The organism is Xanthomonas sp. CFBP 8445, assembly GCF_025666235.1.
Taxonomy (GTDB): Bacteria; Pseudomonadota; Gammaproteobacteria; order Xanthomonadales; family Xanthomonadaceae; genus Xanthomonas_A; species Xanthomonas_A indica.
This window is the reverse complement of record NZ_CP102594.1, coordinates 714,417-772,087: the sequence shown is the minus strand read 5'-3', so window position 1 is coordinate 772,087 and position 57,671 is coordinate 714,417. Positions and strand designations below refer to the sequence as shown.

The window sequence follows — 57,671 nt, the reverse complement described above, 5'->3', positions numbered from 1 at the left end:
TCCTGATCGGCTTCCGCAACCGCGTGGTGGTGCTGCTCAACTGGGCCTGGGCGTACTGGAGCTACCAGCGCGCGGCGCGGATCATCCTCGGCGATCCACCCGCGGCGGAGGAACCGCAGGCGCAGGCCGCGCCGCCGACGGACAGGTGACACTGCCCGAGCGGGCTGCGATCCTAGCCGGCCTTTTGCTGCAGTGCAGTGCCCGTCTTGGCGACCTTCCTGTTCCTGCTCGACCTGCTGGGCACCTTCGTGTTCGCGATCAGCGGCGCCACCGTCGGCGTGCGCCATCGCCTGGACCTGTTCGGGGTGCTGGTGCTGTCGTGCGCGGCCGCGGTCTCCGGCGGCATCGCCCGCGACGTGCTGATCGGCGCCACCCCGCCGGCTGCGCTGGCCGACGTGCGCTATCTCGGCGTCGCCTGCCTGGCCGGGCTGCTGGCGTTCTACCGTCACCACACGGTCGAGCGCCTGCGCAATCCGGTGCAGATCTTCGATGCGATGGGCCTGGCGCTGTTCGCGGTGTACGGCACCAGCAAGGCGCTGGCGTTCGGCCTGGGCCCGGTCAGCGCACCGCTGCTGGGCATGCTCAGCGGCATCGGCGGCGGCATCGTCCGCGACCTGCTGGTGGCGCGCACGCCGGTGGTGCTGCAGGCCGAGCTGTACGCGGTGGCGGCCCTGCTCGGCGGCGGCGTGGTCGCCGCGGCGCAGGTGCTGCACCTACCGCAGCCCTGGGGCTTGGGTGTGGGCGCGGTGCTGTGCTTCGGCCTGCGCTTCATGGCGATCCGCTACGGCTGGCACCTGCCGGTGGCGCGCCCGCCGGAGTCGTAGCTCACAATCACCCGCGCGGGCACGCTTCCGCACTCGGCAGTCGTCACTAGCGGTGCCGCCCAGCAACAAAAGAAAAGGCCCGGCAGTACCGGGCCTTTTTGCGTCACTACTGACCGCCGCAGGCGACTCAGGCGACGAACAGCGCCTTCATCTTCTTCAGCGCGTTCGCCTCGATCTGGCGGATGCGCTCGGCCGACACGCCGTACTCGTCGGCCAGTTCCTGCAGGGTGATCTTGCTGTCGGCATCCAGCCAGCGGCGCTTGATGATGTCGCGCGAACGCGCATCCAGTTCCGCCAGGCCTTCGCGCAGCAGTTGCAGCTGGTTGTCCTCGCTGTCGGCGCGCTCGTAGGCCTGCGAGGGATCTTCCTCGTTGGCCATCAGATACGCGGCCGGCGACGGCGGCGCGTGGTCGTCATCCTCGTCGGACGGCGCATCGAAGCCGATGTCGCGACCGGACAGGCGCGACTCCATCTCCAGCACCTCGCGCTCGGACACGTTGAGGTCCTTGGCCACCGCGGTGACCTCGGCTGCATTCATCCAGCCCAGGCGGGTCTTGGACTTGCGCAGGTTGAAGAACAGCTTGCGCTGCGCCTTGGTCGTGGCGACCTTGACGATGCGCCAGTTCTTCAGGATGTACTCGTGCATCTCGGCGCGGATCCAGTGCACCGCGAAGCTGACCAGGCGCACGCCCATGTCCGGGTCGAAGCGCTTGACCGCCTTCATCAGGCCGATGTTGCCTTCCTGGATCAGGTCGCCCAGCGGCAGGCCGTAGCCGTTGTAGCCACGAGCCACGTGCACCACGAAGCGTAGGTGGGAATGGACCAGTTCGCGGGCCGCGTCCAGGTCTTCCTGGTCGCGATACCGCACCGCCAGTGCGTGTTCCTCGTCGGACGTCAGCACCGGGATCTGGTGCACGGCGCCGATGTAGGCATCCAGCGAACCGAGCGGACTGGGGATCGGGAGGTTGTTGGCAACCAATGCGTTGGAAGTGAGAGTCTGGCTCATAGGGCTCATCTTAGCAGTCTACTAATTGGACTGCTGGGTACAGTAAAAAGTTCCTGTGTTCTGTTTATGCAACATTTGACTCAGGAATGGCACTGCATCACAAGCCATTGAAACAATCGGGACGCGTCGCCATCCCGTTTTCTGACCGCCAAAGTAGCAGCCGGTTCGCGAAAATGGCGTCCACGTCAGGCGACAGCGGCGCCCTGTCCAACCGGGGTTCAGGCGCCGCGCAGGGCCGCCTCCAGTTCGGCGCGCGGCGGCAGGCTCCAGTCGATCGGGGTGGCGCCGCGCCGCCGCAGGTACTCGTTGGCCGCCGAGAAATGCTTGCAGCCGAGGAAGCCACGGTGCGCCGACAGCGGCGAGGGGTGCGGCGCCTTGAGCACGCGGTGGCGACGGGTGTCGATGACCTTGCCCTTGGCCTGGGCGTAGCTGCCCCACAGCAGGAACACCAGGCCCTCGCGTTCGCGGTTGAGGGTCTCCACCACGTGGTCGGTGAAGCCCTCCCAGCCCTTGCCCTGGTGCGCGCCGGCGCGGCCTTCCTCCACCGTCAGCACCGCGTTGAGCAGCAGCACGCCGCGCTGCGCCCACGGCAGCAGGCAGCCGTGGTCGGGCCGGCGGATGCCCAGGTCGTCCTCGATCTCCTTGTAGATGTTCAGCAGCGACGGCGGCACCGGCACCCCGGGCAGCACCGAGAAGCACAGCCCGTGCGCCTGGCCATAGCCGTGGTACGGGTCCTGGCCGAGGATCACCACCTCCACCCGCTCGAACGGGGTGGCATCGAAGGCGGCGAAGATCTGCCGCCCCGGCGGGAACACCCGCGCGCCGGCGGCCTTGCGCTGGCGCAGGAACGTGGCCAGCTCGCGCATCTCCGGGCGCAGCAGCCAGTCGCCGACCTGCGCCTTCCACGACGGCTCCAGCTGGATCCGGCTTTCGTCTTCGTTGTTGCTCATCGCTTTGAGGCTCGGGACATCACATCGGTCAGAAGGTCACGGCGATCTCGTCGAGCCGGGCCAGGCGCAACTGGAACAGCACCTTGGTGACCAGCAGGCGCTCTTCGATCGGTTTCTGCACCAGGTCGTTGGCGCCGGCGCGCAGCAGCTCGGACTGGGTGTGCGGATTGCTGTCGCCGGTCATCACCAGCACCGGCATGCGCCGCTTGCCGTAGGCGAAATCGACGCGGATGCGCTGGACCACGTCGCGGCCGTTGAGTTCGCCCTTGAGGGTGACGTCGGTCAGCACCAGGTCGATGCGCCGGGTGGTACGGCCCAGCGACTCGGCGGTGAGCAACGCGAACGCGTCCTCGGCGCTGAGCACGTGCACCACGTGCAGTTGCTGGCGCTCGAGCATGCGCTTGGTCGCCTCGGCCACCACCCGGCTGTCCTCGACGTAGAGCACGGTGGCGCCGGCCACCGGCTGCGGCTGCACGTAGCCGCGGATGAAGGTGGCCAGCGCCTCGTGGCCGAGCGCCTTGTCGAAGTAGTCGGTGACGTACTCGGTGAAGCGGCGCTCGACCAGGTGTTGCTGGGCGTCGCCGGAAACCACGATCACCGGCACGTAGGCCTGGCCGGCGGCCTCGCGCACGCTGCGCGCCAGGGTCAGGCCATCGCCGTCGGGCAGCCCCAGCGAGGTGGTGACCAGGTCGACCGGACCGGCCTCCAGCGCCGCGCGCGCCTCGGCGATGCTGGCGCAGCCGACCACGGTCACGTCGGGCAGTTCGCGGTGCAGCACGTCGGCGATCAGCTTGCGCACCAGCTTGGAGCCATCGACCACCATCACCCGCGGGGCGGCGCTGATCAGATGCTTGAGCTCGTGCCCGGCCATGTGCGCCTCAGGTGTCGGTGGGCCGCGTCTGGCGCAGGAAGTGGCCGGTCACCAGCCAGGCGCCGAGCCAGCCCAGCAGCAGGGTACCGAGCAGGACGAAGCCGGCGTGCAGCGCGTCCAGCCCATGCAGCACGAAATGGCTGCCGTAGCTGTCGGCCAGCGCCGCCAGCGGCTGGCCCAGGGCCATGCCGGAGGCCGCGAGCAGGCCCAGCGCCAGCACCCCGGCGCCGAAACCGTACCAGGCGCCCAGGTACAGGAACGGGCGGCGGATGAAGCCGTCGCTGGCGCCGAGCAGTTGCAATACGCCGATCTCCTCGCGCCGCGACTGGATGTCCAGGCGCACGGTGTTGCCGACCACCAGCACCGCACCGGCGCCGAGCAGCAGCGACAGCACCTGCACCAGGCGTTCGCCGAAATGCAGCCAGCCGTCCAGGCGCTTGCGCCACAGCGCGTCGTGCTGGACCAGGTCGGCCTGCGGCAGCGCGGTCAGCGCCGTCGCCAGCGGGGTGTCGTCGGCCGCGGCCGGGGTGACGATCAGCAGCGTCGGCAGCGGGTTGTCCTGCAGCGCGTCCAGCGCCTCGCCCAACCCGGCGCTGTCGCGCAGCTCGGCCATGCCCTCGGCAGGCGTGCGCAGCGTTACCGCGGCCACGTCGGCGCGGCCGCGCAGGGTCTGTGCCAGCGCCTGCGCCGCGGCGGCGTCGACGTCAGTCTTCAGGAACACGTTGATGTCGCGCGACTGCTGCACGCTGCCGGCGAACTGCTTGAGGTTGTCCAGGGCGATCGACAGGCCCAGCGGCAGGGTCAGCGCCAGCGCCATCACCGCCATGGTCAGCAGCGTCGCCCACGGCTTGCGCATGGCGCGGCCAAGGCTGTAGACGATGCTGTGCAGGTGGTGGTCCCACCACACGCCCAGCCGCGAGGGCGCCGCGGCGCCGGCATTGCGCGCGCTCATTCGGCCAGGTCCTGCGGCGAGATGTCGTCGATCAGGCGGCCGTGGTCCAGGATCAGCACGCGCTTGCGCATCTGCTTGAGCAAGGCTAGGTCGTGGCTGACCACCAGCACGCTGGTGCCGCGGGCCGGCAGTTCGGCGAACAGTTGCATGATTTCCGCGGCCAGGGTCGGATCGAGGTTGCCGGTGGGTTCGTCGGCGACCAGCAGTCGCGGCTCGCCGACCATCGCCCGGGCGATGCCGACGCGTTGCTGCTCGCCGGCCGACAGCTGCGAGGGCAATGCCTTCTCGCGGTGGCCCAGGCCCATGCGCTCGAGCACCGAGCGCACGCGCTTGCCGATCTCGGCGCGGCGGGTGCCGCGCAGGATCAGCGGCAGGGCGACGTTCTCGGCGATGCTGCGGTCGGTGAGCAGACGGTGGTCCTGGTAGACCACGCCGACCTCGCGCCGGTGCAGCGGCACGCGGCGACCGCGCACCTTCAGCAGGTTGCGCTCGCCGAACAGCACGGCGCCGCGCGAGGGCCGCTCGCTCAGGTGGATCAGCTTGAGCAAGGTGCTCTTGCCAGCACCGGAATGGCCGGTGACGAACAGCATCTCGCCCTCCTCGACCTCGAAGCTGACGTCCACCAGCGCCGCATGGCCGCCGGCGTACTGTTTGCTGACATTGTCGAACCGCAGAACGCTCATCCGGCGATTATGCCGGAGCGGCCGGGGTGTTCGTCCACCGCATGCGACGCACGCGGCGGACGGCCGGCCCGGATCAGGAGCTGGACACCAGCGAACGTAGCTTGCGGCCCAGGCGGGTCAGGAACGAATCGTTCTTCGCCGCCGCGCCGCGCTCGGCCTGGCGCGCGGCCTTGACCGGGGTGGCCACGACCTGCACCGGCTTGGCCGGCGCAGCGGTCGCCGGAGCGGTGCTGCCGTTGCCGGCCGGTGCGCCCTCGGCGCCTTCCAGCGGACGCCCGCCGCGACGGCGGCGGCGCTTGCGCGGCGCACGCTCGCCCTCGACCGCGGGCGCTGCGCCCTCGGCCGGCGCAGCACGCGGCGGCTTCGGGGCAGGCGCCGGCGCGGCGGCAGCCGGCGCAGTGCCGTCGGCCGCAGCGGCCGTGGCATCGGCCGGACGCGGCGTGCGCGGACGCCGTGGCTTGCCGTCGGCGCTGCGCGACTCGCCACGGCCGCCCGGGCCGCTGCGGCCGCCGCCGGGCTTGCCGCGACCGCCGCCACGGCGCTGTTCGTCGGCCTCGCGTTGGGCGCGGGCCTCGCGGAAGATCTCGCCGATGCTCTCGTCGCCGTCGGCCTCGGCAGCCTCGCCCTCCACCGCCGCGCGCGGGGTGCGCGGCAGCGCCACCAGCAGTTCGGCGGTGACCGGCTCGACCGGGATCTTCTGCTCGATGTAGGTTTCGATGTCCGGCAGGCTCATCGCGTAGCGCTCGCAGGCGAAGCTGATCGCGTCGCCTTCCTCGCCCAGCCGCGCGGTGCGGCCGATGCGGTGCACGTAGTCCTCGGCGTCGAACGGCAGGTCGTAGTTGTAGACGTACTTGACCCCGTCGATATGCAGGCCGCGCGCGGCCACGTCGGTGGCCACCAGGATCTCCAACTGGCCCTTCTGGAAGCGATTGAGCAGGGTCTCGCGCTTCTTCTGCGGCACGTCGCCGGACAGCACGCCGACCCGGTAGCCGTTGCGCTCCAGCGCGCGCGCCACGCGCTCGACGAAGGCCTTGGTGTTGACGAACACCATGGTGCGCGCGCCCTCGCTGCGCGACAGCAGGCCCAGCAGCAGGGTCAGCTTCTCCTCGTCGGAGGGGAAGTAGATGCGCTGGCGCACGCGCGCGGCGGTGATGCTCTCGGTCTCGACCACGAGCTTTTCCGGCTCGTTCATGTGCTCGTAGGCCAGCTCCAGCACGCGGTGGCTGAGGGTGGCCGAGAACAGCAGGGTCTGGCGGGTGCCGCGCTCGGGCATGCGCCGCAGCAGGAAGCGGATGTCCTTGATGAAGCCCAGGTCGAACATGCGGTCGGCTTCGTCGAGCACGCAGATCTCGCAGGCGTGCAGCGACACCACCTTGTGCTGCTTGACGTAGTCGATCAGGCGGCCGGGGGTGGCGATGATCACGTCCACGCCCTGCTGCAGCAGTTCGCGCTGCTTGTCGTAGTCCACGCCGCCGTAGACCAGGGCGAAGCGCAGGCCCAGCTCGGAGCCGAACTTCACCGCGTCCTTGTGGATCTGGATCGCCAGTTCGCGGGTCGGGGCCAGGATCAGCGCGCGCGGATCCTCCGGCTTGCGGTCGGCCAGCGCCGGGCGGCTGAGCAGGCGGTTCATCACCGCCACCAGGAACGCCAGGGTCTTGCCGGTGCCGGTCTGGGCCTGGCCGGCCACGTCGCGGCCGGGAAGGGCCACCGGCAGGGTCAGCGCCTGGATCGGGGTGCAGCGGGTAAAGCCGGCGCTTTCCAGCCCTGCGAGCAGCGCAGGATGCAGGTCGAACGCGGAAAAAGTCACATCGGTCAGCGGTTTGTCGCTCATCATTCCATCTTCGTGAGGCCACCCCGCCCGAAGCGTAAGGTCGCGGCTTGCATCGGTCCCGGCAGCGTCGCACACTGGCGTCTTCCATGCCGGGTCGCGCGACAGGGGGAATCCCTTGAGTTCGCCGCGCAATGCCCCAGTTTACCGCAATGCGGCGGCCACCCGGTCCGGCCAGTCGCATTGGCCCAGGAGAACCCCCAAAGTGAGCGACAAGGTCCTTTACGTCGGCGACGCCGATTTCGATGCCACGGTGCTGCAGTCCGACGAGCCGGTCCTGGTGGACTTCTGGGCCGAATGGTGCGGCCCGTGCAAGATGATCGCACCGGTGCTGGACGACCTCGCCGACGCCTACGACGGCCGCCTGAAGGTCGCCAAGGTCAACGTGGACGAGAACCGCGCCACCGCGATCAAGTACCACGTGCGTTCGATCCCGATGCTGCTGCTGTTCAAGAACGGCCAGATCCAGGCCACCCAGATCGGCGCGGTCGGCAAGGGCCAGCTGACCCAGATGATCGACAAGACCCTGGGCGGCAGCGCCGCCTGACGCCCGCTGCCGGCGCCCGCTCCGCCACCGGAGCGGCGCCACGGCACCCCGGCCGGCCTTGCGCCGCCGGTGGCTGAATCGCCCGCCAACGCCTGCTTGCCGTGCTTGCGCGGCGATGATAGTGTCGATGCATCCGGTGGCATTCGCACACCGCACCCCCTCTGGAAGATTCTCTCCCAGACCTCCTCCCAACCCCGTATGCCCCCACGCTGGGCGCTCGCACTCTTAGCGAGGAACACCACTTGTCCGATCACACCATGTCCGAACCCGGGAGCGCCGACGCCCCCGCCGAGAAGCGCGTGCGCAAGCCGCGCGTCAGCAAGGCCGCGAGCGGCGCGGAAGGCGCCGCCGAGCACGGCGCGCCGGCGCAGCCGACCCTGCCGCTGAACCCCGCGCCGGCCCAGGCCGAGGCGCCGCGCGCCGCAGCGCCGGAGTCTGCCCCGGCCCCGGCCGCGAGCGGCAACCAGAGCCACGGCGGCGGCGACGCGCCGGCCCATCAGGGCGGCGGCAGCCAGGCGTCCGACGGCGGCGAGCCGCGCGAAGGCCGTGAGCCGCGCGACGGCGGCAACAACAACCGCTTCAACAATCAGAACCAGAACAACCAGAACAACCAGCAGGGCAACCGCCGCGACCGCTTCCGCAATCGCCGCGACCGCGACCGCAACCAGCGCGGCGGCGACCGCTTCCAGGACAACGGCCTGCCCAGCGACAACGGCGGCAACGAGCCGTTCGTGCCGCGCCCGCACGCCAGCGTGCCGGAAGGCTTTCCGATCTACTCGCTGAGCGACCTGAAGAAGATGCCGGCGCAGAAGCTGCTGGACATCGCCGAGCAGCTCAACATCCAGGACGGCGTGGCCCGCGCGCGCAAGCAGGACGTGATCTTCGCCCTGCTGAAGGTGCTGACCCGCCACGGCGAAGGCGTCGCCGCCGACGGCGTGCTGGAAATCCTGCCGGACGGCTTCGGCTTCCTGCGCGCGGCCGAGGCCAGCTACCTGGCCGGCCCGGACGACACCTACATCTCGCCCAGCCAGATCCGCCGCTTCAACCTGCGCACCGGCGACCACCTGTCCGGCCGCATCCGCTTCCCGAAGGACGGCGAACGCTACTTCGCGCTGTCGATCGTCGACACCATCAACGGCGAACCGCTGGAAGCGAGCAAGAACAAGGTCCTGTTCGAGAACCTGACCGCGCTGTTCCCGCGCAAGCGCTTCACCCTGGAGCGCGGCAACGGTTCCTCGGAAGACATCTCCGGCCGCATCCTCGATCTGATGGCGCCGCAGGGCAAGGGCCAGCGTGCGCTGATCGTGTCCCCGCCCAAGGCCGGCAAGACCATGCTGATGCAGCAGGTGGCCACGGCGATCACCACCAACCACCCGGACGTGCACCTGATCGTGCTGCTGATCGACGAGCGCCCGGAAGAAGTGACCGAAATGCAGCGCACCGTGCGCGGCGAGGTCATCTCCTCGACCTTCGACGAGCCGGCCGCGCGCCACGTGCAGGTCGCCGAGATGGTGATCGAGCGCGCCAAGCGCCTGGTCGAACACAAGAAGGACGTGGTGATCCTGCTCGACTCGATCACCCGCCTGGCCCGCGCCTACAACAACGTGGTGCCGTCCTCCGGCAAGGTGCTCAGCGGCGGCGTCGACGCCAACGCCCTGCACCGCCCGAAGCGCTTCTTCGGCGCGGCGCGCAATGTCGAGGAAGGCGGCTCGCTGACCATCATCGCCACCGCGCTGGTCGAGACCGGCAGCAAGATGGACGAGGTGATCTACGAAGAGTTCAAGGGCACCGGCAACAGCGAAGTGCACCTGAACCGCCGTATCGCCGAGAAGCGCGTGTACCCGGCCATCGACATCAACCGCTCCGGCACCCGCCGCGAGGACCTGCTGATCGAGCCGGAACTGCTGCAGAAGATCTGGATCCTGCGCAAGCTGCTGCATCCGATGGACGAGATCGCAGCGATGGAATTCCTGCTGGACAAGATGAAGAACACCAAGTCCAACGACGAGTTCTTCGGTTCGATGAAGCGCTGAGTCCAGCGCCGGTTCGACCGCAACGCCCCGCTTCGGCGGGGCGTTCGCGTTTGTGGCGGCGGTGCGGCGCTACCAGCGCCTGACCGCGCGGGGTCCGACGGTCTTTCGACGTAAGCGCCGGTGAGATGGGCGCCATTCGCCCGCCGCGTCCGCCACCATGCCCGCCCCTGCCAACCCCACCGTCAGCAAGGTCGCCCCGGTCACCCTCGGCTTCTGGGTGATGAAGATCTGCGCCACCACACTCGGCGAGACCGGCGGCGACCTGCTGTCGATGACCCTGGACGTCGGCTATGCGCTGAGCAGCGTGCTGCTGCTGGCGGTGTTCCTGGTCTCGCTGTGGGCGCAGTTGCGCGCGCGGCAGTTCCAGCCGTGGCGGTACTGGTGGGTGATCCTGACCACCAGCACCGCCGGCACCACGCTGTCGGACTACATGGACCGCAGCCTGGGCCTGGGCTACGCGCAGGGCGCGCTGCTGCTGGTCAGCCTGCTGGCCGCGGTGCTGGCGATATGGTGGCTGTGCGAACGCAGCCTGTCGGTCGCGCGGATCGGCAGCGGCCGCGCCGAGGTCTTCTACTGGCTGGCGATTCTGGTCTCCAACACGCTGGGGACCGCACTGGGCGATTACCTGGCCGACAGTTCCGGCCTGGGCTTCGCCGGTGGCGCGCTGCTGATCGCGGCGTTGCTGGCGGCGATCGCCCTGGCGTATGCCTTTACCCGCGTCTCGCGCACGGCGCTGTTCTGGGCGGCGTTCGTGCTGACCCGCCCGTTCGGCGCCACCCTCGGCGATCTGCTGAGCAAGCCGGCCAGCAAGGGCGGGCTGGACCTGGGCACGATCGGCGCGTCGCTGCTGCTGGCCGGGCTGTTGCTGGCGGTGCTGGTCGTCTCGACGCGACGCCGCGACGACGACGGCCGCGCGGCGCGCTAGCGTCGACCAGTCGCCGAAGCAGGCCACCTGGCCGTCTCGGCGACCAGGCGGCAGGCGATCGCCGCTCAGCCGCCCTGCAGCGGCGTCAGCAGGCGCGGGCCGGCGCCGTCGGCCATGTACACGCCGCCGGCCGGCAGCAGGTCCGGCGAGAAGCCGGTCGCGTCCTCGCTGGTGATCCAGGGCGCGCGCTGGCGCGGGCCGGGGATGTAGCTCATCCAGCGGCCGTAAGCCGATGGCGCACCCTGGCGGGACTGGTCGAGCAGCGCGTAATCGACCGGCACGCGCACGGTCCAGTAAGGCGCATCCACGTCCTTGCCTTCGCTCGGCGGGCGGAAGGTCCACTTGCGCGCCGCACCCAGCGCGCTCTTGCCCAGCACGTCGCGCAGTTGCTGCATCTGCCGCTCGGACGCCACCACGCGCAGGTTGACCTGCTCCACCGCGGCGTCGGCGACGCGACCGTCGCGGCCCACCTTGAGCACCAGGTACGCCGATCCCGCGGCACCGGCGCTGTAGGCGGCTTCCGGATAGGCCGGCGGCTTCATCTGGATCGAGGTGACCACGTTGCGGTCGTTGGGATCGTAGTGGCTGAAATCGGCGCCGCGGATCTCGACCTGGTAATCGTCGCCCTGCTGGCGCTTGGCGACCAGGCGCAGGGTCATCGGCGCACGCGCCGGAACGGGCTTGCCATCGCGCATGCCGGGCGCGAACGTCCACTGCATCACGGTGCTGCGGACGAAGTCGACCACCCCCTTGGGCAGACGCTCCTGCTGGTCCAGCGCCAGCGCCGACACCTTGCCGCTGGGCTCGATGTCGATGGTGCCGCTCACCAGCATGCTGCTCTCGATCTGCTTGCGCACCGCGCCGGGACCGATCCCGTCGGCGGCGACGGCGGCAAATGCCAGCAGCAGCGACAGCAGGACGCTCCAGCGCCACCACGAACAGAGAGATCGACGGTGCATCGCGCATTCCTTTGCCTGAGATGAGGCGCCGATTACACCGCAGTGGCGGCCCGCCGGCAACTCAGGCCAGACGCAGCGCGTCCGGGTAGGGCGGCGCGTCCGGATAATCGTCCTCGCGCAGCCGTGTCTGCAGATCGCGCCACCATTGCGGATCGAACAGTTCGCCATGGGCGTGGCGCACCGCCTCCAGCGACGCCGCAGGCAGGCCCATGAACATCGCGAAGCGCTCCGGGAACACGTCGCGCGGGGCGACGTGGAACCAGGGTTCGGCGGACATCGCCTCCTCCTCGTTGCGCGGCTGCGGCCAGTCGCGGAAGTTGCAGTCGGTGACCAGGCACAGTTCGTCGTAGTCGTAGAACACCGCCCGGCCTTGCCGCGACACGCCGAAGTTCTTCAGCAGCATGTCGCCGGGGAAGATGTTGTTGCGGGCCATGTCCTTGATCGCCTGCGCGTAGTCCAGCGCGGCCTCGCGCGCGGCCTCGGCGCCCTGCTCGCGCAGGTACAGATTCAACGGACGCAGGCGCCGCTGCACGTAGCACAGCTCGACGATCAGGTCGTCGCCGTCCTCGCGCAGGCTGCGCGCGCAGCCCTCCATCAACTCTTTCAGCAGCGCCGGGGCGAAGCGCGCACGCGGGAAGCGCAGCGAGCGGTACGGCTGCGCGTCGAGCAGGCGGCCGACCCGGTCCAGGTTGAACACCAGCGCATACTTCTCCTCCACTTCCTCGCGGCTCATCGTCTTCGGATAGGCGAAGCGGTCGCGGATCAGCTTGAACACCAGCGGATAGCTGGGCAGGGTGAACACCGCCATGACCATGCCCGGCGTGCCCTCGGCATGCACCAGCTGTTCGTTGGGATGCGCCTGGAAGTGCCGGAAGAAGGTGCGGAAGCGTTCGGTCTTGCCCTGCTTGGCGCGGCCGAGCATGGTGTACAGCTCGTCGATCGGCTTGTGCGGCAGCAGACTGCGCAGGAACACCACCGCATCGCCGACGGTGGACAGGTCGGCCTGGAAATAGCTGCGCGAGATGCTGAACAGCTGTGCCACGTCGTTGCGCTTGGTCAGCACCGCTTCGGCGCGCAGGCCCTGCTCGTCGTTGACCAGCGCGATCACGCACGGCGAGAAACGGTGCTCGCCGAACACGCGGCCGATCAGATAGGCGCGGCGTTCGCGGTAGAACACCGTCTCCAGCAGTTCGATGCCGCGCACCGGGTTCTCGCCCCAGTGGGCGAGGTCGTCCTGCAGCCGCACCGCGATCGCCGCCGCGCAGCGCGTGCGGTGCGCGTACGGCACGTCGAACGGATAGTCGCCGAGCACGCGCACGAACGCGTCCACCGGGCGCGCCTCGGACACCACGTAGTTGTGCCGCGCCACCGGGTGGGTGATGGCGTCGGTGGGCTCGATGTCCAGCGCCACGAACTCGATCTGCGCATCCACGCCCTGCGTGCGGAAGAAGCGCCGGGTCAGGGTGTTGTAGAAGGTCTTGTACAGTTCCTGGTCGATCAGCGCGGCGATCAGCTCGGCGTAGTGGTCGCGCGCGCGGATCCACAGCGCGCGGTCGTGCGCCTGGCCGAGCAGCACCGCGCGCAGGCGCAGCATGCATTCGGCGATGCACTGGTCGTACAGGGCGATGCGTTCGATCGCATCCTCGCGCGCCGCGCTCCAGTCGCGCGCCTCGAAGCGCTGGCGCGCACGCGCGGAGATCTGCGCGAAGCGCGCGTGGTAGTCCTCGAACGCCTCGAAGACGATGCGGCCGATGACCAGGGCACGGCGTTCGGACGGCAGCGGCAGCGGCGTGGACGGCATGCCCGCAGTGTACCCAGATGGTGGCGTCACGCGGGCGTCGGGCGGAGCCGGCGACGCATCCAGGAAAACCACCAGCGCCTGGATACTGCCAGGATCTGCGTCATGGACATCTCCAGCGACCTACTTCGCCAAGGTCGAGCCAGACGCAGGTTGCCCGTAGGAGCGGCTTCAGCCGCGACGGGCGTTCCCGGCCAGCCTGTCGCGGCTGAAGCGGCTCCTACACGGCGTTTCCTGCGCCGCAAACGCAAAGGGCCGCCCGAGTGGGCGGCCCTTTGCGTCACGCTCGGCTCGAGCGATCAGGCACTCAGCGTCGCCAGGGCGTCGTTGAGGGTCTTGCTCGGCCGCATCGCCTTGCCGACCAGGTCCAGGTTCGGGCGGTAGTAACCCTGGATGTCGACCGGCTGGCCCTGCACGCCGTTGAGCTCGGCGACGATGGTCGCTTCCTGCTCGGTCAGCTGCTTGGCCAGCGGCGCGAAGCGCGCCTTCAGCGCGGCGTCTTCGTCCTGCGCGGCCAGCGCCTGCGCCCAGTACAGGGCCAGGTAGAAGTGGCTGCCGCGGTTGTCCAGCCCGCCGACCTTGCGCGAAGGCGACTTGTCGTTGTCCAGGAACTGGCCGTTGGCTTGGTCCAGGGTGCGCGCCAGCACGCCGATGGCGGCGTTGTGGTGGCGCTGGCCCAGGTGCTCCAGCGACGCGGCCAGGGCCAGGAACTCGCCCAGCGAATCCCAGCGCAGGTAGTTTTCTTCGACGAACTGCTGCACGTGCTTGGGCGCCGAACCGCCGGCGCCGGTCTCGAACAGGCCGCCGCCGGCCATCAGCGGCACGATCGACAGCATCTTGGCGCTGGTGCCCAGCTCCATGATCGGGAACAGGTCGGTGAGGTAGTCGCGCAGCACGTTGCCGGTGACCGAGATGGTGTCCTCGCCCTTGCGGATGCGCTGCAGCGAGAACGCGGTGGCTTCCACTGGCGGCAGGATGCGGATGTCCAGGCCATTGAGGTCGTGATCCTGCAGGTAGCGCTCCACCTTCTGGATCATCAGCGCATCGTGCGCACGCTGCGGATCCAGCCAGAACACCGCCGGGGTCGCGCTCAGGCGCGCGCGCTCGACTGCCAGCTTGACCCAGTCCTGGATCGGCGCGTCCTTGGTCTGGCACATGCGCCAGATGTCGCCGGCTTCCACCGCATGCTCCAGCAGCACCGTGCCGCCGGCATCGGTGACGCGCACGGTACCGTCGGTGGCGATCTGGAAGGTCTTGTCGTGCGAACCGTATTCCTCGGCCTTCTGCGCCATCAGGCCGACGTTGGGCACGCTGCCCATGGTCGCCGGGTCGAACGCGCCGTGCAGCTTGCAGTCCTCGATCACCGCCTGGTACACGCCGGCGTAGCAGCGGTCCGGGATCACCGCCTTGGTGTCCTGCAGCTTGCCTTCGGCGTTCCACATCTTGCCGGAGTCGCGGATCATCGCCGGCATCGACGCATCGACGATCACGTCGCTGGGCACGTGCAAATTGGTGATGCCCTTGTCGGAGTTGACCATCGCCAGGCCCGGGCGCTGCGCGTACAGCGCCTGCAGGTCGGCCTCGATCGGCGCACGCTGCGCCTCCGGCAGACTGGCGATGCGCGCGTACAGATCGCCGATGCCGTTGTTGGCATCGAAGCCCACCTGCTTGAGCGTGGCGGCATGCTTGTCCAGCACGTCGCGGTAGAACGCCTCGACCACCACGCCGAACATGATCGGGTCGGAGACCTTCATCATCGTCGCCTTCAGGTGCAGCGAGAACAGCACGCCCTGCTGCTTGGCATCGGCGATCTGCGCCTGCACGAAGGCGGCCAGCGCGCGCTTACTCATCACCGCCGCATCGATCAGCTCACCGGCCTGCACCGCGGTCTTTTCCTTCAGCACCGTCACCGTGCCGTCCTTGCCGACCAGCTCGATCTTGACGTTGCCGGCCTGCGCGATCAGCGCCGAGCGCTCGCTGCCGTAGAAGTCGCCGGCATCCATGTGCGCCACGTGCGACTTGGACTCGGCGCTCCAGGCGCCCATGCGGTGCGGGTGCTTGCGTGCGTAGTTCTTCACCGAGGCCGGCGCGCGGCGATCGGAATTGCCCTCGCGCAGCACCGGGTTGACCGCGCTGCCCTTGACCTTGTCGTAGCGCGCCTTGGCTTCCTTCTCTTTCTCATCCTTCGGCTCGTCCACGTAGTCCGGCAGCGCATAACCCTGCTGCTGCAGTTCCTTGATCGCGGCCTTGAGCTGCGGCACCGAGGCGCTGATGTTGGGCAGCTTGATGATGTTGGCTTCCGGCGTGGTCGCCAGCTGGCCCAGTTCGGCCAGGTCGTCGGCGATGCGCTGGCCCTCGCGCAGGTATTCGGGGAACTGCGAAATCAGGCGGCCGGCCAGCGAAATGTCGCGGGTCTCCACGGCGATGCCAGCGGTGCCAGCGAACGCGGAGACGATCGGCAGCAGCGACTGCGTCGCCAGGTACGGGGCTTCATCGGTGAGCGTGTACAGGATCTTGGGCGTATTCGACATGACGCGACGGATGACCTCTGGCAGGGGGAATAGGCAGCACCGACAGTACGGCGGCGTATTGTTTCTTGTAGGTTTCGCGATGCCGCCAACCGCCGGACATCGGCCGTCCATTGTCGCGTGTCTGCCGGCTGTGGGCAAAGCGCGGGGGTTTGCTTTCGACAAGCGCCATGCAGCAGTGCGGCGCCAGTCTGAGGCCCACCCACACTGGCGCCGCACCTGTGGGCGGCACGGATGATGATTGTCCTGAAGACAACCGACGGCGTCGCGCAACACACCGTGCTGCATGCGATGCCGTCCAAACCGCGATGCAGCGATGGCGCGCGCGCTCGGCATCGGATGCGCGCCTTCGATTCGCAGTGCCACTTCCTGCCACTCGGGGCACACCCCATCGGACCAGCCATAAAAAAGGCGCAGCCTCGCGGCTGCGCCAGCGTGTCGCACGTGCCGGGAGAGAGGCGGCGCGTGCGACCCGTGACCCGGGCTCAGCCCTGGATCACTTCACCTCGAACGTCTGCGGCGTACCCGCCGCCTGGCCGTTCACGGTGACCTCGGCCTTGTACTGGCCGGCCGGCCAGCCCTTGGGGTTGGTGAACTCGAAGTTGGTGGTGTCGGCCCCGCTGGTGTTGAGCGTCTCGGTGCGCTCGCCGGCGGTCTGGCCATCCTGGAACACCAGCTTGGCACCGACGTTGGCATTGGTCGCCGAACCCTCGGTCTTCACCGAGACGATGATCTTGTCCTTGCTGCCGAGCGTGGTCAGCGGCGCGACCGACTTGTCCGCGGCCGCGGTGTTGCCGACGGCGACCGCGGCGACGTTCACCGCGTTGGCGCCCGCGGCGGCCGGTGCCGGCTGCTCCGCCGGCGCGGCGGCCGGACCCGGCATCTGTTCGGTCGGTGCGGACGAGGTGGGATCGGGCGACGTGGTCTGCTGCTGCTCCTGCTTCTTGCAGCCGGCCAGCGCCAGGGCACCGACCAGGGCGATCAGCAGCGGCGAAAACGGGGAGATCGAACGGGTCTTCATCGGAAAGGGACTCCTGTCGGAATGGCGAAGAAGTGGTGGTGGAAGCTCGTGTCGTCAGGCGCCGGCGGGCAACTTGAGCGTCTGGCCGGGATAGATCTTGTCGGGGTCTGCGAGCACGTCGCGGTTGGCCTCGAAGATGCGCGTCCAGGCATTGCCGTCGCCGTAATGCAACTTGGCGATCTTGGACAGCGAATCGCCGGGCTTGACCACGTACACCTGCTGCACCTGCTCGGCCGTGCTGTCGACCTTGCTCTGCACGGCGGAGAAGTCCGCCTTCTGCACGACGTCGGCCGTGGTATCCACCTTGGCAGTGACTGCCGAGAAGTCGGCACGTTTATCGCTGTTCATCGCGTAGCTCCCTGCGTGATGGGACGGTGCCACGGTGTCACAGGATTTGTTAAAAAAGGATCGCGCAGCCGTGAATCGCGCAGACGCGGTTCAGGCGTGCGACGTGCCTCGAACGCGGCGACAGGGACCGCCGTTCAATCGGTTCGGGAGCGGTGCGCGACACGCGCATCGCAAGCACGCTGAAAGCAGCCGATCGCAGGCGAGCACAGGTGCGGACGGCGCCGCACCATCGCGGTGTCGGCGCGGTGTCTGGCTACTGGCGCAGATCGCGCAGGAAGCTCAGCGGTTCGGCCACGTCCGGGGTGGCGCGCCAGGGATTGATGTCCAAGCCGCCGCGACGGGTGTACCGCGCCTCCACCTGCAGCGACTGCGGGCGGCAGCGCGTCATCAGGTCGTGGAAGATGCGCTCGACGCACTGCTCGTGGAAGCCGGCATGCTCGCGGAAGCTGATCAGGTAGCGCAGCAGCCCCTCGCGGTCGATGCGGCCGCCGCGGTAGCGGATGTGCAGCGACGCCCAGTCCGGCTGGCCGGTGACTGGGCAGTTGGACTTGAGCAATTCGCTGGTCAGGGTCTCTTCGACCACCTCGCCGTCGGCGGCGGACAGGAAGTCCGGACGCGGCGGGCCGTAGCAGTCGATGGCGATGTCCAGCGCGTCCAGCGATTCGCCCTCGCCCAGCGTGTCGATCGGCGGCAAGCCGAATTCCATCGCCACGTCGGCGCCGGCACGCGCCGACAGGTCGGTGACGATGCAGCTGCGCAGCGCCTCGGCGCTGTTGAAGCGCATCGCGTTGAGCGAGTTGAGATAGAGCTTGAGCGACTTGGATTCGATCAGATTCGGCGAGGCGCACGGCACCTGCAAGGTCGCGGTGGCGACGCAGGGCTTGCCTTGCGCATCGAGCCAACTCAGTTCGTAGGCATGCCAGCGGTCCACGCCGAAGAACGGCAGCGCCACGGGGTCGAGGCCGATCTCGGTACGCGCCGCGGCGCGCGGGATGGGAAACAGCAGCGCGGGATCGTACTGCGACGGGTAGGCGACCTCGCGGCCGAGGCTGGAATCCTGGGGGGTGTTCATGCGATGCAGTGTAGCGGGCGCGTTCTGGCTGGGAGGTGTATGGGTGGGGCTTCGGGCTGGGGATTCGGGAGTGGCGAAGCGATGCTGCGCGTGCTTATGGCGAGGTGCTTGCGTCGCTGCGAGGCTTCATGCGTCGCGACTGACGTCGCTCCCACAGAGGCGATCCAGCGCCGCGCGCGTAGGAGCGGCTGCAGCCGCGACAGCCTTCCGGTAACGCCCGTCGCGGCTGAAGCCGCTCCTACAGGGAAAGGGCGCAGGGCACATGCGAGTCTGGAAGGGCGGCCACGATTGGTGCCGAAGGATTCCCTCGGCTCTGGGCTTCGCGCGTCGCGACTGACGTCGCTCCCACATAGGCGATCCAGTGCCGCGCGCGTAGGAGCGGCTTCAGCCGCGACAGCCTTCCCGGTAACGCCCGTCGCGGCTGAAGCCGCTCCTACAGGGAAAGGGCGCAGGGCACATGCGCGAGTCTGGAAGGGCGGCCACGATTGGTGTCGAAGGATTCCCTCGGCTCAGGGCGTCGCGCGTCGCGACTGACGTCGCTCCCACAGAGGCGATCCAACGCCGCGCGTCGTAGGAGCGGCTCAGCCGCGACAGCCTTCCCGGTCATGCCCGTCGCGGCTGAAGCCGCTCCTACGGATGTCCATCTGTCCATCGCTGCCGGGCCGACGCACGATGCCTTCCACGAGGCTGCGGGACTGCCGCTTTTACGAATCCCCAATCCCGACTCCCCAATCCCGCCCCTTCAGGCCTCCGGCTTCATCCACAGATAATCCAAGGACACCTGCAGCATCGCGCGCAGGCCGACGTCCAGGGCGGTCTCGTCGAGCAGGAACTGCGGCGAGTGGTTGCTGGGCGCGGTCGCCGGGTCGATGCCGGGGCCGGTGGCGCCGACGAAGAAGAACATCGACGGCACCTGCTGCGCGTAGTACGAGAAATCCTCCGCGCCCATCTGCAGCGGCGGTTCGTAGACGTTGCCGGCGCCGACCACCGCCTGCAGGCTGGGCAGCATGCGCGCAGTCAGTGCCGGGTCGTTGACCGTGGCCGGGTTGCCGTCCTGGTCGGGCACGTGCGCCTCGGCCTTGGCGCCGTGCGCGGCGGCGGTGTGCTCGGCCACGGTCTTGAGGTCGGCGAAGATCTGCTGGCGCATGCCCTCGTCGAAGGTGCGGATGGTGCCGACCATCTCCACGTCGTCGGGAATGATGTTGTAGCGGATACCGCCCTTGATCGCGCCGAAGCTCAGCACCGCCGGCTGCTTGGACAGGTTGGCGCGACGGCTGATCACGCTCTGCGCGGCGCCGATCAGGTCGGCGCTGGCCACGATCGGGTCGATGCCGTTCCACGGCGCCGAGCCGTGGGTCTGGCGGCCGACCACCTTGATGCTGAAGCGGTCCGAGGCGGCCATCAGCGGGCCGCCGCGCACCGCGATCTTGCCGGCCTGGACGCTGGAGAACACGTGCAGGCCGAACATCGCCTGCGGCTTGAAGTCGCGGAACAGGCCTTCCTTGAGCATCAGCGAGGCGCCGCCCTCCTCGTTGCCCGGCGCGCCCTCCTCCGAGGGCTGGAACACCAGCATGACCTCGCCCGGCAGCTGCGCGCGCATCGCCACCAGAGCCTCGGCCACGCCGAGCAGGATCGCGGTGTGCGCGTCGTGGCCGCAGGCGTGCATCACCCCCACGGTCTCGCCGCGGTACTGCCCGGTGGCCTTGGAGGCGAACGGCAGGCCGGTCTGCTCGGTCACCGGCAGCGCGTCCATGTCCGCGCGCAGGGCGATCTTCGGCCCGGGCAGCGCGCCTTTGACGATCGCCACCACGCCGTGGTGGGCGATGCCGGTCTGCGGCTTCAGGCCCAGCGCGCGCAGCCGCTCGGCGACCTTGGCGGCGGTGCGCTCCTCGCGGTTGGACAGCTCCGGGTGCTGGTGGAAGTCGCGCCGCCACTCCACCACCTTGGCCTGCAGCCTGGCCGCGGCAGCCGCCACCTCGGGGCGCTCGGCGCTCTGCGCCCAGGCCAGGGCGGGGACGGCGAACAGCATCGCGGACAGCAGGCGGGACAGGCGCGGCATGGCAGGACTCCAGGTCGGGACGCAACAGGCGTTCAGTCAATGTAGTGCATCGGCGGTCGGTCGGGGGCGGCCGTGGATCCCGCCGCGGGGAAAAAACCCTTGCGAATCCGTGTCAACCGATGCGCCGCCGGTGCGTTGCGAGAGCGAACGACCGGCCTCGCCCGCCCGCGGGGTCTGTCCCTTCAGTCATGGTCCAATCGCAACGCGCCGGCGATATGCTTTCGCGACCGTTGCACCAGCCACTGCGGGAGGGTCCTCCACCCCGCCTCGCCACAGGAGTTTCCCCGGATGTCGCGTTTCTGGAAGATTGCGCTGCTGATCCTCGCAGCGGTGGCCTTGGTGGTGGTGGGCACGCGTTTCATGCGCGGCGGCGGGCATCACAAGGGGGGCGACGCCGGCATGGGCGACGACAGCGACAACACGCCGGTGCCGGTCACGGTGGTCGCCGCCAGCAGCCAGGCGGTGCCGATCTACGCCACCGCCACCGGCACGGTGACCGCGCTGAGCACCGTCACCGTCAGCCCGCAGGTCGGCGGCCAACTGATGAGCCTGAACTTCCGCGAAGGCCAGGAAGTCAAGAAAGGCGAACTGCTGGCGCAGATCGACCCGCGCTCGCTGCAGGCCAGCTACGACCAAGCCGCGGCGAGCAAGCGCCAGAACCAGGCGCTGCTGGCCACCGCGCGCTCCACCTTCCAGCGCTCCGACTCGCCGGCCTACCGGCAGTACGTGGCCAAGACCGACCTGGACACCCAGCGCAACCAGGTGGCGCAGTACGAAGCGGCGGTCGCCGCCAACGATGCGCAGATGCGCGCGGCGCAGGTGCAGTTGCAGTACACCCGCATCCTCGCCCCCAGCGACGGCATCGCCGGCATCCGCGGGGTGGACGTGGGCAACATCGTCAGCACCAGCAGCACCATCGTCACCATCACCCAGGTGCACCCGATCTACGTCACCTTCAACCTGCCCGAGATCCAGCTGCAGGACGTGCGCCAGGCGCAGGCGGCGGCGCCGCTGCCGGTGGCCGCGCTGGACCGCACCGACGCGCATCCGATCGCCAGCGACGGCCAGGTCGACGTGATCGACAACCAGATCAGCGCCGACACCGGCACCTTCAAGGTCCGCGCGGTGTTCCCGAACAACGACCGCGCGCTGTGGCCGGGCCAGTTCGTCAACGTGCGCCTGACCCTGCGCACCGTGCCCGACGGGGTGGTGGTGCCGACCCAGGCGGTGCAGCGCGGCCCCAACGGCGACTACGTGTACGTGGTGCAGGCCGACAACACGGTCAAGATGCAGACGGTCAAGCAGGGCGCGGAAGTCGGCGACAGCCAGGTGCAGCTGACCGAAGGCCTGAAGGCCGGCGAGCGGGTGGTCACCGAAGGCCAGTTCCGGCTCAAGCCCGGCACCAAGGTGACCGCGCTGAAGCCGGGCGAGGCGCCGCCGGAGCCGACCGAGGCCGAACTGAAGGCCGCCGAGGGCAAGCAGCAGCAACGCGGCGGCGGACGCCGCGGCGGCGGCGGGCCGCGCTGAGCGCGCCGCGCGCCCTGGCGAGGGCCGTGCCGCGCCCGCGCGGCCGGCCGCGGCGGGGTCGCCTGCAGGCGGCGTCGCCATGCCGCGCCGCGATCGCGGCGCGGGGCCACGGCCGCCGCTGATTCCGCCGTCTTTCCCGGCGCCGGCACCGCCGCGCCGGACTCTCACCAGCAAGGATCTTCCCCGTGGGCTTTTCGACGATCTTCATCCGCCGCCCGATCGCCACCACCTTGCTGATGGCAGGCGTGCTGCTGCTCGGCATCCTCGGCTACCGGCAGCTGCCGGTGTCGGCGCTGCCGGAAATCGACGCGCCCAGCCTGGTGGTGACCACGCAATATCCCGGCGCCAACGCCAGCACCATGGCCTCGCTGGTGACCACGCCGCTGGAGCGGCAGCTCGGGCAGATCTCCGGGCTGCAGATGATGACCTCCGACTCGTCGGCCGGCCTGTCCACGATCGTGCTGCAATTCGCGATGGACCGCGACATCGACATCGCCGCGCAGGACGTGCAGGCGGCGATTCGCCAGTCCACCCTGCCCTCCTCGCTGCCCTACCAGCCGGTCTACAACCGGGTGAACCCGGCCGACGCGGCGATCCTCACCCTCAAGCTCAGCTCCGACACGCTGCCGCTGCGCGACGTCAACAACTACGCCGACTCGATCCTGGCCCAGCGCCTGTCGCAGGTACCGGGCGTGGGCCTGGTGTCGATCGCCGGCAACGTGCGCCCGGCGGTGCGCATCCAGGTCAATCCGGCGCAGCTGTCGAACATGGGCCTGACCATGGAGGCGCTGCGCAGCGCGCTGACCCAGACCAACGTCAACGCGCCGAAGGGCTCGCTCAACGGCAAGACCCAGTCCTACAGCATCGGCACCAACGACCAGCTGTCCAGCGCCGCCGAGTACCGCGACACCGTCATCAGCTACAAGAACGGCGCGCCGGTGCGGCTGTCGGACGTGGCCAAGGTGGTGGACGGGGTGGAGAACGACCAGCTCGCCGCCTGGGCCGACGGCAAGCCGGCGGTGCTGCTGGAAGTGCGCCGCCAGCCCGGTGCCAACATCGTGCAGACGGTGGAGCAGATCCGCGCGATCCTGCCGCAGCTGCAGGGCGTGTTGCCGGCGGGCGTGCACCTGGACGTGTTCTCCGACCGCACCGAGACCATCCGCGCCTCGGTGCACGAGGTCAAGTTCACCCTGATCCTGACCATCGGCCTGGTGGTGGCGGTGATCTTCGTGTTCCTGCGCCGGTTGTGGGCCACGGTGATCCCGTCGGTGGCGGTGCCGCTGTCGCTGGCCGGCACCTTCGCGGTGATGGCCTTCGCCGGCATGTCGCTGGACAACCTGTCGCTGATGGCGCTGGTGGTGGCCACCGGTTTCGTGGTCGACGATGCGATCGTGATGATCGAGAACATCGTGCGCTACATCGAACAGGGCAAGAGCGGCCGCGAGGCCGCGGAGATCGGCGCACGCCAGATCGGCTTCACCGTGCTGTCGCTGACCGTGTCGCTGGTGGCGGTGTTCCTGCCGCTGATCCTGATGCCCGGCGTCACCGGCCGCCTGTTCCACGAGTTCGCCTGGGTGCTGAGCATCGCGGTGGTGATCTCGATGCTGGTGTCGCTGACGCTCACGCCGATGATGTGCGCCTACCTGCTCAAGCCCGACGCGCTGCCCGAGGGCGAGGACGCGCACGAGCGCGCGGCGGCGGCCGGCAAGACCACGCTGTGGTCGCGCACCGTGGGGCTGTACGAACGCAGCCTGGACTGGGTGCTGGGCCACCAGAAGCTGACCCTGCTGGTGGCGCTGGCGACCATGGTGCTGACCGTGCTGCTGTACGTGGTGATCCCCAAGGGCCTGCTGCCCGAGCAGGACACCGGGCTGATCACCGGCGTGGTCCAGGCCGACCAGAACGTGGCGTTCCCGCAGATGGAGCAGCGCACCCAAGCGGTGGCCGAGGCGCTGCGCCGCGACCCGGCGGTGACCGGCGTGGCCGCCTTCATCGGCGCCGGCTCGATGAACCCCACGCTCAACCAGGGCCAGCTCAGCATCGTGCTGAAGCCGCGCAGCGACCGCGACAGCCTGGAAGACCTGCTGCCGCGGCTGCAGAAAGCGGTGGCCGGGCTACCCGGTGTGGCGCTGTACCTGAAGCCGGTGCAGGACGTGACCCTGGATACCCGCGTGGCCGCCACCGAGTACCAGTACTCGCTCTCGGACGTGGACAGCACCGAACTGGCGACCCAGGCCACGCGCCTGACCGAGGCGCTGCGCAAGCGCCCGGAACTGGCCGACGTGGACAACAACCTGGCCAACCAGGGCCGCGCGCTGGAACTGCGCGTGGACCGCGACAAGGCCAGCGCCCTCGGCGTGCCGATGCAGACCATCGACGACACGCTGTACGACGCGTTCGGCCAGCGCCAGATCTCCACCATCTTCACCCAGCTCAACCAGTACCGCGTGGTGCTGGAAGTGGCGCCGGAGTTCCGCACCAGCACCGCGCTGCTGAACCAATTGGCGGTGGCCAGCAACGGCAGCGGCGCGCTGACCGCCAGCAACGCCACCAGCTTCGGCCAGACCACCTCCAGCAACTCGTCCACCGCCACCGGCATCGGCGCGCAGAACACCGGCATCACCGTCGGCAGCGGCGGCACCGTGCCCTTGGCGGCGGTGGCCGAGGCCAAGCAGTCGACCACGCCGCTGGTGGTCAGCCACCAGCAGCAGTTGCCGGCGGTGACGGTGTCGTTCAACCTGGCGCCGGGCTATTCGCTGTCGCAGGCGGTGGCGGCGATCGAGGAGACCCGCGCCCAGCTGCAGTTGCCGCCGCAGCTGCATGCCGAGTTCATCGGCAAGGCCGCCGAATTCACCGGCAGCCAGACCGACGTGGTGTGGCTGCTGCTGGCCTCGGTGGTGCTGATCTACATCGTGCTGGGCGTGCTCTACGAGAGCTACATCCATCCGCTGACGATCATCTCCACCCTGCCGCCGGCCGGCGTCGGCGCGCTGCTGGCGCTGATGCTGTGCGGGCTGAGCCTGTCGGTGGACGGCATCGTCGGCATCGTGCTGCTGATCGGCATCGTCAAGAAGAACGCGATCATGATGATCGACTTCGCGATCGACGCGCGCCGCGAGGGCGCCAGCGCCCACGACGCGATCCGCCGCGCCTGCCTGCTGCGCTTCCGCCCGATCATGATGACCACCGCCGCGGCGATGCTCGGCGCGCTGCCGCTGGCGCTGGGCGACGGCATCGGCTCGGAGCTGCGCCGGCCGCTGGGCATCTCCATCGTCGGCGGCCTGCTGCTGTCGCAGTTGGTCACCCTGTACACCACGCCGGTGATCTACCTGTACATGGAACGCGCCTCCGAGCGTGTGCGGACCTGGCGCGAGCGGCGCGCGGCGCGGGTGTCAATGGAGCGGCCGGCATGAGGGGCTTGAGAAGCCGGGACCCGGAACCCGGGACCCGGGACCCGCAAAGCGGGCTCCGCGCGCACCTGCAAAACAGCCATACCTCCGCGCTTGCCACTGAACAACAAAGCGACCAATTCGCACGGGTCCCGTGTCCCGAGTCCCGGGTCCCGGCTCTCCTGGTCCCGGCCCCATGAACATCTCCGCGCCCTTCATCCGCCGTCCCATCGGCACCGCGCTGCTGGCCATCGGCCTGTTCGTGATCGGCATGATGTGCTACCTGCGCCTGGGCGTGGCGGCGCTGCCGAACATCTCGATCCCGGTGATCTTCGTGCAGGCCAGCCAGGCCGGCGCCGACGCCGCGACCATGGCGTCCACGGTCACCGCGCCGCTGGAACGGCACCTGGGCCAGGTGCCCGGCATCGACACCATGCGTTCCTCCAGTTCGGAGGGGAACAGCCAGGTGTTCATGGTGTTCCAGAGCAACCGCAACATCGACTCGGCGGCACAGGACGTGGAGAGCGCGATCAACGCCGCGCAGGCCGACCTGCCCTCCGGCCTGGCCACGCCGCGCTACCAGAAGGCCAATCCCAACGACGACCCGGTCATCGCCATTGCCCTGACCTCGGACACGCAATCGGCCGACGAGCTGTACAACGTCGCCGATTCGCTGCTGGCGCAGCGCCTGCGCCAGATCAGCGGCGTGTCCTCGGTGGACATCGGCGGCGCCTCCACCCCGGCGGTGCGGGTGGACGTGAACCTGCGCGCGCTCAATGCCATGGGCCTGACCCCGGACGACCTGCGCAATGCGGTGCGCGCGGCCAACGTCACCTCGCCCACCGGCTTCCTCAGCGACGGCACCACCACCACCGCCATCGTCGCCAACGACGCGGTGGCCAAGGCCGCCGACTTCGGCCAGGTGGTGATCAGCCAGCAGCAGGGCCGCACGGTGCGCCTGCGCGACATCGCCAACGTCTACGACGGCCAGCAGGACGCCTACCAGGCGGCCTGGTTCGGCGGCAAGCCGGCGGTGGTGATGTACGTGTTCACCCGTGCCGGCGCCAACATCGTGGAGACGGTGGACCGGGTCAAGGCCGAGATCCCGATGCTGCGCACCTACCTGCAGCCGGGCACCAGGATGACGGCGTACTTCGACCGCACCCCGACCATCCGCGCCTCGCTCAACGAGGTGCAGGCCACGCTGATGATCAGCCTGGCGATGGTGGTGCTGACCATGGCGCTGTTCTTGCGCCGGCTGGCGCCCACGCTGATCGCCGCGGCCACCGTGCCGCTGTCGCTGGCCGGCGCGGCGCTGGCGATGCACGTGATGGGCTTCACCCTCAACAACCTGAGCCTGCTGGCGCTGGTGATCGCGATCGGCTTCGTCGTCGACGATGCGATCGTGGTCATCGAGAACATCATGCGCCACCTCGACGAAGGCATGTCGCGGCTGGATGCGGCGCTGGCCGGTGCGCGCGAGATCGGCTTCACCATCGTCTCGATCACCGCCTCGCTGGTGGCGGTGTTCATTCCGATCCTGTTCGCCAGCGGCATGATCGGGGTGTTCTTCCGCGAGTTCACCGTCACCCTGGTGGCGGCGATCTGCGTCTCGGCGGTGGTCTCGCTCACGCTCACCCCGGCGCTGTGCAGCCGCTTCCTGTCCGCGCACGCCGAGCCGGAACGCCCCGGCCGCTTCGGCGCCTGGCTGGAGCGCATGCACGAACGCATGCTGCGCGTGTACACCGTGGCCCTGGACTTCTCGTTGCGCCACGCGCTGCTGCTGGCACTGACTCCGCTGCTGCTGATCGTGGCCACGGTGTTCCTGGCCGGCGCGGTCAAGAAGGGCTCGTTCCCGGCGCAGGACACCGGCCTGATCTGGGGACGCGCCACCTCCAGCGCCACCGTGTCCTTCGCCGACATGGTCAGCCGCCAGCGCCGCATCACCGACATGCTGATGTCCGACCCGGCGGTGAAGATCGTCGGCGCGCGCCTGGGCAGCAGCCGCCAGGGCTCCAGCGCCAGCTTCAACATCGAACTCAAGCGCCGCGACGAAGGCCGCACCGACACCACCGCCGAGGTCCTGGCGCGGCTCAGCGCCAAGGCCGACCGCTACCCCGACCTGCAGCTGCGCCTGCGCGCGATCCAGGACCTGCCCAGCGACGGCGGCGGCGGCACCAGCCAGGGCGCGCAGTACCGCGTCTCGCTGCAGGGCAACGACAACGCGCAGCTGCAGGAGTGGCTGCCGAAACTGCAGGCCGCGCTGAAGCAGAACCCCAAGCTGCGCGATGTCGGCACCGACGTGGACAACGCCGGCCTGCGCCAGAACATCGTCATCGACCGCGCTCTGGCCGCGCGCCTGGGCGTGTCGATCGGCGCCATCGACGGCGCGCTGTACGGCGCGTTCGGCCAGCGCCAGATCTCCACCATCTACTCCGACCTCAACCAGTACAGCGTGGTGGTCAACGCGCTGCCGGACCAGACCGCCACGCCGGCGGCGCTGAACCGCATCTACGTGCCCACCCGCAACGGCACGATGATCCCGCTGACCGCGGTCGCCCACCAGGTGCCGGGCCTGGCGCCGTCGCAGATCACCCACATGAACCAGTACACGACCATGGACCTGAGCTACAACCTGGCCCCTGGCGTGAGCACCGGCGAGGGCGATGCGATCATCGCCGCCACCGTGGCCGGGCTGCGCATGCCCGGCGACATCCGCATCGCCGACGGCGGCGGCTTCGGCGTGCAGCTGCAGCCGAACTCGATGCTGGTGCTGGTGCTGGCCGCGATCGTGGTGGTCTACATCGTGCTGGGCATGCTCTACGAGAGCCTGGTGCACCCGGTGACCATCCTCTCCACGCTGCCGGCCGCCGGCATGGGCGCGCTGCTGGCGCTGTGGGTCACCGGTACCGAACTGTCGGTGATCTCGATGATCGCACTGGTGCTGCTGATCGGCATCGTCAAGAAGAACGCGATCATGATGATCGACTTCGCCCTGGTCGCCGAACGCGAGCACGGCAAGACCCCGCTGGAGGCCGCGCGCGAGGCCTGCATCGTGCGCTTCCGCCCGATCATGATGACCACGATGGTGGCGATCCTGGCCGCGGTGCCGCTGGCCGTGGGCCTGGGCGAAGGCTCGGAACTGCGCCGCCCGCTCGGCATCGCGATGATCGGCGGCCTGCTGATCTCGCAGAGCCTGACCCTGCTCAGCACCCCGGCGCTGTACGTGATCTTCTCCTGCCTGCGCGAACGCTGGTACGCCCGCCGCGCACGCCGGCGCGAGCGGCGGCAGCTTGCTGCGGCAGGGATTCGGCATTAGGGATTCGGGATTCGCAAAAGCGGGCATCCGTACGGCGTTAGGGCTGGCGTGATCCGCTGTGCCTCAAGCGCTCGATAGCGCCGCTTTTACGAATCCCCAATCCCGACTCCCCAATCCCCGCCCTTCAGCCACAACCCTCCACGTAATCCACCTGCGGCGGCAGGCCGACGCGCCAGGCGACGGCCTTGCCGGCGGCGTCGGTCTCGAACACCAGCACGCCGGGCTGGCCGGACTCGCCGCGCACGCGCAGCACCTTCGCGCCTTCGACGTACTTGTGCGGCTGTTCCTCCAGCCGGCCGGCATACAGCGCGCGCAGTTGCGCCAGGTCCATGCCGACCTTGCCGCCGCCGGGCGCGGTTTCCTTGGCGGTGCGCACGTCGTAACGCACCAGCGCGTCGTCTTCGACCATCAGGCCGAACTGGCGGTTGCCCTTGGCCCAGCGCGGACGCAGCACGTAGCAGCTGCTGCCGGCGCTGGGCTGGCCGTCGAGTTCGCCGCCCCAGGCCGCACGTGCCTGCGCCGCGCTCATGCCCAGGCGCAGGTCGCCGTAGCCGTCGATGCGCGCCAGTTGCCGGTCGCCCGCCGCCAGCTCCGGCGGCAACGCCGAGGCCGGGGCCTGTGCGGGCGGCACGTCGCCGTCGGGCTGGTCGATCTCCGGCGGCGGCAAGGCCCCATCGTCGGCCGCGGCGGCGGGAGCGGCGGGCGCCGATGGCGCAGGAGGCGCGGCCGGCGGCGATGGCGGCTGCCGGTCGCAGGCGGCGAGCGCGAGCAGCAATACCGCCACGCCTGGTTGAATCGGCTTCATCGCAGTTCCTCGCTGGACCAGCGCATAGGCTAGCGTGCATGCCCTCGCACTGCACGGCACGGTGGCGGCGACGCGCCGCCTAGCACGCGCGGCGGCGCACGGCGGACCAGCGCTCGACCGCGCCGATGGCAAGGCGGCTGTCGACACGGACATGCCAGCGCATCGCGCCTGTCATCGGCATTTCACCGCGCTGCGCGACGCTGCGCGCCTACCGACCCCGCCGCCATGCACCCGCGCAAGACCGCCCTCGCCCTTGCGGCACTGCAATCGCACGATGCGCCGCTGGACATGCGCCAGCGACGCGTGCTGATCCTGGCCGACGGCCAGCGCAGTGTCGAGGAACTGACCACGCTGGGCGGCCGCGGTGCCGATGCGATCGTGCAGGGCCTGCTGCAGCAGGGCTACCTGGACGATGGCCGCAGCAGCGCCGCCACGCCGGTGGCGACAAGCGCGCCGCCATCATCGACGGAGCCGCGGCGCGCGTTGCTCAATGCGCGCATGTATCTGCTGGACCTGCTGCAACTGCAGCGGCATCCGGCCTCGCCGGCACTGCAGCAGCAATTGCGCGCCGCGCGCGAGGAACAGGACACCCTGTGCGCGATCGCGCTGGCGCTGCGCACGATGCCGGAGATGACCTCCGAGCGCTACGCGCAGCGCATCCGCGAGCGCGTGCTGGAGATCCTGCCGGCATCGCTGCACGGCGCGCTGACCGCGGCGGCGGAGGCCGCCTGAGCGCAGCGGCCGCATCCGCGGCAGCAGCAGACTCGGCAGTGGCCTGAGCAGCCTGAACAGCGCAGCTGCGCCGACGCCCGCTCAGGGCACGCGGAACTGCCGGCGCAGGCCCTGCCAGCACTGCTGGTAGTCGCGCTGACGATGCGCGGCATCCAGCGCCTGCGCGGTCGGGCGCAGCACCGCGCGCGTCTCGAACATGAAGGCCATGGTGTCGGCGATGACGTCCGGCCGCGACAGATCGGCCTGCGAGGCCTTGTCGAAGGTGGCCGCGTCCGGGCCGTGCCCGCTCATGCAGTTGTGCAGCGACGCGCCGCCCGGGGCGAAGCCGTCGGCCTTGGCATCGTAGACGCCGTGCACCAGGCCCATGAACTCGCTGGCCACGTTGCGGTGGAACCACGGCGGCCGGAAGGTGTGCTGCGCCACCAGCCAGCGCGGCGGAAAGATCGCGAAATCCATGTTGGCGGTGCCGGGCGTATCGCTGGGCGCGGTCAGCACGGTGAAGATGCTCGGATCGGGATGGTCGAAGCTGATCGAGCCGATGGTGTTGAAACGGCGCAGGTCGTACTTGTACGGGGCGTAGTTGCCGTGCCAGGCGACCACGTCCAGCGGCGAATGCCCGATCGACGCGCGCCACAGATGGCCCTGGAACTTGGCGATCAGTTCGAAGTCGCCCTCGCCTTCCTCGTAGGCGGCCACCGGGGTCAGGAAGTCGCGCGGGTTGGCCAGGCCGTTGGCGCCGATCGGCCCCAGGTCCGGCAACCGCAGCAGGCCGCCGAAGTTCTCGCACACGTATCCGCGCGCAGGGCCGTCGGGCAGCTCGACGCGGAAGCGCACGCCACGCGGGATCACCGCGATCTCTTGCGGCGCCAGCTCCAGCGTGCCCAGCTCGGTGCACAGGCGCAGCCGGCCGAGCTGCGGCACGATCAACAGTTCCGCATCCGCATCGTAGAAGAAGCGGCCCTGCATCGAGACGTTGGCCGCGTACAGGTGCACCGCCACGCCATGCTGGGCCTCGGCCGAGCCGTTGCCGGCCATCGCATACAGACCATCGACGAAGTCCACCGGCGCCTCCGGCAGCGGCAACGGGCTCCAGCGCAACTGATCCGGCGGCACCGGGCCGCGCTGGAAATCGTTGTGGAACGCGGCCGCGCGGTCGTAGGCGACGAAGCCGCCATGCACCACCGCCGGGCGGATGCGGTACAGCCAACTGCGCCGGTTGACGCCACGCGGCGCGGTGAACGCGGTGCCCGACAATTGCTCGGCATACAGCCCGTGGGCGACGCGCTGCGGCGAGTTCTGCCCGATCGGCAACGCACCGGGCACCGCCTCGGTGGCGAATTCGTTGCCGAAGCCGGACATGTAGCCGTTGGGTTGGATGTTCATGACGAGGGCTCTTCTGCTTGAAGCCCCTCTCCCACCGGGAGAGGGGTTGGGGTGAGGGTAAGACCGCCGGCGACCGCGACGATGTGCGCAAGTACCGCATCCGGCCGCTTCAGCACATCGTTGTTCCAGAAACGTAGTACCCGCATCCCTCGCGATTGGAGGTAGCGCGTACGCACCGCATCGACGGCGAGCGTGTGCTGAGAACCATCCAGTTCGATCACCATCGCTCTCGCGTCGCAATAGAAATCCACTACATACGGCGGCAGCGGATGCTGCCTGCGGAATTTCAATCCCAACAAACGCCCGCTGCGCAGGTGGGACCAGAGCAGGCGCTCCGCATCGGTCATGCCAGTGCGCAGATCACGCGCGTGCTCCAATGTCGTGGTGGGCAAGGGCGGCTTGGACGTCATTGCACAAGCCTGCCCTCACCCCAACCCCTCTCCCGGAGGGAGAGGGGCTAGAACGGCTGTCGGAAGTCTCCGCGATGCGCTGTCAGCATCCGCCGGCTTCGAGCACCTTGGCCGTCAGCCCCCCGCTCGCCGCCTTCCGCCCTCAGAGCACGCCGCGCTTCATCTGATCGCGCTCGATGCTCTCGAACAGCGCCTTGAAGTTGCCTTCGCCGAAGCCTTCGTTGCCCTTGCGCTGGATGATCTCGAAGAAGATCGGGCCGATGCAGTTCTGGGTGAAGATCTGCAGCAGCTTGCGCTGCTTGGTCTCCGGGTCGGCGTCGATCAGGATCTTGTTGCGCGCCAGCCGCGGCACGTCCTCGCCGTGGTTGGGAATGCGCTGGTCGATCACCTCGAAATAGGTGTCCGGCGTGTCCAGGAACGCGACGCCGGCCGCGCGCATGCGTTCGACGGTCTCGTAGATGTCGTCGGTGAAGCAGGCGATGTGCTGGATGCCTTCGCCGCGGTAGGCGTCCAGGTACTCGTTGATCTGGCTCTTGGGATCGGACGATTCGTTGAGCGGGATGCGCACCACGCCGTCCGGCGCGGTCATCGCCTTGGACACCAGCCCGGTCTTGGCGCCCTTGATGTCGAAGTAGCGGATCTCGCGGAAGTTGAACAGGCGCTCGTAGTAATCCGACCAGCGCTGCATGTTGCCGAAATACAGGTTGTGGGTCAGGTGGTCGATGAAGGTCAGGCCGAACCCGGCCGGATGCTGCTCGGCGCCGGGCACCGGCTCGAAATCTGCATACACCGAGCCCTTCTCGCCATACCGGTCGACCAGGTACAGCATGCAGTCGCCGATGCCCTTGACCACCGGCGCCTGCACCGCGCGGGTGTCGGCCTTGTCGGCGATGGCTTCGCCGCCGTTCTCCAGCACCTTGGCGAAGACCTCGTCGGCCGGGTGCCGGAAGCGGATCGCGAAACCGCAGGCGCAGGGGCCGTGCGCGGCGGCGAAATCGGCGGCGAAGGAATCCGGTTCCTCGTTGACCAGGAAATTGACCCCGCCCTGGCGGTACACGGTGATCGCGCGCTGGCGATGGCGCAGCACCGCCGTAAAGCCCATGCTGCGGAAGTACGCATGCAACTGCTCGCCCTGCCCGGCCGGCGCGGCGAATTCCACGAACTCGAAACCGTCGATACCCATCGGGTTCTCGAAGGTGGTGACCTGCATGCCGAGGTTGGCAGGCTGCGACGGATGTTGCGGTTGTGCACTCATGACGCGTCTCCTGGAGGACGGGGTGCGGCGGCCGGGCCGAAATTTCGGGTGCGGACGGACGCCAGACTCGCGAGAATGGCCGTAGTATCCTCCGTTGTAGTTACAAGTGAAACCACCAGCAAGGTGCAATGCAGCATGACGATCGCCACGCCCGCCCCGACGCCCGAGCCGCCCTCCCTGGATCTGGAACGGTTCCTGCCGTACCGGATCAGCGTGCTGTCCAACCGCATCAGCAGCAACATCGCCCGCGTCTACGGCGAGCGCTACGGCATGGCGGTGACCGAATGGCGGGTGATGGCGGTGCTGGCGCTGTATCCGGGCCTGTCGGCCGGCGAGGTCTCCGAGCGCACCGCGATGGACAAGGTGGCGGTGAGCCGGGCGGTGGCGCGGCAGCTGGAGCGCGGGTTCATCCAGCGCGAGACCCATGGCGACGACCGCCGCCGCTCGGTGCTGCACCTGACCCCGGCCGGGGTGGAGGTGTACCAGGTGGTGGCGCCGATGGTGCTGGAGTGCGAACGGCGCCTGCTGGCCCCCTTCAGCGAGGACGAGCAGCGGCTGCTGAACCGGCTGATCGACCGCCTGGCGGCCGAGGGCCTGCCGAGCATGACCGGGCGCTGAGGCGCCGGTGCCCCGCAAAGCGGGGCCTTATAAACACCGTAGGAGCGGCTTCAGCCGCGACCGGGCGTTCCCAGTAACGCGCCGTCGCGGCTGAAGCCGCTCCTACGAAAAAAACCAGGCGCCGCGGCTCAGGGCTTGGGCGGCGCCCACTGCTTGAGGAAGTCCGAGAACTTCTTGCGATCGTAGCCCTTGCCCTTCTGCAGGTCGCCGACCACCTGCGAATGCAGCAGCTTGCCGTCGGCGTCGAGCACCAGCAGGTGCGGGAAGTCGACGATCTTCGGGTACTGCGCCATGAACGCCTCGTTCTTGTTGGCGTCGCTGACGTTGACCTTGACCCAGACGAAGTTCCCATCGCGGAAGCTGCGCAGTTCCGCATCGCCCTCGATGAAGGTGTCCAGGGTGTGGCACCAGTCGCACGCCTCGTTGCCCACGTCGAGCAGGATGCGCTTGCCGCCGCGCTTGGCCTCGACCATGGCGGTCTCCAGGTCGTCGGCCGGGTTGCGCTGCGGGTCGAACTGCGCGCCCAGCGCCTTGGCCGCGGCGATGTCGGCGGCCGCCGGGGTATTGCCCGAGGCCACCGGCTGGTTCGGATCGGCCACCGGCGGCTTCTGCACCGAGGTATCCAGCGGCTTGGCCGGCGCCTGCGCTTCAGGCGGCGCCGTCTGGCTGCAACCGCCCAGGGCCAGCACCGCCGCCAGGGCGGCGCACATCGTCTTGTTCATCGTCATTGGCACGTCCTCACTTCACACCATGCATCAGCTTGCTGATCAGCGGCGCGATCAGGAACAGCACCACGCCGGCGCCCAGCAACGCCCAGAAGCCGAAGGTATACCCGCCCAGCGCGGAAGCCACGGTCATGCCGCCTTCGCCGCTGACATGGCTGGCGAAGATGCCGGACAGGTTGTTGCCGATGCCGGTGGACAGGAACCAGCCGCCCATGCCGAAGCCGACCAGGCGCACCGGCGCCAGCTTGGTCACCATCGACAGCCCGATCGGCGACAGGCACAGCTCACCCACCGACTGGATGACGTAGACCATGAACAGCGTCCAGAACGGGATCTTGCCGGCGTCGTTGACCAGGCTCGACAGCGCGAACATCAGCAGCAGGAAGGCCAGGCCGTTGAACATCAGGCCCAGCGCGAACTTGCGCGAGATCGACGGATTGAAGCGGCCGGCCTTGACCCAGATCCAGGCGATGACCGGCGCCAGGGTGATGATCGCCAGCGAGTTGACCGACTGGAACCACGCGGTCGGGAAGGTCCAGTCGCCGAACTGGCGGTTGACGATCTCGTCGGCGAGGAAGGTGAAGGAACTGCCGGCCTGTTCGAAGAACATCCAGAACAGCACGTTGAAGGCGAAGATGATCAGCATCGCGATGACCTTGTCGCGCGCCACCTTGCCGTTGCGGATGCCCTCCACCAGCAGCATGATCGCCAGCGCCACGAACATGGTGCTGAGGATCCACTGCAGCACTTCGGCGCCGGCGGCCAGCGCCAGGTACACCGCCGGGATCGCCACCAGCATGCCCAGCAGCACATAGATCACGCGCATGTTGCCTGCGCCGCCCGGCAACGGCGCGCCGATGCCCTTGAGCTGGCGGCGGCCGAACCAGAACCACACCAGGCTGATCAGCATGCCGAAGCCCGACGCGATGAACACCATCTTGTAGGACGGCATCGCTTCGGTGCCGAACACCTTCTCGGCCAGCTGCTGGGTCAGCCACGGCGCGATCATCGCGCCCAGATTGATGCCCATGTAGAAGATGGTGAACCCGCTGTCGCGGCGCGGATCGGCGGCGCTGTACAGCTTGCCGACCATGGTCGAGATGTTGGGCTTGAACAGGCCGTTGCCGACCACCACGGTGGCCAGGCCCAGCTCGAAGATCTGCGGGTTGGGCACGGAGATCAGGAACAGGCCGGTGGACATGACCGCGGCGCCGACCAGGATCGAGCGCTGGTAGCCGAGCACCCGGTCGGCGATATAGCCGCCGAAGATCGCCGCCGCGTACACCAGCGCCAGGTACGCGCCGTAGGTGGCGCTGGCCGAGGCCTGGCCCGTGCCCTGGCCGCCATGGAACTGCGCCACGATGTACAGCACCAGCGCCCAGCGAATGCCGTAGAACGCGAAGCGCTCCCAGAACTCGGTCATGAACAGCATCCACAGCGGGCGCGGATGGCCCAGCAGGGTCTTGAATTCGGGCGGTTGCGCTGACGGCGGCTGCGGTGAGGCGGGGTGGTTCGACGCGACGACGTCAACGCTCATGCGGTGTTCCCTTGCGTATTCAGATGGGCTGGGGCGGTGCGTCCGGCCAGGCCGGGCAACGCGCGAGGATCACCGAGGGACGGCGTGGCGTCAAATGCGTGGACGGGCCGGGACTCGGGACCCGGGGCCCGGGACCCGGAAAAGCGGGACCTCAAGCACCAGGGATTCCGGGCAAGAAGGCGATGTGCGCATGCGGTAAGCCCGCGTCCACGCGGAAGACGAACGCCTCCGATAACAACGCAGCGCAGCAAGGCCGAGCGGTGCCTGCCAGCGCGCTCCGCTACGGCGCTTGCGACGCCCCACCCGGGTCCCGGGGCCCGAGTCCCGGGTCCCGGCTTTCCAGCCCCACCGAGGTCCGCACCTCGAACAGTTCCGGGAAGAAGGTCAGCGCCAGCGCCTGCTGCAGGAAGCCGACGCCGCTGGAGCCGCCGGTGCCGCGCTTGAAGCCGATCACCCGCATCACCGTGCGCATGTGGCGGAAGCGCCACAGCTGGAACTGGGTCTCCAGGTCCACCAGGTCCTCGCACAGCGCATATTCGCGCCAGTAGCGGTCGGTGTTCTCGTAGATGCGCTCGAACACCGGGCGCAGCAGCGGGTCGCTGACGTGCGGCTGGCGCCAGTCGCGGGCGCGGTACGGCGCCGGCACCGCGTGGCCGAAGCGGGCCAGGTAGCGCAGGAACTCCTCGTACAGGCTGGGCGCCTCCAGCACCGCCTGCAGCGCCGCCTGGCCCTGCGGGTCGTGGTCGAACACCGGCAGCATCTGCGCGTTCTTGTTGCCGAGCATGAATTCGATGGTGCGGTACTGCAGCGACTGGAACCCGGAGGACGGACCCAGCACGTCGCGAAACCCCATGTACTCCGACGGGGTCAGGGTCTCCAGCACCGACCACTGCTCGGTCAGCAGGCGCAGCACCTGCTTGCTGCGCGCCAGCACCTTGCGGCACTGCCACACCTCGTCGCGCTGCAGGTGCGCGATCGCCGCGCCCAGTTCGTGCGCCAGCAGCTTCAGCCACAGCTCGGAGGTCTGGTGCTGGACGATGAACAGCAGTTCGTCGTGGTGCGGCGGATTGGACAGCGGCTGCTGCGCCGACAGCAGCCGGTCCAGGCGCAGGTAGCCGCCATAGGTCAGTCGGCCTTCCAGGTCGGTATGGATGCCGGCTTCGAGCGGGCGCTGGTTCTGTTCGACGGGCATGGGCGGCGTGGGCGTTCCGGGCCGGCAAGGGTACCGCAGCGACGAATGTCACACATTGGTCAGCGCAGCTTGTCAAACTCCGGCACAATCGTCGGCGGCGCCTGGGGGGCGTCGTCGGTTCATCTGCGTAAGAGCGGCTAACAGAACGACTGCGCAGCCACCAGGCGTGGCGCGGACGGTGCTCGGAATCCTCGTGTACCACTCGTACACTGCGGTTCCTCCGCGCCGTCCGCACCCACCTGGCGACTGCTCGCGACGTTTCGTTAGCCACTCTTCGTCCACGTCTTCAAGGATTGGGGAGATCTTGTTCATGCGAGCCATGCTGCTTCGAGCTGCAGTGTTGTCGTGCGCGTTGGGGTGTGCCGGGTACGCCCAGGCGCAGGTGGTCATCAGCCAGGTCTATGGCGGTGGCGGCAACAGCGGCGCCACCTACAAGAGCGATTTCGTCGAATTGCACAACAACGGCAGCGAGGCGGTGAGCCTGGCCGGCTGGTCGGTGCAGTACGCCTCGGCCGCCGGCAGCAGCTGGCAGGTCACCCCGCTGAGCGGCAGCATCGCGCCCGGCGGCTACTACCTGGTCAAGCAGGCCGACGGCAGCGGCGGCAGCACCGCGCTGCCCACGCCCGACGCCACCGGCACCATCGCCATGAGCGGCACCGCCGGCAAGATCGCGCTGAGCAAGGGCAGCGCCGCACTGAGCGGCGCCTGCCCGGCCGGCAACGCCGACTTCGTCGGCTACGGCAGCAGCGCCAGCTGCGCCGAAGGCAGCGCCCCGACCGCTGCGCCCAGCAACACCCTGGCGGTGCTGCGCGGCAACGGCGGCTGCACCGACAGCGACAACAACAATGCCGACTTCGCCACCGGCGCGCCGACCCCGCGCAACAGCGCCGCGGCGGTCAGCCTGTGCGGCGGCGGCAACCTGCCGGTGGCCAGCGTGGCCAACGTCAGCCGCGCCGAAGGCGACAGCGGCAGCACCGCGTTCGTGTTCACCGTGACGCTGAGCCAGCCGGCCGGCAGCGCCGGCGTGAGCTTCACCGCCGCCACCCGCGACGGCACCGCCAGCGCCGGCAGCGATTACCAGGCGCTGGCCGCCACCCAGGTGACCATCCCGGCCGGCGAGAGCAGCGCCGAGGTGCGCGTGCTGGTCAACGGCGACACCAGCAACGAACCCGACGAGACCTTCTACCTGGACATCAGCGGGGTCAGCGGCGCGCTGCCGTCCACGCTGACCGCCAGCGGGGTGATCCTCAACGACGACTTCAACCTGGTGCCGATCCACAGCATCCAGGGCAGCGGCGCGCGCTCGCCGCTGGTGGGCCAGGTGGTCGCCACCAGCGGCATCGTCACCGCGCGGCGCAGTGCCGGCTTCTTCCTGCAGACGCCCGACGCCCAGGCCGACGCCGATCCGCTCACCTCCGAGGGCATCTACGTCTACACCGGCAGCGCGCCGCCGGCCGAGGCCGCGGTGGGCAACGCGGTGCGGGTGCAGGCCACGGTGGTCGAGTACGTGCCCAGCACTGACCCCAGCCAGCCGCCGCTGACCGAACTGAGCTCGCCGACGGTGCTGCTGCAGTCCACCGGCAATCCGTTGCCGGCCGCGGTCGAACTGACCACCCGCTTCCCCGACCCGAACGGCGCCTACGACCAGCTCGAGCGCCTGGAAGGCATGCGCGTCACCGTGCCCAGCCTGACCGTCAACACCCCGACCCTGGGCAATGTCAACGAGACCAACGCCAGCGCGACCAGCAACGGCGTGTTCCATGCCGTGGTCACCGGCCTGCCGCGCGCCTGGCGCAGCGCCGGCGTGCAGCAGCCCGACGCGCTGCCGGCCGGCTCGCCAAGCGATGTGCCGCGCTGGAACACCAGCCCGCAGGTGATCGCGGTCGGCAGCGCCGGCCTCGGCGGCGAGCGCATCGACGTGGCTTCCGGCTGCACCGTGCTCGGCGTCAGCGGCCCGCTGGACTACAGCTTCCGCCGCTACACGATCTACCCGGAAACCGCGCCCAGCGTGCAGTGCAACGGCGCCGACCAGCCCAGGCCGGCCCCGGCGCCGCAGGCCGACGACGTCAACATCGCCACCTACAACATGGAGCGCTTCTTCGACGACCAGAACGATCCGGCGATCGGCGAACCGGTGCTGACCGCGGCCGCCTACCAGGCCCGCCTCAACAAGGCCTCGCTGGCGATCCGCAACTACCTCAACACCCCCGACATCCTCGGCACGGTGGAGATCGAGAACCTGAGCGTGCTGCAGACCCTGGCCGACCGCGTCAACCGCGACGCGGTGGCCGCCGGCCAGCCCGATCCGCAGTACGTGGCCTACCTGCAGGAAGGCAACGACGTCGGCGGCATCGACGTCGGCTTCCTGGTCAAGACCGCGCAGATCGGCGCCGGCCTCGCCCGCGTCGAGGTGGTCTCGGTGAGCCAGGAAGGCAAGGCCGCCACCTGGACCGAGCCCAGCGGCACCGTGAGCCTGCTCAACGACCGCCCGCCGCTGCTGCTGAAGGCGGTGGTGCATTTCGCCGACGGCCGCGCGCTGCCGCTGACCGTGGTCGAGGTGCACCAGCGCTCGCTCAACGGCGCCGAGACCGACGACGCCAGCGGCCAGCGCATCCGCGCCAAGCGCCAGGCGCAGGCGGTGTTCCTGGCGAACCTGCTGCAGGCGCGCCAGACCGCCGATCCCACCGAGCAGTTGCTGGTGATGGGCGACTTCAACGCCTTCGAGTTCAACGACGGCTACGTCGATGCGATGGGCACCATCACCGGCCTGCCGGCGCCCGACGCGCAGACCGTGGTCGGCGGCGACGGCGCCACCCTGGTCGATCCGGCGCTGTACAACCTGACCCTGCTGTCGACGCCGGACCAGAGCTACTCCTACGCCTACGACGGCAACGTGCAGTCGCTGGACCACATCCTGGCCAACCGCGCGCTGATGCGCTCGGCGCAGATCGCCGGCCTCAGCGAAGCCCACGCGCGGCTCAACGCCGACTTCCCGGCCGTGGCGCGCAACGACGCCAACTCGCCGGCACGGCTGTCCGACCACGACCCGGCGGTGGTGCTGATCAAGCTCAAGCCGCTGGAACGCGCCGACCTGAGCCTGCGCGTGAGCGCCGCCAACGCATCGGTCTATGCCGGCGACACCATCCGCTACAGCGTGGGACTGGCCAATGCCGGCCCGGACGCGGCGCGCGCCGCTGCGGTCGCCTTCGCCCTGGACGCGGCGGTGACCCCGAGCGTGACCGCCGCCCCGGGCTGGGACTGCGCCGCGCCGGACGTGGCCGCGCAGACCGTGGTCACCTGCAGCACCGCACAGTTCGCCGCCGGCACCACGCCGCGCTTCGAGGTGGCGGTGCCGGCCGGCACCGCCCTGGTCGGGCGCAGCCTGAGCCTGGCCGCGTCGGTGGCCTCGCAGACCGAGGATCCCAACCCCGGCGACAACGGCGGCAGCGCCACGGTGGCGGTGCAGGCGCGCCCGGCCGGCGACCTGGCGGTGTCGATCGACGGCCCGGCCACCCTGCCGTTCCTGGCCTTCTTCGCCGACTACCGCATCGACGTGCGCAACCACGGCAACGCGCCGGTGCAGGGCGCCAGCCTGGAGATCGACGGCAGCACCCTGTCGGCGCTCACCGCGCTGGTGCCGCCGCGCGGCTGGCAGTGCGTGCGGCAGAACCACGGCCTGCGCAGCGCGCGCTTCCAGTGCCGCAGCGGCGCCGACCTGGCACCGGGCGCCAGCGCCGCGTTCCGCCTGAGCCTGGCGACGCGGCCGCTGCCGGCCGACCGCCAGATCGTGATCGGCGCCAGCGCAGGCTCGACCTCGGCCGACGCCGACCCCAGCGACAACAGCGCGCGCTTCAGCACCTACGTGGAGGGGCTGCGCCTGTTCGGTCGCTGATCGCAACGAACGGCGCAAGTGCAAGGGCGTGGCCGCGAGGCCACGCCCTTTTTGCTGGGGCGACGCCGACCCGTCACCGATCATGTGCTGCCGGTATTCAGCGGGCACCCGCGATATCGCGTAGGAGCGGCTTCAGCCGCGATGGGGCGTTCCCGGGAACGCCCGTCGCGGCTGAAGCCGCTCCTACGAGGTTAGGCGTAGCGGGCGCTGGGGCGCCCTCGTGCCGCGCTTGCACGCCTACGTCGTCCGCCCTTGTTCAATGCTCTCGCCCTTCGACGCGCGCACCGCATCGCGGCATCTACCGGCGCCACCGGTGGACACCCACGCGCACATGAACGGCATGCATCGCAGTGCAACATCGGCGATACCCAACGCCATCAATCGGCAACGCGGCGCGACCAGGCTTTTCTGGTGCGATACGGCATCAGCACGTGCTGCGGTGCACGACGGCTTTTGTGCACGGCTTCCTTAACATGCCGACTCATATCATTTGAAACTTGTTGTCGAGAGCGCCATCGCCATGCCCATCGCCGCCCAGTTCGAAATTGAGTTCCTGCAGTACCTCGACGCGGGCGGCCAGCCGGTCCGCGACGCGCTTCCGGCCGATTCGGCCAACCCGCAGACGCTGCTGGCGCTGTTCAAGCAGATGCTCTACGTGCGCACCTTCGACAGCAAGGCGGTGGCCCTGCAGCGCACCGGCAAGCTGGGCACCTACGCCTCGTGCCTGGGCCACGAAGCCACCCACGTCGGCATCGGCGCCTCGATGCGCCGCGGCGACGTGCTGGCGCCCAGCTACCGCGAGTACGGCGCCATGTTCATGCGCGGCGTGCGCCCGCGCGAGATCCTGCTGTACTGGGGCGGCGACGAGCGCGGCAGCGACTTCCAGCGCGATTCCGACGCCGCCCGCGACTTCCCGATCTGCGTGCCGATTTCCACCCAGTGCCTGCACGCCGCCGGCGCCGCGCTGGCGTTCAAGCTGCGCGGCGAGGCGCAGGTGGCGGTGGCCACCTGCGGCGACGGCGGCTCGTCCAAGACCGACTTCTACGCCGCGCTCAACTCCGCCGGCGCCTACCAGTTGCCGCTGATCCTGTGCGTGATCAACAACGGTTGGGCGATCTCGGTGCCGCGCACTGCGCAGACCGGCGCGCAGACCCTGGCGCAGAAGGGCCTGGCCGGCGGCCTGCACTGCCTGCAGGTGGACGGCAACGACCTGATCGCGGTGCTGGAGGCGATGCGCCAGGCGCGCGAGCGCGCGCTGGCCGGCCAGGGCGGCACGGTGATCGAGTTCATGACCTACCGGCTGTCCGACCACACCACCGCCGACGACGCGCGCCGCTACCGCGACGATGCCGAGGTCAAGCAGGCCTGGGAACGCGAGCCGCTGCTGCGCCTGCGCGCCTGGCTGAGCGCGCAGGGCCTGTGGAGCGAGGACGAGGAAGCGGCGTGGAAGCAGGAATGCGCGCGCCTGGCCGACATCGAGCTCAACGCCTACCTGGAGACCCCGGTGCAGCCTGTGGAAGCCATGTTCGACTACCTGTACGCCGACCCGCCGCCGGACCTGCTCGCGCAGCGTGCCGAGGCCATCGCCCTGGAGCAGCGCCATGGATGAGCTCAGCCCTCGCCTCGCCGACCACGCGGCCGCGTCTGCGGCCGGCACCGCCCACAGCGCGGCGACGTCGCGCGGAGACACCCCGATGACCAGCACGCCCATTACCTTGATCGAAGCGGTGACCCAGGCACTGGCCTGGGAACTGCAGCACGACCCGTCGGTGCTGGTGCTGGGCGAGGACGTGGGCGTCAACGGCGGCGTGTTCCGCGCCACCGCCGGCCTGCAGCAGCGCTTCGGCGCGCAGCGCGTGCTCGACACCCCGCTGGACGAGACCACCATCGCCGGGCTCAGCGTCGGCCTCGCCGCGCAGGGCATGAAGCCGGTGGCCGAAGCGCAGTTCGACGGCTTCGTCTACCCGATGGTCGATCACCTGATCTGCCACGCCGCGCGCCTGCGCACCCGCACCCGTGGTCGCCTGCACTGCCCGATGGTGCTGCGCGTGCCGTGGGGCGGCGGCATCCGCGCGCCGGAACATCACAGCGAGGCCAACGAAGCCATCTTCACCAACGTGCCGGGCCTGCGCGTGGTGCTGCCGTCTTCGCCGCAGCGCGCCTACGGCCTGCTGCTGGCGGCGATCCGCGAGCCGGATCCGGTGATCTACATGGAGCCCAAGCGCATCTACCGGCAGTACAAGGAAGTGGTGGCCGACGACGGCGAAGCGCTGCCGCTGGACGTGTGCTTCGTGCTGCGCGACGGCACCGACGTGACCCTGGTCGCCTGGGGCGCGCAGGTCAAGGAAGCGCTGGAAGCGGCCGACCGGCTCGCCGCCGACGGCATCAGCGCCGAAGTGATCGACGTGGCCACGCTGCGCCCGCTGGATTTCGACACCATCGCCGAATCGGTGGCGCGCACCGGTCGCTGCGTGATCGTGCAGGAGGCCCCGCGCAGCGCCGGCTTCGGCGCCGAGATCGCCGCGCGCCTGGCCGAGCAGTCGATGTACGACCTGGTCGCGCCGGTGCAGCGCGTGACCGGCTACGACACCCACATCCCGCTGTTCCGGCTGGAAATGAAGTATCTGCCGAGCACCGACAAGATCGTGGCAGCGGCCAAGCGGGCGATGGCCGCGGGTTGATATGCAGGCACGTTTGATCAGCGATTACCGCGCCGCCTATCCGCATCCGATCCGCATCGCCGCCGGCGAGCGGGTCGCGCTGGGCGTGCGCGACGAAGAGTGGCCGGCGTTCGTCTGGATCACCGGCGCCGCCGGCAGTGCCGGCTGGGCGCCGCTGGCCTGGCTGCAGCCGACCGGCGACGGCCATGCCGTGGCGCTGCGCGATTACGACGCGCGCGAACTCGATGCCGCACAGGGCGACACCGTCGTCCTGCATCACGAATACGGCGACTGGTGGTGGGCCGAGCGCGCCGACGGCACGCAGGGCTGGCTGCCGGCACGCGACCTGGAACTGCTGGAAGAGACCACATGAGCCAAACCAAGAATTTCAATCTGCCCGACCTGGGCGAAGGCCTGCCCGACGCCACCATCGTCGAGTGGTTCGTCAAGGAAGGCGACACCATCCGGCTGGACGAGCCGCTGGTGTCGATGGAAACCGCCAAGGCGGTGGTCGAAGTGCCCTCGCCGGTCTCCGGCAAGGTGCTGAAGCTGGCCGGCGCGCCGGGCGACATCGTCGTCACCGGCAGCATGCTGGCGCAGTTCGCGCCCGACCCGAACCTGCCGCAGCGCGCCGAAGGCCAGGACACCGGCCATCACCACGGCGGCGCGGCGCCGGCCACGGCCGGCAAGGGCGCCGGCGCGGACACCGCCGCGGCCGACGACCGCGTGGTCGCCTCCGACGACGGCGGCGAGCTGCACGACGCCGACAACGCGCAGGCCGCCGGCGAGCGCGACGACGCCGGCACCGTGGTCGGCGCGATGCAGAGCTCCAACACCGTACACAGCGAGCAAGCCGTGTCGGTCGGCGGCGTCCGCGCGATGCCGGCGGTGCGCGCCCTGGCCAAGAAACTGGGCGTGGACCTAGGCCGGGTGCGCGCCAGCGGCGCCGACGGCGCGGTCACCCTGGCCGACGTCAAGCAGGCCGCCGCGGATGGCTCAGCGAAGGCGGGCGCGACTGCGGGAGCGGCTTCAGCCGCGACCGCACGGCGTCCTGCTGTCGCGGCTGAAGCCGCTCCTACGAACGCCCCCCCGTCAGCCGCAGCGCCCGCGCGCACCCCGCTCTCCGCCGCCGGCAAGCCGATGCGCACGCAGCCGCCGGGCGTGGCCGTGCAGGGCCAGCCCGAACCGCTGAAGGGCGTGCGCCGCAACATGGCACGGGTGATGGCCGAGGCGCAGCGCCAGGTGGTGCTGACCACGCTCAACGACGATGCCGACCTGCACGCGTGGACGCCGGGCAACGACACCACCGGGCGCCTGGTGCGCGCGATCGTCGCCGCCTGCCAGGCGGTGCCGGCGCTCAACGCCTGGTTCGACGGCGAGGCGCTGACCCGTACCCTGCACGCGCACGTGGACATCGGCATCGCCGTGGACACCGACGACGGCCTGTTCGTGCCCGCCCTGCGCAACGCCGACATGCTCGATGCGCGCGGCGTGCGCGAAGGCATCAACCGCCTGCGCCAGCAGGTGGAGGCGCGCAGCATCCCGGCCTCGGAACTGAGCGGCTACACCATCTCGCTGTCCAACTTCGGCATGTTCGCCGGCCGCTACGCCACCCCGATCGTGGTGCCGCCGTGCGTGGCCATCGTCGCCGCCGGCCGCGCCCGCCACCAACTGGTGCCGGTGATGGGCGGCGTGGAGACGCACAAGATCCTGCCGCTGTCGCTGAGCTTCGACCACCGCGCCTGCACCGGCGGCGAAGCGGCGCGCTTCCTGCGCGCGATGATCGACGACCTGGCGCTGCCGGCCTGAGCAAGCACCTCCTCGCCGCAGCGTGCGGCGAGGGGGCGAAGCTGCAACCGCGGATGCGCGAGCGTCGCATCGCATTGCAGCGCATTCGCCATCCGAGCCGCGCTTTTCCCCATGGCTCCTCTCAACCGCTCCGTAGTCGAAGAATCGTTTGACCCGTCGTAGGAGCGGCTTCAGCCGCGACACGCTGTACCGACCGTCTGTCCCGGGCGATCCCAAACGGGACGAGTGCTGCCGCTAGCCAGCATATTTGCCCCGCTCCGCCATCACGTCCAACTGCATTCGCGGCTAAGGTGCTGGGCCTACAGCATTCCACCCAGGCAACGTGTGCCCGCACCTCGCCGCTTTCGCATACCGAGGCGCCACATCTTCGTAAGGCTGCTTCAACCGTGACGCTGCATTCCCCTGCATTATCTCGTCGCGACTGAAGCCGCTCCTACAACGCACGTTCCGCTCAAAGCGTCTACATGACCTCTGACGGAGCGGCATCAACCACGTGCGTCTTCCCAGCGTTACGCACGACGCTGTGATCGCGCACGCACCTGCCTTGACCGCTCATCACACATTTCTGGGTCAGCGCGCGCTTTGTCCGAGTGACGCAAAATCCTGAACGCAACCTGTCTACCACGCGGTGCAGCGCCGCCGTTATGGTCGCTGCACAGGGGGAGGCACTGCGCCGATCGGCCGCACTGCCCAGTCGTCATGCCACGTCACCGCGCCACGGCCGCTTCGCTGCCGCGCCGGCGTGTCCTTCCTTCTCGCGTTCGAGGATTTCGCTCATGACTCTGCCAAGTCGTCATCGTCCGTCGGTGCTGCTGCCTTCCCTGCTGTTCGCGCTCGCGGCCACGTCCGCCAGCGCGGCGCAGCGCGTGGACCTGCATGCCAAGAATCCGGACACCCTCGGCACCCAGTACCGCAGCGCCGCCGCGCGCGTGGGCGGCATTCCGGCCGCGGCCGCGGTGCGCCATGCCGAACTGATCGGGCTGGATGCCGAATCCGCGCTCACCCTGCTCGGCAGCAGCGAGGATCCCGACGGCACCGTGCACCGCCGCTACCAACAGACCTTCCGCGGCATCCCGGTGTGGGGCGAACAGGTGATCGTCAGCGAACGCGCAGACGGCAGCGTCAGCAATCTGTTCGGTCGCTCCGTGGCCGGGCTGGCCAGCGAACTGCCGGCCACCGCCGCCAATGCGGCCAGGGCATCGCTGACCGCCGATGCCGCGCTGACGCTGGCCCGGCGCGCCACGCTCGGCGCGGCCCAGGCCGAGCGCCGCATCGAACGCGCGCAGGCGCCGCAGATGATCTATCTGGACGACAGCGACCGCGCGCATCTGGCCTATGTGGTGTCGTTCTTCGCCGACGCGCCGCAGGGCGGCGCGCCGAGCCGGCCGTTCGTGATCCTGGACGCACGCAGCGGCGCCATCCTGAAGCAATGGGAGGGACTGACCACCCGCGATGCCACCGGCCCGGGCGGCAACACCAAGACCGGCCAGTACGAGTACGGCAGCGACAGCATCCACGGCTTCCTGGACGTGGACAGCAACTGCCGCATGCAGAACACCAACGTCAAATCGGTGAACCTCAACGGCGGCAGCTCCGGCACCACCGCCTTCCAGTTCACCTGCTCGCGCAACACCTACAAGGCCATCAACGGCGCCTATTCGCCGATCAACGACGCACACTACTTCGGCGGCGTGATCGAGAAGATGTACCGCAGCTACGTCGGCGTGGCGCCGCTGAGCTTCCAGCTGGTGATGCGCGTGCATTACGGCTCGCGCTACGAGAACGCGTTCTGGAACGGCTCGACGATGAACTTCGGCGACGGCAACACGCGCTTCTATCCGCTGGTCAGCGCCGACGTCGCCGGCCACGAGGTCTCGCACGGCTTCACCGAGCAGCATTCCAACCTCACCTACTCCGGCCAGTCCGGCGGCATCAACGAAGCGTTCTCGGACATGGCCGGCGAGGCCACCGAGTACTACCTCAAGGGCAGCAACGACTTCCTGGTGGGCGCGGAGATCGTCAAGGCCAGCGGCGCGCTGCGCTACATGGCCAACCCGACCCAGGACGGCGCCTCGATCGACAACGCCGCCAACTACAGCAGCGGCATGAACGTCCACTACTCTTCGGGCGTCTACAACAAGGCCTTCTACACCCTGGCCAAGACGTCCGGCTGGAACACGCGCAGCGCCTTCGAAGTCTTCGCTCGCGCCAACCAGCTGTACTGGACGCCCAGCACCAGCTTCAACAGCGGCGCCTGCGGCGTGCAGACCGCGGCCAGCGACCTGGGCCGTTCGGTGACCGCGGTGCGCAATGCCTTCGCCGCCGTCGGCGTGAGCTGCCCGCAGTAACGCCTGCACGCACGCCCGACCATCGATCGCGGTGGCCGGGCGTGTGACGATGCAGATCGGCAAGCGCGTGCATTGCGCCGCCCCACGCTGACCCAGCGCTGCCGAGAGCACGGCGATCGTCACGCAAGCGCCGCGTGGCCGAGCCCTGCACGTGCGTGCTGTGCACATCTCCGGCACGCACCCGCGGAGGCGCAGCGATCGGCATCCGCGCAGCACCCGCATGGCCACGGCGATGACGCCATGGCGACGACGGTGCGCTAACGGCGCTGCCCTATACTGCGCACCCCACTCGACGCCCCATGTCGGCTGCCGGTCGTCTGCATCGTGACGCCGCGCGCGATCCACGACGGCAGACGGCGCCCCCCTGTTCCGTGCCCGTTTTCGTCTTCCCTTCCCTGCGTCCAGCGCTGCCTTCACCGCCAACCGCCACCGCGGACGGCGCGGCGCCTGCACGCAAGCGGGTTCTCCGCGCCCAACGACGGCGCCGTCTGCGAGCGCATGGCGCGCCGCACCTGCGCCGCCACGCCGCGCGGGAACCGAACGGGACCTTGCCGCCATCTGTGCGCAGTGCCGTCGCGATCCGCCGTGGCGAGACGGCATGCCTGCGTCACCCCCGTGGGCCGACCGCCTGCGCCGCAACGGCACCGGCTCCGCTTATCACTTCCCTTCCGATCCGAGACGTCCCATGCATCCCGCCATGTCCGTCGCGCAAGCCGTGCGCGCCGATCTGACCCCCTTCCAACATGACCTGCTCGCCCGACGCTTCGACGCGGTGGACGCGCAATTGCGGACGCTGCTCGCCGCGACCGACGCTGCCGGCGAGGCGAGCTTGTACGCGCGGATCGTAGAAGAGACCGGTGCACTCGCGGCGGCCCGCCCCGGTGCGCTGCCAGCCCTGCTGGACGCATGGCAACAACAGGCTCCTGACAGTCTGGCACCGCGGCTCCTGCGCTGCGCCTGTTGGGAGCGGCGGGCGCTGCAGGCGCGTGGCACGGGCTGGGCGGAAGGCGTCGGCGCGGCGCAGTGGCAGGCGGTGCGCCACGCGCAATGGCACTTGTTTGCAGACGCGCTGCAGTTGATGGCGCGGTCTCCGCTGCCGTGGATCCTCGGCACGCTGCTCACCCGCAGCGTGCAGGTCTTCGGCGAACCGGACTGGCTGACGCACTGGCGATGCGACGGCGTGCATCCCAGCAACAACGACACGCTCGATGCGGCGGACGCGCGGGACCTCGCGTCCCTCGGCCTGCCCGAAGTACTGCCCGCGCCACTGCGCGCGCCGGACGGAAGGCCGGTCCTCGATGACCCCGTGCCGCCGGCGTGGTTCTGGCTGTCGCTGACGCTACGCCACAGCGGCCATGGACTCGCAGCCTTGCTGTCCTACGCCACGCTGCACACTCCACGCTGGGGCGGCAGCCGCGAAGAGATCCTCGCGCTGGCCGAAGGGCCGCTGGCCGTCCGCCTCGACCCTGGCGAACGCCAGCGTCTGCGCCTGGTCGCCTGGCTCGACGCGATCGACGTGGACAGCATCGACACCGACGACGCCGAGGCGATCGGACAAGCGCTGCACCACGGGCATGCCATGTTGCAGCGTACGCACGACGATGGCGACCGTGCGCAGCTGCTTCTGCAGTTGGCGGAGCTGTACAGCTTCGCCGAGCAGCCTGACCAGGCGGTTCCCCACCTGTCGGCCGTCGCCGCGTTGCCGGCGCAATTGCGCCTGGACGATCACCAACTGCTGCGGGCGTTGCATGCTGCGGTGCATGGCGGACACCTGCAGGCCGGCTGGCTGGGCGCCCTGGCCGCGCGCAGCTGCACGCAGAGCGCGCATGCGGCCGTGCTCTACGGCTTGCTGTGCGATACCGGCTGGGGAGGCGTGCAGCGCGATCCGGCCATCGCCGAGGCGTGGTACCGGCACGCGGCCACGCTCGCACCGTTGCCCGCGCCGGAAGAAGTGTGCCCGTTCAACGACGTCTACTACGCCTTCGACGAGCAGGTGCAGCACGGTCCACTGCAACACATGGCCAACTGCGGCGCCGAACTCGGCTATCCGGAAATGCAGTTCGCCCTGGGCTATCGCTACTTCGAGGACGAGGACCGCTACGACCCGGCGCTGGCGATCCACTGGTACCGGCGCGCGGCCGAACACGGCTTTCCGCGGGCCGCGTACAACCTCAGCCTGGTGTACGACCGCGGCATCGAACAGGGCGGTATCGCCGGGCTGGCACCGGACGAACTGGTGCGCCTGTCCAACGACTGCGAGATCGCCTGCCTGGAAGCCACCGCGGCGATGCCGACGCTGTCCGAACGCGCGATCCGCCGCGCCAATGCCTGTGTGCACGGCCTGCGCCACTTCCTCGCCCACCACGACGACGACCCGGCGCGGATCGAGCGCATCCTGGGCGTGCTCACCCGGTTCGCGCACGCCGGCTGGGCGGAGGCCATGCGCGGCCTCGGCTACTTCCATGGCACGACCTCCAATCCCACCTGGCAGGACTTCGACCGTGCGGTGCGCTGGTGCGAGGCGGCCTGCCGGCTGGCGCCGGACGATGCCGACAACCTGGCGCTGCGGCAGACCCTGCAGGGCGACGGCTGGCTGGCGAAGCGGCGCTATGCGCGCGCGGCGGCGCGGGCCGCTGAGCGGGCGCACGATCTGCCGCACTGAGCGCGCCTTCACCCGTCCGTGCGCGGTCGGCGATACTGCACGCCCGCCGTGACCCGCATGGCCTGCCGCCGCCCGTCTCCCCGATGTCGTTCGCTTCCCTCGGTCTGTCGTCCGCGCTGTATCCCGCCTTCGCCGCCGCGCTTGCGCGCGCCGGCTGGCAGACGCCCACGTCGATCCAGCAGCAGGCGGTGCCGCTGATCGTCGCCGGCCACGACCTGCTGGCCATGGCGCAGACCGGTTCCGGCAAGACCGCGGCGTTCGCCTTGCCGTTGCTGCAGGCCTGCGCGCAGGCGGCCAGGCCGGCGCGCTCCACCCGCGTGCTGGTGCTGGTGCCGACCCGCGAACTGGCGGTGCAGGTCGCCGACACCTTCGTCGCGCTGGGCCTGGAACTGCCGCGGCGGCCGCGGGTGGTGGTGGCGGTCGGCGGGGTCTCGATCAATCCGCAGATGCTGGCGCTGCGCGGCGGCGCCGACGTGGTGGTGGCCACGCCCGGGCGCCTGCTGGATCTGCTGGAGCAGCGCGCCCTGCAATTGGACGCGGTGGCGCACCTGGTGCTGGACGAGGCCGACCGCCTGCTCGACCTGGGGTTCGGCACCGAACTGGAGCGGCTGCTGCGCCTGCTGCCGCCGACGCGGCAGACCCTGCTGTTCTCGGCCACGGTGCCGGCGCCGATCGCGGCGCTGGCCACGCGCCTGCTGCGCGCGCCGCGGCGGATCGGCGACGCCGCCGACGCCGCACCGATTCCGGCGACGCTGCGCCAGCGCGCGATCGAGGTCGACAGCGCGCGGCGCCTGGGCCTGCTGCAGCATCTGCTGGAACACGAAGCCTGGCCGCGTGCGTTGGTGTTCGTGGCCAGCCGGCGCAGCGCCGAACAGGTCGCCACCGCCCTGAGCAAGGCCGGCATCGCCGCGCAACCGCTGCATGGCGAACTGGCCCAGGGCCGGCGCCAGCGCACCCTGGACGCGTTCCGCCAGCAGCAGCTGCGGGTGCTGGTGACCACCGACCTGGCCGCGCGCGGCATCGACATCGCCGCGCTGCCGGTGGTGGTGAACTACGACCTGCCGCGTTCCACCGCGGACTACACCCATCGCATCGGCCGCAGCGCGCGCGCCGGCGCCGAGGGTCAGGCGCTGAGCTTCGTCGATGCGGCCAGCGCGGCGCATCTGCGCCTGATCGAAAAACGCCAGGGCGTGCGCGTGCCGCGCGAACGCATCCCCGGTTTCGAGCCGACGCCGGCACCGCCCCCGGCGACCGCACAGGTCGCGGAGGCCGCAGCCTCCACCGGCGGCATCAAGGGCAAGCGGCCGAGCAAGAAGGACCGGCTGCGCGCGGCACGTGCGCAGGGCGGCGAGCCACCGGCAGCCTGCTGAACGGCACCGCGTCGGCCTTGCCGCGCATCAGCGCGCATCCGTCGCCATGCCAATCCGTGCTGCGCCGAGAGACGTCTCCTGCCAGACACATCCAGGCGCCTTGCGCCGTTGCGCGAACGCGACCGTTTCCGGCAAAAGACGTCTCGAGGACGCCTCACATCACCTGCGTTCGCTCCACGCAAGCCGAATCCAAGTCGCTCCCACGCATACGTTCCGTCGTTGTTGGAGCCGCCCTTGCACCCCAGCCGCGCGACGCGGGCTGCGGCAATGCCACAGAGGCGATGGGCGATGGGACCGCGCGCCGCGGCAGGCGTGCCGGATCGGGCTCAGTCCTCGAACGGATCGCGCTCGTCCTGGCCACCCTTGGCCCGCGGCGGCCGCGTGCATGCCCGGCTGCGGATTTCCACGTAGAACTGTTCGCCGCCGGCGGCGACCAGCGCGTCGACCGCGCGCAACAGCTCGGCCGGCGGCAGCACCGCGGCGGTGGCTTCCTCGGTGCCGAACAACGTGTCGAAATCCCAGTAGTCGGCACCGGCCGGCAGGGTCTTGCGGCGCTCGCGGCGGATGTACTTGCGGATGTCGTGCTTGGCGGCGTCGAGCAGGCGGTCGGGATGCTTGCCTTCGATGCGGAGCCGGTAGGTCTTCTTCACTGCGGGAAATCCTGGAAAGGGAATGCGGCGGCCAGCGCAGCGCGGCGGCGCGGCGGGCGCACCGGCAGGCGGCGCGTGCCACGGGCCGTCATGGTGCCAGAAGCGGCCGCGCGCTGTGGAATGCGCGGATAATCGGCGCACGCCCCACCGCCATGCAGGAGCCACCGATGAACGATCCGTCCGCCTTCGCGGGGTACCGCGTCCTCGTCGCCGGCGCCAGCCGCGGCATCGGCCTTGCCATCGCCGACGCCTTCGCCCGCCACGGCGCCGCCGTGGCGATCTGCGCGCGCAGTCCCGCGCCGCTGGCCGATGCCGCCGCGCACTTGCAGCACCATGGCCACCCGGTCGCCCCGCAGTGCTGCGACCTGGCCGACGCCGCACAGATCGAGGGCTGGGTGGCGCAGGCCGCAGATGCGCTGGGCGGCATCGACGTGATGATCAACAACGCCTCCGGCTACGGCCATGGCGACGACGATGCCAGTTGGCAGGCCGGCTTCGACATCGACCTGATGGCCGCGGTGCGCTGCAACCGCGCCGCGCTGCCACGGCTGCGCGCCAGCGGCCGCGGCTGCATCCTCAACATCAGCTCGATCAACGGCCTGCGGCCGACGCCACGCGTGCCGGCGTACTCGGCGGCGAAGGCGGCGCTGAACTACTACACGACCACGCTGGCGACGCAGCTGGCGCGCGAACGGATCCGGGTCAACGCGATCGCGCCCGGTTCCATCGAGTTCCCCGGTGGCCTGTGGGAGCAGCGCCGTCAGCAGCAGCCCGAGCTGTACCGGCACATCCGCGCCAGCATTCCGTTCGGCGCCTTCGGCGCGCTCGACGATGTCGCCAACGCGGCGCTGTTCCTGGCCTCGCCGCAGGCGCGCTGGATCACCGGCCAGGTGCTGGCGGTGGACGGCGGGCAGTCGCTGGGCGCCTGAGGATGATCCGCGCGCGGCCGGAGCCAAGCGCGGGAACCACCGCGGCGATGATCTGCTTGGCCGCCCGCGGCGCGAGGGCGGGACGCCTGGCGCCGGCATCACGCAACGGACGCGCGCGCCGTCGCCAAGCGGCTCAATGTGCATCAAGCGCAATGCTGCGCACTCGCGCACGCGCTCCCATCCCGAATCCCCACTCCCCAATCCCCGCTCCTAAACCAACTGCGCCGCCTCGATCACCCGCACGCCTGGTCGCGGCCGCAGCGCGGCATCGACCAGCGCGGCGGCGATGCACTCGGCCGGGTTGATCCGGTAGCGCCGCGGCAGCAGCGGTCCGAGCGCGCGCAGCACCACGCTGGCGGCATGCTCGCCGCGACGGCGTTGCGCGCGTTCGCCGCCGATCAGCCCGGGCCGCACCAGGGTCAGGGAGGGATAGCCGAGTGTGCGCAGGTCGTGCTCCAGATCGCCCTTGACCCGGTTATAGAACGCCCATGAGCGCGGATTCGCCCCCAGCGCGGAGTTGAGCGCGAAGGCCTCGGCCCCGTGCTGGCGCAGTCGCTGCGCGATCGCCAGCGGATAGTCGTGATCGACCCGACGGAACGCCTCGCGCGAGCCGGCCTGGCGCATCGTGGTGCCGAGCGCGCAGATCGCCGCATCCACCTGCCACCACGGCGCCTGCGCCGGCAGCGCGTCGAAGTCCAGCACCGGGTTGTGCAGCTTGGGATGGGTCATGGCCAGCGCGCGCCGGGTCGGCGCGATCACCGCACTGCAGGCCGGCTCGGCCAGCAACTGGGTCAGCGCGTGGCCGCCGACCAGGCCGGTGGCGCCGGCGAGCAGGATTTTCATGGGAACGTCCTTGGAGGCTGGCGGGGAGGTGGCGACTATCGCAGGGGTGGCGGGAAGGCGCTGTCGGGGATGTTTGCGGTGTCCAGGATCCATGAGGCGCTGCGCGCCCGTACCCTCACCCCAACCCCTCTCCCGGTGGGAGGGGGGCTTTGGCTTTTCCCTTCTCCCACCGGGAGAAGGTGCCCCGCAGGGGCGGATGAGGGTACGGCAGCCCAGCTAGGCGTCCATCCCACACGGCAGGCCCAGCACCCCGCTCCACACGGTCGCCGCGCCGAACCAGGTACGCCACAATAGCCGCCCCATCGCGCCGGCCGGCGCGCTGCAACCTGACGAGGAGCGGTTCGATGTTCGTGGTGTGCGGAGAGGCCTTGTACGACATCTTCATCGACGGCTATGCCGGCACCTCGGTCGGGATGACCGCGCGCCAGGGCGGTTCGCCGTTCAACGTGGCCATCGGCCTGGCCCGCCTGGGCGCGCCGTCGGCACTGTTCACCGGCCTGTCCACCGATCCGCTCGGCCGCCAGCTGCGCGCCACCCTCGAAGGCGAAGGCGTGGCCCTGGACTACTGCATCGACAAACGCGAGGCGACCACCCTGGTGATGGTCGCGCTCGACGCCGGCGGCGTGCCCAACTACGCCTTCTACGGCACCGGCTGCGCCGACCGGGCGCTGACCGAAGCCGACCTGCCGGCGCTGGACGCGCGCGTCGGCGGCCTGCATTTCGGCTCTTACACCCTGGTCGCCGAAACCACCGCCAGCGCCTTCCAGGCGCTGGCCGAGCGCGAGCGCGGGCAGCGCCTGATCTCACTGGACCCGAACGTGCGGCCGACGGTGGAGCCGGACATGGCGGTGTGGCGCGCGCGACTGGCCCGCTGGATCGCGCTGGCGCACGTGGTCAAGGTCAGCCAGGAAGACATCGAACTGCTGTATCCGCAGCAGGATCCGTTCGCCGTCGCCCGCAGCTGGCTGCAGCAGGGGCCGTCGCTGGTGGTGATGACCCTGGGCGGCGACGGCGCGGTGGCCTGGCGCGGCGACAGCGAGGCGCGCGTGCCCGGCCGCGTGGTGCAGGTGGTCGATACCGTGGGCGCCGGCGACAGCTTCCAGGCCGCATTGCTGCAGCAGTTGCCCGATCCGGCGGCGCTGGCGGCGCTGGGCAGCGACCCGGCCGCGCTGGAGCGCCTGCTGCAGTTCTGCGTGGCCGCCGCGGCGATCAACTGCACCCGCGCCGGCGCCAACCCGCCCAGCCTGGACGAGGTCCGCGCCGCGCTCTGAGGACGCCCCACGGCGTGCACGGCATGCCCGCGGCCGGCGTCCCTATGATGGGCGGCCGCCCCACGGCGCCGCATCCACCAGGAGACCTGCCTTGATCGACCTGTCCGACATCGCCGTGCGCCTGGGCATCGCCGCGCTCGCCGGCGCGGCGATCGGGTTGAACCGCGACCTGCACGGCAAGCCGATCGGCATCCGCACCCTGGGCCTGGTCGGCCTGGCCACCGCGATGGTGGTGCTGCTGGCCGACCCGCTGGGCAAGGGCGGCTTCACCGACGCCGGCAGCCGCGTCATCCAGGGCATCCTGACCGGTATCGGCTTCCTCGGCGCCGGCGTGATCTATCACACCCAGAAACACGTCCGGGTGCATGGCCTGACCAGCGCCGCCTGCGTCTGGCTCACCGCCTGCATTGGGATCATGTGCGGCGCCGGCCAGTGGCAGATCGTGGCCGTGTCGCTGGCAATCGCCTTCGTCATCCTGTTGTTCGGCGGCCGCGTCGAGCGCTCATTGCACACGCTCCTGGGCGGCAAGCCGCACGGTGCCGCGGCGACCGATCAGTCGTCGGACGACGGCCCGCACCAGCCCGGCAAGTAGCTCGCGTCCCGGCTCTTGGCGAGCGCGAGCGCGGTCTCCACGGCGCGGGCGAAATCGTCCTTGATGTCGCGGCGCCGCAGCCGGCGGCGGAACAGGTCGGCCCACAGGAATTCGCTGAAGGGCGTGGTGTCCTTGGCATAGCCGCCCGCACGCCGGACCTCGCCGGCGAGGCTGCGGTAGGGATCGTCCTTCAGGTCCGCGATCGACGTCGGCATGTCCTTGAACGGACGGCGCTCGCCCTTGGCGTCGTAGGGATAGGCCCAGCGGCGATGATCGAGCACGCTCCACAGCGCGGCCTTGTCGACCACGCTGAGGTCGGCGATCACCGTGACCAGGATGTCCTTCACCCCTTCGTCGTGCAGTGCCCGCGCCAGATGATGGTGGTCGACCACGTAGTACCTGCCGTCCGGCCCCAGCACCACCGGGATCATGTGCGTGCCGAGCAGTTCGGCCTGCGTGTGCCTGGACGCATGCGCGCGCCAGCGCTTGCGCTTCTCCTTGACCTCGCGCATGCCCACGGTCATTTGCGTGGGGCGCAGGGACAGGATCGGGACCGGGTGCAGCAGCGGTTCGCGGGAATCGGCCATGTTCGGTCTCCGTGGAGGTGGGGGGCGCCGCGGGAGGCGCGGCCGCCAGAGTGCCAGCGCCGTCCGCATTCTGCACAGCGCCGTGGCATGCACTCCCCTCTCCCGCCGGGAGAGGGGTTGGGGGTGAGGTGCGGCCGCCAGGGAACCTCGTCACCAGACACCTCCCTAGCCACCCGACCCTCATCCGCCCCTGCGGGGCACCTTCTCCCGGAGGGAGAAGGGATCAGGTCGCCGCTCCGACGAAGTCCTCCGCGCGCCCGCTTCACTCCCCTCTCCCTCCGGGAGAGGAGAGGGTTTGGGGAGAGGGTGCGACAGCCAGGGAACCTCGTTCCCCCAGACACCTCCCTAGCGCCCCAACCCTCATCCGCCCCTTCGGGGCACCTTCTCCCGAAAAGGGGGCCATGGTCCCGGAGGGAGAAGGAGGCAAGGGGCCGGGGGTGAGGGTGCGACCGCAATGGAGTTTTCTTCACAGACCCACCACCCGCCCGCTCAAGCGCACACCGCCGGCGCCGATATCCAGATCCTGAGCGCTACCATGGGCGGCGCATTGACCTGGGGAGGAGCCGGCTGGCATGTCGGACCAACGCGACGAGCCGCCGATCAGCGGACTGCGCAAGCTGCTGTCGCCGCGTCGGCGCGATCCGGCGCCCGTGGCGGCCGCGACGCTGCCGGCGCGCGCGCATGGGCAGGGCCATGGGCACAAGCACGCCCATGCGGCGCTTCCTGCGGCAGCCGCGACCGACCCGGCTGCCGCCACCGCCG

The 57,671-nt window shown here is 69.8% G+C and carries 45 protein-coding genes and 1 other RNA gene (2 of these 46 cut by a window edge); 23 read left to right on the top strand and 23 right to left on the bottom strand.

Annotated features, from left to right (window positions below; genetic code table 11):
- Positions 1–149 carry the 3' portion of an NAD(P)/FAD-dependent oxidoreductase gene (locus tag NUG21_RS03400; RefSeq protein WP_263392280.1) on the top strand. Its footprint begins 1,156 nt before the window's first position, so the window shows 149 of its 1,305 coding nt (coding positions 1,157–1,305); its start codon lies beyond the left edge, outside the window; its stop codon occupies positions 147–149.
- A 57-nt stretch (positions 150–206) separates the two neighbouring features.
- Positions 207–824: a trimeric intracellular cation channel family protein gene (locus tag NUG21_RS03395; RefSeq protein WP_160945582.1), complete on the top strand. Its 618-nt coding sequence runs from the start codon at positions 207–209 to the stop codon at positions 822–824.
- 127 nt (positions 825–951) lie between these two features.
- On the opposite strand, the gene rpoH is transcribed toward NUG21_RS03395, so the two are convergent.
- The 6 genes from rpoH to rhlB form a co-directional block, all read right to left on the bottom strand.
- The gene (rpoH, locus tag NUG21_RS03390) at positions 952–1,830 is read right to left on the bottom strand and encodes an RNA polymerase sigma factor RpoH (protein ID WP_160945583.1); all 879 of its coding nucleotides are present in this window, start codon (positions 1,828–1,830) and stop codon (positions 952–954) included.
- Positions 1,831–2,048: 218 nt separating this feature from the next.
- On the bottom strand, positions 2,049–2,780 hold the full coding sequence (gene ung, locus NUG21_RS03385; protein WP_019796062.1) for a uracil-DNA glycosylase: 732 nt from the start codon (positions 2,778–2,780) through the stop codon (positions 2,049–2,051).
- Positions 2,781–2,808: 28 nt separating this feature from the next.
- Entirely contained in the window at positions 2,809–3,651 is an 843-nt protein-coding gene (locus NUG21_RS03380) for a response regulator (protein WP_017909425.1), read from the bottom strand.
- A gap of 7 nt (positions 3,652–3,658) precedes the next feature.
- The gene (gene ftsX / locus NUG21_RS03375; RefSeq protein ID WP_010343178.1) at positions 3,659–4,603 is read right to left on the bottom strand and encodes a permease-like cell division protein FtsX; all 945 of its coding nucleotides are present in this window, start codon (positions 4,601–4,603) and stop codon (positions 3,659–3,661) included.
- Positions 4,600–5,286, bottom strand: coding sequence for a cell division ATP-binding protein FtsE (gene ftsE, locus NUG21_RS03370; RefSeq protein WP_160945586.1), 687 nt, complete (start codon positions 5,284–5,286; stop codon positions 4,600–4,602). The genes ftsX and ftsE overlap by 4 nt, the downstream gene beginning before the upstream one ends.
- A gap of 73 nt (positions 5,287–5,359) precedes the next feature.
- Entirely contained in the window at positions 5,360–7,117 is a 1,758-nt protein-coding gene (gene rhlB, locus NUG21_RS03365; protein ID WP_263392279.1) for an ATP-dependent RNA helicase RhlB, read from the bottom strand.
- Positions 7,118–7,319: 202 nt separating this feature from the next.
- Between rhlB and trxA the strand changes: the two genes are divergently transcribed.
- The 3 genes from trxA (at position 7,320) to NUG21_RS03350 (ending at position 10,619) form a co-directional block, all read left to right on the top strand.
- Positions 7,320–7,661: a thioredoxin TrxA gene (trxA, locus tag NUG21_RS03360; protein ID WP_017908556.1), complete on the top strand. Its 342-nt coding sequence runs from the start codon at positions 7,320–7,322 to the stop codon at positions 7,659–7,661.
- A gap of 242 nt (positions 7,662–7,903) precedes the next feature.
- Complete coding sequence (gene rho / locus NUG21_RS03355; protein WP_160945588.1) at positions 7,904–9,694, top strand: transcription termination factor Rho; 1,791 nt, start codon at positions 7,904–7,906, stop codon at positions 9,692–9,694.
- Between the two features lie 157 nt (positions 9,695–9,851).
- Complete coding sequence (locus tag NUG21_RS03350; protein WP_160945589.1) at positions 9,852–10,619, top strand: COG4705 family protein; 768 nt, start codon at positions 9,852–9,854, stop codon at positions 10,617–10,619.
- Positions 10,620–10,684: 65 nt separating this feature from the next.
- On the opposite strand, the gene NUG21_RS03345 is transcribed toward NUG21_RS03350, so the two are convergent.
- The 7 genes from NUG21_RS03345 to NUG21_RS03315 all read right to left on the bottom strand — a co-directional run bounded on the left by NUG21_RS03345 (position 10,685) and on the right by NUG21_RS03315 (position 20,404).
- A complete protein-coding gene (locus NUG21_RS03345) occupies positions 10,685–11,578 on the bottom strand; it encodes a TonB family protein (RefSeq protein ID WP_263392278.1) in 894 nt (297 codons plus the stop codon).
- A 61-nt stretch (positions 11,579–11,639) separates the two neighbouring features.
- On the bottom strand, positions 11,640–13,379 hold the full coding sequence (gene aceK, locus NUG21_RS03340; protein WP_242081877.1) for a bifunctional isocitrate dehydrogenase kinase/phosphatase: 1,740 nt from the start codon (positions 13,377–13,379) through the stop codon (positions 11,640–11,642).
- A gap of 296 nt (positions 13,380–13,675) precedes the next feature.
- On the bottom strand, positions 13,676–15,907 hold the full coding sequence (locus NUG21_RS03335) for an NADP-dependent isocitrate dehydrogenase (protein WP_263392277.1): 2,232 nt from the start codon (positions 15,905–15,907) through the stop codon (positions 13,676–13,678).
- 493 nt (positions 15,908–16,400) lie between these two features.
- Positions 16,401–16,925, bottom strand: a complete 525-nt coding sequence (locus tag NUG21_RS03330; RefSeq protein WP_160945592.1) for a hypothetical protein — start codon at positions 16,923–16,925, stop codon at positions 16,401–16,403.
- 54 nt (positions 16,926–16,979) lie between these two features.
- Positions 16,980–17,273, bottom strand: coding sequence for a LysM peptidoglycan-binding domain-containing protein (locus NUG21_RS03325; protein ID WP_017911040.1), 294 nt, complete (start codon positions 17,271–17,273; stop codon positions 16,980–16,982).
- 253 nt (positions 17,274–17,526) lie between these two features.
- On the bottom strand, positions 17,527–18,345 hold the full coding sequence (gene queF / locus NUG21_RS03320) for an NADPH-dependent 7-cyano-7-deazaguanine reductase QueF (protein WP_160945593.1): 819 nt from the start codon (positions 18,343–18,345) through the stop codon (positions 17,527–17,529).
- A 742-nt stretch (positions 18,346–19,087) separates the two neighbouring features.
- A complete protein-coding gene (locus NUG21_RS03315) occupies positions 19,088–20,404 on the bottom strand; it encodes a M20 family metallopeptidase (RefSeq protein ID WP_263392276.1) in 1,317 nt (438 codons plus the stop codon).
- Positions 20,405–20,692: 288 nt separating this feature from the next.
- Between NUG21_RS03315 and NUG21_RS03310 the strand changes: the two genes are divergently transcribed.
- From NUG21_RS03310 to NUG21_RS03300, 3 genes are all read left to right on the top strand, one after another.
- Complete coding sequence (locus tag NUG21_RS03310) at positions 20,693–21,931, top strand: efflux RND transporter periplasmic adaptor subunit (protein WP_263392275.1); 1,239 nt, start codon at positions 20,693–20,695, stop codon at positions 21,929–21,931.
- Between the two features lie 185 nt (positions 21,932–22,116).
- Complete coding sequence (locus NUG21_RS03305; RefSeq protein WP_160945596.1) at positions 22,117–25,344, top strand: efflux RND transporter permease subunit; 3,228 nt, start codon at positions 22,117–22,119, stop codon at positions 25,342–25,344.
- 172 nt (positions 25,345–25,516) lie between these two features.
- A complete protein-coding gene (locus tag NUG21_RS03300; RefSeq protein WP_263392274.1) occupies positions 25,517–28,639 on the top strand; it encodes an efflux RND transporter permease subunit in 3,123 nt (1,040 codons plus the stop codon).
- A 124-nt stretch (positions 28,640–28,763) separates the two neighbouring features.
- Here the strand turns inward: NUG21_RS03300 and NUG21_RS03295 are convergent, their stop codons facing one another.
- Positions 28,764–29,444 carry a lectin gene (locus NUG21_RS03295; protein WP_263392273.1) on the bottom strand — a complete coding sequence of 227 codons (681 nt, stop codon included), beginning with the start codon at positions 29,442–29,444 and terminating at the stop codon, positions 28,764–28,766.
- Positions 29,445–29,669: 225 nt separating this feature from the next.
- Between NUG21_RS03295 and NUG21_RS03290 the strand changes: the two genes are divergently transcribed.
- On the top strand, positions 29,670–30,176 hold the full coding sequence (locus NUG21_RS03290) for a hypothetical protein (protein WP_263392272.1): 507 nt from the start codon (positions 29,670–29,672) through the stop codon (positions 30,174–30,176).
- 81 nt (positions 30,177–30,257) lie between these two features.
- On the opposite strand, the gene hmgA is transcribed toward NUG21_RS03290, so the two are convergent.
- The 3 genes from hmgA to hppD all read right to left on the bottom strand — a co-directional run bounded on the left by hmgA (position 30,258) and on the right by hppD (position 33,179).
- A complete protein-coding gene (gene hmgA / locus NUG21_RS03285; protein WP_263392271.1) occupies positions 30,258–31,559 on the bottom strand; it encodes a homogentisate 1,2-dioxygenase in 1,302 nt (433 codons plus the stop codon).
- Positions 31,556–31,969 (bottom strand): endonuclease domain-containing protein, encoded by a 414-nt coding sequence (locus NUG21_RS03280; protein ID WP_263392270.1) that lies wholly within the window; start codon positions 31,967–31,969, stop codon positions 31,556–31,558. The genes hmgA and NUG21_RS03280 overlap by 4 nt, the downstream gene beginning before the upstream one ends.
- A gap of 142 nt (positions 31,970–32,111) precedes the next feature.
- The gene (hppD, locus tag NUG21_RS03275; RefSeq protein ID WP_019796374.1) at positions 32,112–33,179 is read right to left on the bottom strand and encodes a 4-hydroxyphenylpyruvate dioxygenase; all 1,068 of its coding nucleotides are present in this window, start codon (positions 33,177–33,179) and stop codon (positions 32,112–32,114) included.
- A 180-nt stretch (positions 33,180–33,359) separates the two neighbouring features.
- Here hppD and NUG21_RS03270 point away from each other — a divergent pair, with 180 nt between their 5' ends.
- Positions 33,360–33,842 (top strand): MarR family winged helix-turn-helix transcriptional regulator, encoded by a 483-nt coding sequence (locus NUG21_RS03270; RefSeq protein WP_160945602.1) that lies wholly within the window; start codon positions 33,360–33,362, stop codon positions 33,840–33,842.
- Between the two features lie 128 nt (positions 33,843–33,970).
- On the opposite strand, the gene NUG21_RS03265 is transcribed toward NUG21_RS03270, so the two are convergent.
- The 3 genes from NUG21_RS03265 to NUG21_RS03255 all read right to left on the bottom strand — a co-directional run bounded on the left by NUG21_RS03265 (position 33,971) and on the right by NUG21_RS03255 (position 37,296).
- Positions 33,971–34,570, bottom strand: coding sequence for a thioredoxin fold domain-containing protein (locus NUG21_RS03265; protein ID WP_242081868.1), 600 nt, complete (start codon positions 34,568–34,570; stop codon positions 33,971–33,973).
- A 10-nt stretch (positions 34,571–34,580) separates the two neighbouring features.
- Positions 34,581–36,104 (bottom strand): peptide MFS transporter, encoded by a 1,524-nt coding sequence (locus NUG21_RS03260; protein ID WP_160945604.1) that lies wholly within the window; start codon positions 36,102–36,104, stop codon positions 34,581–34,583.
- Between the two features lie 280 nt (positions 36,105–36,384).
- A complete protein-coding gene (locus tag NUG21_RS03255) occupies positions 36,385–37,296 on the bottom strand; it encodes a tryptophan 2,3-dioxygenase (protein WP_263392269.1) in 912 nt (303 codons plus the stop codon).
- A gap of 193 nt (positions 37,297–37,489) precedes the next feature.
- Between NUG21_RS03255 and NUG21_RS03250 the strand changes: the two genes are divergently transcribed.
- The 9 genes from NUG21_RS03250 to NUG21_RS03210 all read left to right on the top strand — a co-directional run bounded on the left by NUG21_RS03250 (position 37,490) and on the right by NUG21_RS03210 (position 52,037).
- A non-coding RNA gene (locus tag NUG21_RS03250) (sX9 sRNA) lies at positions 37,490–37,565 on the top strand.
- Positions 37,566–37,606: 41 nt separating this feature from the next.
- On the top strand, positions 37,607–41,188 hold the full coding sequence (locus NUG21_RS03245) for a lamin tail domain-containing protein (protein WP_263392268.1): 3,582 nt from the start codon (positions 37,607–37,609) through the stop codon (positions 41,186–41,188).
- Positions 41,189–41,708: 520 nt separating this feature from the next.
- Positions 41,709–42,797 (top strand): pyruvate dehydrogenase (acetyl-transferring) E1 component subunit alpha, encoded by a 1,089-nt coding sequence (gene pdhA, locus NUG21_RS03240; protein ID WP_263392267.1) that lies wholly within the window; start codon positions 41,709–41,711, stop codon positions 42,795–42,797.
- Positions 42,790–43,869: an alpha-ketoacid dehydrogenase subunit beta gene (locus NUG21_RS03235; protein WP_160945607.1), complete on the top strand. Its 1,080-nt coding sequence runs from the start codon at positions 42,790–42,792 to the stop codon at positions 43,867–43,869. The genes pdhA and NUG21_RS03235 overlap by 8 nt, the downstream gene beginning before the upstream one ends.
- A gap of 1 nt (position 43,870) precedes the next feature.
- The gene (locus tag NUG21_RS03230; RefSeq protein ID WP_160945608.1) at positions 43,871–44,221 is read left to right on the top strand and encodes an SH3 domain-containing protein; all 351 of its coding nucleotides are present in this window, start codon (positions 43,871–43,873) and stop codon (positions 44,219–44,221) included.
- Entirely contained in the window at positions 44,218–45,657 is a 1,440-nt protein-coding gene (locus NUG21_RS03225; protein ID WP_263392266.1) for a dihydrolipoamide acetyltransferase family protein, read from the top strand. The genes NUG21_RS03230 and NUG21_RS03225 overlap by 4 nt, the downstream gene beginning before the upstream one ends.
- 776 nt (positions 45,658–46,433) lie before the next feature.
- Positions 46,434–48,005 carry a M4 family metallopeptidase gene (locus NUG21_RS03220; RefSeq protein WP_263392265.1) on the top strand — a complete coding sequence of 524 codons (1,572 nt, stop codon included), beginning with the start codon at positions 46,434–46,436 and terminating at the stop codon, positions 48,003–48,005.
- A 697-nt stretch (positions 48,006–48,702) separates the two neighbouring features.
- Complete coding sequence (locus NUG21_RS03215; protein ID WP_263392264.1) at positions 48,703–50,667, top strand: DUF4034 domain-containing protein; 1,965 nt, start codon at positions 48,703–48,705, stop codon at positions 50,665–50,667.
- 83 nt (positions 50,668–50,750) lie between these two features.
- On the top strand, positions 50,751–52,037 hold the full coding sequence (locus NUG21_RS03210) for a DEAD/DEAH box helicase (RefSeq protein WP_263392263.1): 1,287 nt from the start codon (positions 50,751–50,753) through the stop codon (positions 52,035–52,037).
- 326 nt (positions 52,038–52,363) lie between these two features.
- Here the strand turns inward: NUG21_RS03210 and NUG21_RS03205 are convergent, their stop codons facing one another.
- Positions 52,364–52,687, bottom strand: coding sequence for a DUF6172 family protein (locus NUG21_RS03205; protein ID WP_160945613.1), 324 nt, complete (start codon positions 52,685–52,687; stop codon positions 52,364–52,366).
- Positions 52,688–52,854: 167 nt separating this feature from the next.
- Here NUG21_RS03205 and NUG21_RS03200 point away from each other — a divergent pair, with 167 nt between their 5' ends.
- Positions 52,855–53,616, top strand: coding sequence for an SDR family NAD(P)-dependent oxidoreductase (locus NUG21_RS03200; RefSeq protein ID WP_263392262.1), 762 nt, complete (start codon positions 52,855–52,857; stop codon positions 53,614–53,616).
- A gap of 210 nt (positions 53,617–53,826) precedes the next feature.
- On the opposite strand, the gene NUG21_RS03195 is transcribed toward NUG21_RS03200, so the two are convergent.
- Positions 53,827–54,459, bottom strand: coding sequence for a Rossmann-fold NAD(P)-binding domain-containing protein (locus NUG21_RS03195; protein ID WP_263392261.1), 633 nt, complete (start codon positions 54,457–54,459; stop codon positions 53,827–53,829).
- A 344-nt stretch (positions 54,460–54,803) separates the two neighbouring features.
- Between NUG21_RS03195 and NUG21_RS03190 the strand changes: the two genes are divergently transcribed.
- Together NUG21_RS03190 and NUG21_RS03185 are read left to right on the top strand one after the other, a co-directional pair.
- Positions 54,804–55,730, top strand: a complete 927-nt coding sequence (locus NUG21_RS03190; RefSeq protein ID WP_263392260.1) for a carbohydrate kinase family protein — start codon at positions 54,804–54,806, stop codon at positions 55,728–55,730.
- Positions 55,731–55,821: 91 nt separating this feature from the next.
- Positions 55,822–56,322, top strand: coding sequence for an MgtC/SapB family protein (locus NUG21_RS03185; protein WP_263392259.1), 501 nt, complete (start codon positions 55,822–55,824; stop codon positions 56,320–56,322).
- Here NUG21_RS03185 and NUG21_RS03180 read toward each other — a convergent pair.
- Entirely contained in the window at positions 56,283–56,909 is a 627-nt protein-coding gene (locus NUG21_RS03180; RefSeq protein WP_019797175.1) for a ParB-like protein, read from the bottom strand. The two genes, NUG21_RS03185 and NUG21_RS03180, sit on opposite strands and share 40 nt — an antisense overlap.
- A gap of 572 nt (positions 56,910–57,481) precedes the next feature.
- On the opposite strand from NUG21_RS03180, the gene NUG21_RS03175 reads away from it, so the two are divergent.
- Positions 57,482–57,671: the start of a GGDEF domain-containing protein gene (locus NUG21_RS03175; RefSeq protein WP_263392258.1), read on the top strand. 1,421 nt of this gene lie beyond the right edge of the window; the window shows 190 of its 1,611 coding nt (coding positions 1–190); the start codon lies at positions 57,482–57,484; its stop codon lies off the right edge, out of view.

What these genes read in the sequence shown, in the direction of transcription:
- NUG21_RS03290 (WP_263392272.1), top strand. Translation starts at nt 29,670, where the DNA reads ATGCACCCGCGCAAGACCGCCCTCGCCCTTGCGGCACTGCAATCGCAC.
- NUG21_RS03300 (WP_263392274.1), top strand. Translation starts at nt 25,517, where the DNA reads ATGAACATCTCCGCGCCCTTCATCCGCCGTCCCATCGGCACCGCGCTG.
- NUG21_RS03345 (WP_263392278.1), bottom strand. Translation starts at nt 11,578, where the DNA reads ATGCACCGTCGATCTCTCTGTTCGTGGTGGCGCTGGAGCGTCCTGCTG.
- NUG21_RS03310 (WP_263392275.1), top strand. Translation starts at nt 20,693, where the DNA reads ATGTCGCGTTTCTGGAAGATTGCGCTGCTGATCCTCGCAGCGGTGGCC.
- NUG21_RS03335 (WP_263392277.1), bottom strand. Translation starts at nt 15,907, where the DNA reads ATGTCGAATACGCCCAAGATCCTGTACACGCTCACCGATGAAGCCCCG.
- NUG21_RS03195 (WP_263392261.1), bottom strand. Translation starts at nt 54,459, where the DNA reads ATGAAAATCCTGCTCGCCGGCGCCACCGGCCTGGTCGGCGGCCACGCG.
- rpoH (WP_160945583.1), bottom strand. Translation starts at nt 1,830, where the DNA reads ATGAGCCAGACTCTCACTTCCAACGCATTGGTTGCCAACAACCTCCCG.
- NUG21_RS03215 (WP_263392264.1), top strand. Translation starts at nt 48,703, where the DNA reads ATGTCCGTCGCGCAAGCCGTGCGCGCCGATCTGACCCCCTTCCAACAT.
- NUG21_RS03190 (WP_263392260.1), top strand. Translation starts at nt 54,804, where the DNA reads ATGTTCGTGGTGTGCGGAGAGGCCTTGTACGACATCTTCATCGACGGC.
- NUG21_RS03270 (WP_160945602.1), top strand. Translation starts at nt 33,360, where the DNA reads ATGACGATCGCCACGCCCGCCCCGACGCCCGAGCCGCCCTCCCTGGAT.
- ftsE (WP_160945586.1), bottom strand. Translation starts at nt 5,286, where the DNA reads ATGAGCGTTCTGCGGTTCGACAATGTCAGCAAACAGTACGCCGGCGGC.
- hppD (WP_019796374.1), bottom strand. Translation starts at nt 33,179, where the DNA reads ATGCAGGTCACCACCTTCGAGAACCCGATGGGTATCGACGGTTTCGAG.
- NUG21_RS03315 (WP_263392276.1), bottom strand. Translation starts at nt 20,404, where the DNA reads ATGCCGCGCCTGTCCCGCCTGCTGTCCGCGATGCTGTTCGCCGTCCCC.
- queF (WP_160945593.1), bottom strand. Translation starts at nt 18,345, where the DNA reads ATGAACACCCCCCAGGATTCCAGCCTCGGCCGCGAGGTCGCCTACCCG.
- NUG21_RS03235 (WP_160945607.1), top strand. Translation starts at nt 42,790, where the DNA reads ATGGATGAGCTCAGCCCTCGCCTCGCCGACCACGCGGCCGCGTCTGCG.
- NUG21_RS03200 (WP_263392262.1), top strand. Translation starts at nt 52,855, where the DNA reads ATGAACGATCCGTCCGCCTTCGCGGGGTACCGCGTCCTCGTCGCCGGC.
- NUG21_RS03265 (WP_242081868.1), bottom strand. Translation starts at nt 34,570, where the DNA reads ATGACGATGAACAAGACGATGTGCGCCGCCCTGGCGGCGGTGCTGGCC.
- NUG21_RS03225 (WP_263392266.1), top strand. Translation starts at nt 44,218, where the DNA reads ATGAGCCAAACCAAGAATTTCAATCTGCCCGACCTGGGCGAAGGCCTG.
- ung (WP_019796062.1), bottom strand. Translation starts at nt 2,780, where the DNA reads ATGAGCAACAACGAAGACGAAAGCCGGATCCAGCTGGAGCCGTCGTGG.
- rhlB (WP_263392279.1), bottom strand. Translation starts at nt 7,117, where the DNA reads ATGAGCGACAAACCGCTGACCGATGTGACTTTTTCCGCGTTCGACCTG.
- NUG21_RS03325 (WP_017911040.1), bottom strand. Translation starts at nt 17,273, where the DNA reads ATGAACAGCGATAAACGTGCCGACTTCTCGGCAGTCACTGCCAAGGTG.
- NUG21_RS03210 (WP_263392263.1), top strand. Translation starts at nt 50,751, where the DNA reads ATGTCGTTCGCTTCCCTCGGTCTGTCGTCCGCGCTGTATCCCGCCTTC.
- hmgA (WP_263392271.1), bottom strand. Translation starts at nt 31,559, where the DNA reads ATGAACATCCAACCCAACGGCTACATGTCCGGCTTCGGCAACGAATTC.
- pdhA (WP_263392267.1), top strand. Translation starts at nt 41,709, where the DNA reads ATGCCCATCGCCGCCCAGTTCGAAATTGAGTTCCTGCAGTACCTCGAC.
- NUG21_RS03245 (WP_263392268.1), top strand. Translation starts at nt 37,607, where the DNA reads ATGCGAGCCATGCTGCTTCGAGCTGCAGTGTTGTCGTGCGCGTTGGGG.
- NUG21_RS03220 (WP_263392265.1), top strand. Translation starts at nt 46,434, where the DNA reads ATGACTCTGCCAAGTCGTCATCGTCCGTCGGTGCTGCTGCCTTCCCTG.
- NUG21_RS03260 (WP_160945604.1), bottom strand. Translation starts at nt 36,104, where the DNA reads ATGAGCGTTGACGTCGTCGCGTCGAACCACCCCGCCTCACCGCAGCCG.
- NUG21_RS03230 (WP_160945608.1), top strand. Translation starts at nt 43,871, where the DNA reads ATGCAGGCACGTTTGATCAGCGATTACCGCGCCGCCTATCCGCATCCG.
- NUG21_RS03295 (WP_263392273.1), bottom strand. Translation starts at nt 29,444, where the DNA reads ATGAAGCCGATTCAACCAGGCGTGGCGGTATTGCTGCTCGCGCTCGCC.
- aceK (WP_242081877.1), bottom strand. Translation starts at nt 13,379, where the DNA reads ATGCCGTCCACGCCGCTGCCGCTGCCGTCCGAACGCCGTGCCCTGGTC.
- NUG21_RS03280 (WP_263392270.1), bottom strand. Translation starts at nt 31,969, where the DNA reads ATGACGTCCAAGCCGCCCTTGCCCACCACGACATTGGAGCACGCGCGT.
- NUG21_RS03380 (WP_017909425.1), bottom strand. Translation starts at nt 3,651, where the DNA reads ATGGCCGGGCACGAGCTCAAGCATCTGATCAGCGCCGCCCCGCGGGTG.
- NUG21_RS03180 (WP_019797175.1), bottom strand. Translation starts at nt 56,909, where the DNA reads ATGGCCGATTCCCGCGAACCGCTGCTGCACCCGGTCCCGATCCTGTCC.
- NUG21_RS03255 (WP_263392269.1), bottom strand. Translation starts at nt 37,296, where the DNA reads ATGCCCGTCGAACAGAACCAGCGCCCGCTCGAAGCCGGCATCCATACC.
- ftsX (WP_010343178.1), bottom strand. Translation starts at nt 4,603, where the DNA reads ATGAGCGCGCGCAATGCCGGCGCCGCGGCGCCCTCGCGGCTGGGCGTG.
- NUG21_RS03350 (WP_160945589.1), top strand. Translation starts at nt 9,852, where the DNA reads ATGCCCGCCCCTGCCAACCCCACCGTCAGCAAGGTCGCCCCGGTCACC.
- NUG21_RS03330 (WP_160945592.1), bottom strand. Translation starts at nt 16,925, where the DNA reads ATGAAGACCCGTTCGATCTCCCCGTTTTCGCCGCTGCTGATCGCCCTG.